Genomic DNA, 54,620 nt, shown 5'->3' on the forward strand with positions numbered 1-54,620 from the left:
GGTTGCGACAAATGCCCTATCTTGCTGGAAAGCAAGGAGAACGGACATGGCCCACACAGAGCTGGATTTGCGTGAGAGACGCGCCATCGAAGACATGCTGAATGCAAAAGTACCGGTCAGCAAGATCGCCGCAGAGATCGGTCGGCATCGTTCGACCGTCTATCGCGAGATCAAACGGAACTTTTTCACCGACGAAGAGCTGCCGTATCTGAACGGCTACTATGGCATGGTCGCGCAGCGTGAAGCATCAAAGCGCCGTGCTCGCAGACGCAAATTGATCCGCCTGGAAGCATTGCGCACGCACGTCGTCGGTCGGCTCATCGAAGGCTGGACGCCAGAACAGATCGCGGGCCGTCTCGGTTTCGAAGACCAGCCTGTTCGGGTCAGCCACGAAACGATTTACGCCTATGTCTACAGCAAGGAGGGGCAGTCGGAAGACCTGGCACGCCACCTTCCCAGCCGACGCAGGAAACGCAGGCTACGCTATGCCAGGCGACCCAGAGGCCAGGTTTTCCCGCCGGATCGGTCCATCCATCAACGCCCTGAGTACGTCGCCACCCGTGAAACCTTTGGCGAATGGGAAGGCGATCTGATGATCTTCGAGCGGTCTCAGGGCAAGATGAACGTCGCCTCGCTGGTCGAGCGGAAGACCCGGTTTGCCGTCTTGTTCCGCAACAACGACCGCAGTTCGACACACTTCATTAACAAGCTGATGGATGTGATGGAGCCCCTTCCCCAACCCGCGCGGAAGTCGATCACTTTCGACCGGGGCTTCGAGTTCCGCGAATGGCGCAAGTTGAAATCCGGCATTGGAACGGAAAGCTGGTTTTGCGATCCGCAAGCGCCCTGGCAAAAAGGATCAGTTGAGAATTTGAACAAACGCGCCCGCAGGTATCTGCCGCGTGATACCCAACTCGCGGCGCTGTCAAATCGCAAGATGAAGGCGATTTGCGACCGCCTGAACGGTACGCCCAGAAAGTGCCTTGGTTGGCGCACCCCCACCGAGGCCTTCAGAGCCGAGATGATGAAACTGAGATAGCGGAAACCGTCGCAACGACCCTTGAGCCTTCAAGGGTGGCTTCGCAGCCCAAAACGTTTGATGTCACAAGCACACTACCGCGCAATCTCTCCTGCCAACACTGCCCTTCCGTGCACCGCCAACGTTGCTGAAAACCTCTGACACCCGAACTTGCGGATCAGATCAAGTACCCGAGCTTCATAGGCAGCGTGCCCGATCAAACGACACAGGTCGGCAGCATGAAACTGACGGTTTGCAACCGGGGCAGAGCGCGTCAGACGTACCAGCTCGGTCTCGGCACTGCCTGCATCAGATTTGGGGCAACTGACGGATCCCGGCGTTGCCGGCGGTCGTCCGACCGATGTCTGCCAACGCCGCATGAAGCCCAGGAGGAAACCCGCTGGAACGCAGGTGTTTCCGCGGGCTTCGTTGAAGGCCATGAAGCGATCCCAGATCGCCTGCGTATCGACGTTCCAGCAAGGCAGGGCGGCTTTCGCCGCCTTGATGAGCGCCGCCCAGGTGGTGCGATGGACGTTCGAACCGGGGGCGATCTCGATCTTCCCGGAGAAGATAGTTTTGTTATTAGATTCTCTATATAGTGATGTGTCGCCCCCAGTTGACGCCAGATGCTGTGGCGACTCGTCGGCGACGCAGCCAAAGCGAAAGAGCCACGGCGCGAACTTGCCGTTGGGCTTCCAGCGCTCGACGCGAAGCTCCGACGCCGCGAGCTCGGCAAGCAGGGTCGTGAGATGCTGGCGGGTCACACCCATGATCTCGGAAAGCGTGGACAGCGTGAAAGCAGCGGTGCCGCGATCGAGCCCGTTGTAGCCGTTCTTCCAGGCAATGCCGTCGAGGATGATCGTCGCGAGCTTGTGCGCGGAAACGGACAGATCGCATCGAAGGATCTGCCGCAGGATTGAGCCGGTTGTAAGGTCCATGAATGTCGTCTCTTTGGCGAGACGACGTCAGATCGTGAGGCAACAACATTCCTGCCAGCAAAACAACTTTGCTGGTTGCGGGTCTCCGGGCGATCGGCTAGAAAACTCGGGCACAGTGAGTAATCGGGCGCGGCGTCGGACTATCGGTCTGGCGTCGTTCTCTTTTGTGGGTCTGGGATGCACAGCCTCCGGTGCAAAAGGATGATCAGGCCCGGGGTGACCCGGGCCGGGAAATGGTCAGTAGCGGACTTCCTCGGAGCCGTAGTTTCCGGCGTGGTCACGCCAGTCGACGAAGACCGAGCGGTAGAAATAGCTGCCGCATCCGTTCGGGATCCGCAGCTGCGAGGCAGGCGGAACCTGGGCCGTGCTGGACGGGGTCCAGCGATAGTCTCCCTGCACACCGTAAGACCCGAGCCGCGTCGAGTCGCTGCGATTGCAGTCGCCGTCGCGGTTTTCGTGCTGGCGGTACTGGATGTGATAGACTCGGATGCTGCGCACGAAATCGAAGGCGTCGCCCGAGATGTCGACGTCCGCCCCGTCCGTGGCCTGGACCTCGACGACCGGCGCATCCTCCGGCAAGGACTGCCGGGGCAGGGTGGCATGGAAGGCGGCATCGAACAGGCGTTCGACCGGTCCGGGGGCTTCGGCCGGCGAGAACGACGCCCCCATGGGACAGCGCCAGATCTGGAGCGGCGGTTCGATGGGCCAGGGGGTGATCCGGCGGATGAACACCGCGCGGGCATGGGCACATGGCGCCGAGGCCGGCCAGCCGCCCGCGAGGCAGAGCAGGATGGCGCAGTCCACCTGGTAGGCGCTCGCCGGGGTCGCCAACGGGACCTGTCCCGAAAGCGTCATTGTCGCGGCCATTGCCAGCCGCAGGATCTTGCGTCTCATGTATCGACTCCCCACAAAACTATGCGGGCGAATACAATACAACACGCATGACGGCAATCGGATTTCTTTGAGGCAGTCCAGCTGCTGAGTTGGAGACCAGCCGATTTGCGACCAAACCTCGTGAACTCTCGTCAATTCCTGATACGATCGCCCGACGAGGAGGGCCCGATGCCGAAGTTCCACCTGACCGAACCGATGCAGAAAGATGTGCAGGCGCAGAGCGAGGTCGGCGCGGTGCAGTTCTCCGCGCTCAAGGCAGACCTCGAGCATGCGGCGGCGCTGGCAGAGAGGGGCGATTTCGCCGTGTTCGATGCGCAAGTTGTCGAGCCGGAGGCGTTCGACCGCCGACAGGTATGACGACCCGTCCATCCAATTCGGTCGGGCCGAACTCGCAGACGTTTTTCGCTACATCATCAAGACCTGAAGCCGGGACCGGCAGCTAGGCTATTGCTGGTCGCTTCGATGTCACCAACGGGAATCCCGGTTCATGCGAAGGCGTGCCTACCCCGGGTCACAACCGATCCTTCAGCCGCCGCACGAAATCCATGCGTTCATGCAGGACGGCGAGAACGATCGGGCGCGGCGCAACAAGCCAGACCACGTAGTGATGTTCGCAGCGATGGATACGGACATCTTCCGGCAGTTGATCCAGAGTCTTCGACCGCGCACGTCCCGCTGCGATCGCATCGCAGCAGGCCTCGATCTGATCGAGATACCTGTCGGCCTGATCGGCGCCCCAGGTTTCATAGGTGTAGGACCAGATCGCGCGCAGGTCTTCCTCGGCGCCGAGCGTGAGATCGTAACCCGCCATCGTGGGGTCTATCGTTCGGCTTGGCTTCGCGCTTCGCGGCGGATGTCACGGATCGATTTTTGGGAGAACTCGCCGCGACGAGCCTGGTCGATGCGCGGTCCAAGGAAGCCTGCAAGTGCCGCGAAGGCCTCGTCCTCGCTCATGCCATCGAGCGATGGCGCATCGCCGAGCGTCCGGTTCAGGACGTACTCCTTGATGCTTTGACCCTTCAGGGCCGCGATGGCCTTGAGCTTCTGGTGTTCTTCCGCGGTGATGTCGATCGAGAGTCTGGGCATGCCTGCAAGATAGCGACGTCCGACCCACAAAACAACATTTGTTCACTCGAGGATCTCGACCAGTCGTCCATAGTCGCGGCTGACCTCCTGCGCCTCGAGGAAGGCGCGCTGACGCTCGGCATCGAGGCAGCGGAAATACTCCTGGATGTCGGCGATGTATCCCTCGAAGTCGGCCCGTAGCAGGTCGGCATACTCGCGCACGTCTTCTGGGTTTTCGGGCAGGAAGGGCCGGTCCGGCGCGACGCAGGCGCTTGCCATCTGACCGCTCAGCACGAAGATTGCCACCAAACCGGACAGGTTGGCGCGTCCGACACAAAACATGCGCAGGGCAAAACTCCTTTGCCGGTGTGAATCGGTGGATTTGTATGATAGCGGGCCTAAGTGCGCGAAAGCATCCAGTCAAGATGAAGAAATCGTCTTGCAGTCATATATGTTGTCTTGTATCGCCCGTGTGGAAATGTCCCGCGGGCCGGTACTCATGATGAGGAGGGCCCAAGGGAGGTCATGATAGAAGAAGCACCGAATGTGGTCACCGAAGACGGGTTGCGCGGATTGCTCGGCCAAGGTTACAGGGCCGAGGTCGTTTGCAAGGAAGGCGCCGAGAAACGCCACAACAGCTGGTACGGCACCTGGACCGTGCGGGCCGTCTCGGCCGATGGACGGGACGAGAAACTGCTCGTCACCTCGCGCAGCTATCTCAAGATCCGCGAATTCAAGACGATCGTCGGCCTCGTCAGCTTCCTGGCCGACATGGGCGCAACCGTCGTCTCCATCCCGCTCGAAGAGGGCGGGCGGGTTCCCCACGAAGCCCCGGGCAAACCTCTGGCCCCCAAGGCCTGACGGATTTACCGCCCGCCGCGTTCTCGCGGTCCTTGCCCTGCTTGGTACAGGTGTTTGTTCCGCACCCTCGGCCTTGCTGGCGCAGACGACGACAGGCGGGTTCATCTTCTCCGTCGGCCAGGACGGCCGGCTGATCGATGTGTCTGCCACGCAGGCTGGTCCAGACGCATCGACCGACCTGCAAACAGGCGATGCAACGGGTCCCGGCGACCGGCTCTTTCTCTTCTCCAATCGGTCGCAAGACGAAGCGGACACTGAGACCGCATCGCGCGCGCCCGTTCCGGCTCATCCCGACATTCTTGCGGCGATCGAGGCGACCGCCTTCCGCTATGCCGGTCATCCCGGCTTGCGGCGTGCCGGTCTCTCGGTCACCGACTGGGCCGCTCTCTACCGCGCCAATATCGAGATCGAGAGCGCGTACAATCCGCGCGCGCTGAGCGACGCGGGTGCGATCGGGCTCGGACAGCTGATGCCGGATACGGCGCGGGTTCTGGGCGTCGATCCGCATGATCCGCACCAGAACCTCGACGGCTCGGCGCGGTACCTGCTGATGATGCTCGACCGTTTCGGCGACAGCCGCCTGGCGCTCGCCGCCTACAATGCCGGACCCGAGGCGGTCGACCGCCACGGCGGCATCCCGCCTTACCGAGAAACCATGGGCCATGTGGCGAAAGTGACCGCCGCAATGCTGCGCCTGAGAGGAGAGATTTCGTGAGAAGACAAGTGAACTTGACCGCCGTCGCGGCGGCGCTGCTGATCGTCGCCGCAGGACCAGCGCTCGCGCAAAGCATCGATCTCTCGCCGGTGCAGACCCTGCTGCAGGGCATCGTCGATGCGATCACCGGGCCGCTGGGCATCGTGATCGGCACGCTGGCGCTGATCGGCGTGTTCCTGTCCTGGCTCTTCGGGATCCTCGATTTCCGGCAGGCGCTCTGGGTCGTGGTTGCAATCGCGGGCATCGCCGCAGCACCCACCATCGTCGCAGCGATCTGGACCACCTGAGGTCAGATACCATGGCGGAGCAGTCGCGCGTCTTCATCGGCCTCCTGAGGCCGCCCAAGCTCATGGGCCTGCCGATCATGTATGCCATGGTCTGGCTCTTCGGCTCCACGCTCCTGTTCCTCTGGGTGCAGAGCTGGGTCGTGGTGCTGATCGCCGGCATCGCCTGGCCCGCGCTCTGGAAGGCGGCCGACTGGGATCCGAACTTCCTCGATGTGCTGGTGATCACGCTCCAGGAGACACCGCCGACCCGGAACCGCAAGCTTCACGGAGGCGACAGCTATGCCCCGTGATGCTGGATACGGCGAGGACCTCGACCTCGGGACGGTGCTGCCATCCTGGGTTGCGGGCGAGAAGCGTCTCTCGCAGATGCTGCCCTATGTCAGCCTCGTCAGCGACACCACGATCCGCACCCGCGGCAACGAGCTCATGCAATGCATCCGGCTCGAGGGGGTGAACAGCACCACGAGCGAGGATGCGCATCTCGACCGCATCGGCGCACTGATGGCCGGAATCGTGGCGCAGGCCGGGACAGGGTTCTCCTTCTACCTTCACAAGGTCTCGACGGCAGTCGAGGTGGATCTGCCACCGATCGAGGACACAGGCCTCGCGGGCGAGATCGACCGGCGCTGGCGCGCGCATCTGCGCGCCTCGGGGCTGCGCGACAAGACGCTGACCCTCACGGTCCTGAAACGCCCCGAGGCGGGGCGGGGCCTGCCGTTCCTGGCCGCCGCCTCCCGGGCGCGGCTCGTGCAGGACACGGTTCGGCGGATGCGCAAGCTCGACGAGGTGGTGGGGTTCATCCTGTCGACCTTCGACGAGATGAAGCCCCGGCTGTTGTCCGCAAATTCCGGCGCGCTGCTCGGCTTCCTCGGCAGCCTTAATACCGGCTGCGAGCATCCGCTCTTCCCGCGCTCGCGCTTCGGCATCCTTGCCGAGGACGTGGCCAACACGCGGGTGACCTTCGACGGTCCGACGATCCGCCTCTCCGACGGCGCGGCGGGTGAGAAATTCGGTGCGATCTTCGCGGTGAAGAACTACCCGGCCAAGACCGATGCGCTGATGCTCGACGAGCTGAACCTGCCGGTCGACATGGTGGTCACCCATTCCTTCGTGGCCGTAAACTCGAACATCATGGCCGGCCGCATCAAACGGCAGCTGCGGCTGATGCAGGCCGCCAATGACGGCGCGGTCAGCCTCGCCGAGGAACTGGAACTGGCGCAGGACGACCTGGAATCGAAGCGCCTGATCTTCGGCGAGCATCACATGACGGTCGCCGTCTATGCGAAGACCCGCGCTGCGCTCGACGATATCTGCGCCGAGGTGCGCAACATCGCCGCCAGCACCGGCATCAACCTGATCTCCGAGGGATTCGGCGCCCGGGCGCATTACATGGCGCAGCATCCCGGCAATACCGGGGCGCGGAGCCGCAAGGCCGCGATCACCAATCACAATTTCGCGGACCTGGCGACATTGCATCGGACGCCCTTGGGCAAACCGGGGAGCGACGTGCCCTGGGGCCTGCCGATCACGCTGTTCCCGACGCCCGAACGCGGCGGGTTCCGGTTCAATTTTCATGAGCAGGGCGCACCGGACAGGGAGCCCACGGGCGGGCATACGCTGATCCTCGGTCGCCCCGGCTCAGGCAAGTCCGTACTCGCCGCCTTCCTCATGGCGATGGCCCGGCGCGCGAATGCCCGGCTCTTCGTCTTCGACTACCGCGCCGGCATGGAGATGGCGGTACGGGCGCTCGGCGGCAGTTATTCGACCGTGCGGGCCGGGCGCCCGACAGGCCTCAACCCGCTCCAGACCGAGACCGACGCGCGCGGCCAGGCCTGGCTCGCGGACTGGCTCGCGACGCTCCTCGAACGCCGGGACCGGCCGCTGACCCCGGTGCAGACCAACCGGCTGCAGGAGGTCGTGCGCCAGAACGCCTCGGCCAGTCACGAAGGTCTCCGGAACTGGTCGGATTTTGCCTCGCTGCTGGTCTCGACCGATGACGAGGGCGATCTCTTCGAGCGCATGCAGGAATGGACCGCCGAAGGCCGCTATGGCTGGATTTTCGGCGCCAACCCGCAGGATACCTTCAGCCTCGCCGGCGACATTTCCGGTTTCGATCTGACCGGTATTCTCGATTCCGAGAGCGAGCGGGAACGCATGGCGGTGCTCTCCTATCTCTTCCGGCGCGTCGAGCGCGTGATCGAGGACCGCAAGCCGACCGTCATCCTGATCGACGAGGCCTGGAAGGCACTCGACAACGCGTATTTCGCGGAGCGGCTGTCGAACTGGCTCGTGACCGCCCGGAAACAGAACGCCGTCGTCGTGATGATGACGCAATATGCCAGCCAGCTCGAACGCACCCGCACCGGCAAGACCATCGTCGAGGCGGTGCCGACGCAGATCCTCCTGCCGAACATCCGCGCCAGCGAGGCCGATTACGCCATGCTGGGGCTCTCGGAGAAGGAGCTCGACATCCTTCTGGGCGTCGGTTCGTCCTCGCGCCTGGCGCTGGTCCGCGACGACCGTGGCTCGGTGGTGATCGATGCCGATCTCTCGAGCCTCGGGCCGCTCGTGACCATCCTTGGCGGCATGGAGAAGGGCGAGGAGCTGGTGGGCAGCGATTACCGCGACCGCCCTGAATTCTGGAGAACATGATGAACAAGACGATGACCCTGCGCCTGGGGCTTCTCGCCCTCGGGCTCACCCTGTCGGCCTGCGCCGAGTACAGGCCCGCGACGGCCAACTGCTTCAATTTCCGGGCCGAGACCGCGAATGCCCCGCGGGTCTCGACCAAGGGTGCCGCGGTCACGCGGGCAGACACCTTCTGCACCTTCACTGCGCTCAGGCTCGCGGACTGATCCATGTTGCGCCGGCTTCCTCCCCTTCTCGCCTTCGCCGCGCTCGCGTGTCCCGCATCGGGCCAGGGCGTGCCGACCTTTGACGCGCAGGGTTTCGCGCGCACGGCGGCGCTCATCGCGCAGCGCGACCGGGATCTCGCATTGCAGCGCGACCGGCTGACCCGGGAAGAGGAGCTGGCCGAGATCGAACGCCAGCAACTCGCGGCGCTGAACGATCTCGTCGAGGCGACAAGCTTGGGCGGAACCGATGTCTCTGCTACCATCGCGGGACTGGAAGCGGGCAGGGGCTCCGACACTTCCGCCGCCGTGCTCTATGGCACCGAGGACGGCAATCCGGCCGCGGCCCGTATGTTCGGCGACGCGCGCGAGGGGATCGAGGAGCTGATCATCCGCGCGGCGCGCGACACCTTCTCTCTCCCTGGGGTGTCGCGCGCCGGACTTTCCCTCGTTCAATGGCGCTGTCTCCTCCAGGCGCTGATCTGGCAGGAGAGCCGGTTCCAGATCGGTGCCCGCTCTCCTGTCGGCGCCTTCGGCCTCACCCAGATCATGCCCGGCACCGCGTCCGATCTCGGCATCTACCCCGCCTACTATGACGATCCCTACCTGCAGGTGACCGGCGGCGCGCGTTACCTCGCGCAGATGCTGAACATGTTCGGCGGCAACATCATCCATGCTCTCGCCGCCTATAACGCCGGGCCCGGCAACGTACAGGACTACGGCGGCGTGCCGCCCTTTTCGGAAACCCAACACTACGTCGTGGTCATCCCCGAGCAGTACAACCGCTACCTCGCCGCCGTCGGCGGGATCGACGCCCTCGGCACCATCGATCCGGTCCTTCTCGCCAATGCGAGCTTCAGCCTCTCGGCACATGGCTCCGGGGTCTATGGCGATTATTCGATGGTCTCGGTCCGGGCCGCCGCACTCCGGGTGCAGGACATCATCGAGCGGATCGGCGAGACCGAGGACCTGCACGAGGCGCTGGCCCTCAACACCTATGCCCGCGCGGAACTGGCCCGCCTCGTCGCCATCCGCACCCGCCTCAAGGCGGCCAGAACCGAGCCGATGAGCGCCGAGCAGATCGCGCTCGCCGCGGCACAGGCCGCCGAGCGGCAATACATGGATTTCAGTTTGGAGACATTACGATGAGGACGACCTTCCCGCGCGCACGCAGAATTCTGTTCGGAACAGTCGCGGCGGTGGCCGTGACGATGAGCATGGCGCCCGCGCCGGCCATCGCCCAGGGCGTGCCGACCGTCGACACCCAGAACATCGCCCAGGAAATCCGCCAGCTGCAGCAGATGCTGGAGGACTTCGGGATCCAGACCGATCAGCTCGATACCCTCCTTGAGCAGCTCGACCTCGTACAGCAGCAGCTCGACCAGCTGAACCAGATGTACGCCTCGCTCACCGGCGCGCGGGATCGGATCCTCGGCCTCTTCATGGGCGGCGATCTCGACGGGTTGCTCGAGGCGGATTTCTCCGACATCGGCGATCTGATCACCGGCATCCAGCAGGGAGACTGGAGCGCGCTCCTCGGCTCCTCCGCCGGACCTCTCCGCACCCAGATGGAAAGCGCACTGGCGAGCGCCGGCTTCGATGAAGACAGCCTTGCCGAGATCGCCCGCAGCGGCAGCCCCGGCGCGCAAGGCGTCGCCACCCGCGCGACCACCGGGGCGGTGCTCTCGGCGGCGGCGCAGAACAGCCATGCCGAGGCGGCGCAATCGCTGGAACGCGTCGAGCGCCTGGTCGAGATGATCCCCGACATGGCCGATCTCAAGGAGTCGATGGATCACAACACCCGGGTGACCGCGGAGCTTGCCATCGCGATGACCCGGATGTGGGAGCTCGAGGCGATCCAGACCGTCGGCGCGGGCAATGCGGGTGTGGTCGATGCCGCGACCATCGCGGAAGAGCGCCGCTACATGGACTTCACCCTGCCGGAACTCCGGCCATGACGATGGGAACCGGCATCGACGCCATCGTCGAGGAGGAACTGGTCTACGGTGCGCTGCGCCGCGAGGAGACCTGGCGCAAGATCGGCATCGGCGGTGCCGTCTTCGGCGTGATGGGCTGCCTCTCGGCCGCCGCCGTCGCCCTTCTGATCGAGGTCCCGCCCCCGGTCGTCGTCCCCTTCGATCCGGCCACTGGTCTCGCCCTGCCGAACGCCGCCGTCCGGACCGTGACGCTGGCCGAGCGCCCGGCCGTGATCGAGGCGCAGATCTACCGCTACATCACCGACCGCGAGACCTATAACCAACTCGACAATGACCTGCGCGTGCGCCGGGTGCTCGCGCAATCGAAGGGCGCGGCCGAGGCCAGCATGCGCGCCACCTGGACCAGCGGGCAGGAGAGCTATCCGCCAACGCGCTACGGGGCTGCGGCCGAGATGGCGGTCGAGATCGCCAGCATCACGCTCATCGGCGAGAACCGCGCCCAGGTGCGCCTGCGCAAGCGCCTGACCGGACCCCAAGGCGTGCAGGACGGCGCCTTCACCGCCACGCTGATGTTCGAGTTCCACCCCGAGACCCCGCGCGTCCTCGACGAGGTCTGGCAGAACCCCTTCGGCTTCACCGTCACGCAATATGCCATCAGATCGGACCGCGCCGAATGACGACCCGTCTTACCTTTTCCGGCCTCTTCATTGCCGCGGCGATGTCCGCGGGCCTTCCCGCCTGGGCCGAGACGACACCCGGGCGCGGTGCCCATGACAGCCGGGTCCGGATCGCGACCTGGGTCGACGGCCAGGTATTCCGTGTCGTCACCAGTCTCACCCGCGTGACGACAGTCGAGTTCGGCGAGGGCGAGACGATCCGCTCGATCATCGCCGGCGACACGGTCGGCTTCCAGTTCGACGCGGTCCCGGGTGGCCGTGCCTTCGCGATCAAGCCCGTGGCCTCCGGGGTTGCCACCAACATCATCGTCTACACCAACCGGCGGTCCTACTACTTCCACGTCATCGAGGCGCGGGAGACGCCGCATTACGTCGTGCAGTTCCGCTACCCCGAGAGCCGCAGCGCGCCCCGGCAGGCGGTGGCGGCTGGCGCGCCCAATGCCAATTACGGTGCGAGCGCGCAGCGCGAGTTCACGCCACTCTCGGTCTGGGACGATGGCACCTTCACCTATTTCCGCTTCGCGCGGAACGCGCCCGTGCCGGCGATCTTCCGGCACACAAACGGCGCGGAGCGGTCCGTGAACAGCCAGGCGCAAGCGGATGGGGTGATCCGGGTCTCCGGCGTGAATCCCGAATGGGTGCTGCGCCTCGGCGACGAGGTGGTCTGCATCCAGGACCTCGGCCGCAAAGGAGCGGGCGTATGAGCAACGAGCCCGACGATCTCGCGGCCCGTCTTGCCGCGCTCGAAGGCTCGAGCGGGAAGAAGGCAGGGGCCCGGCGTCCGTCGCCGGTCACGGCCCTTCTCGGCGTGCTCGGGATCGCGGGGCTGGGCGGTCTCGCCTATGCCGCGCTCCAGCCCGAGGCGGCGGCGCCGATGCCGACCGCCGCGCCCGCCGAGTTCCAGGACCAGGGCTCGGGCTTCGGCGACCTGGTGCCCGCCGTCCTGCCGGTCCGGACCCCGGAGCCGGCACCGGCGGACGCCGGACCGTCCGAGACCGAGCGCGCCCTGGCCGAGGCCCTGGCGGCGGTCCGGGCCGAACTCGATGCGCTCCTGGCCAAAGAGGCGGAGCCATCCTCCGCCGCCGCCGATGCCGCGATCGCCGACCTGACCGCGCAGATCGCGGCGCTGCAGGCGGCGGGTGAAGAGTCCCGCCGCGCCTTCGAGCGGCAGCTGACCGAGCGCGACCGGGCGCTGGAACAGATGCGCATGGATCTGGAACTGGCGCAGCTGCAACAGCCCGCGCCCGCCGCGCTCGGGCCCACCGAGGAAGAGCTGCGCCTCGCCGAGTTGGAACGCCGCCGCGCGGCGGAAGCCGAGGCCCGTGCCGAACGCATCGCCTCACCGATGATCGCCTTCTCCGGTGCCGGGAACGGACCGCAGGGCGGGGCCATCGAGGCCCGGCTGAACGCCGACGAGGCCTTCGTCCGGTCCGGTGCGCAGCTCGCGGAGGTGACCCGCGCGGAGGTGATCGCCAACCCCTCCCATACCGTGCCGCAGGGCACGATGATCCAGGCGGTGACCGAGACCGCGCTCGACAGCACCCTGCCCGGCGCGATCCGGGCCATCGTCTCCGAGGACGTGCATGCCTTCGACGGCTCCCGCGTGCTGATCCCGCGCGGCGCGCGGCTGATCGGACGCTATCGCTCGGACGTGGCGCTGGCGCAGTCCCGGGTGATGGTTGCCTGGGACCGGATCATCCTGGCCGACAACCAGTCGGTCCAGATCAGCGCCTATGGCGGCGACGAGCTGGGACGCTCAGGTACGACGGGTTTCGTCGACACGCGCTTCGCCGAACGCTTCGGCTCGGCCGCGCTCATCTCTCTGATCGGCGCGCTCCCCGCGGCCGCGGCCGGCCAGATCGAGGACGAGGCCGCCGCGGATGTGGCGAGCGATGTCGGGTCCGACCTGCGTGACAGCACTGGAGACGCGATGCAGGACTACCTCGCGATCAAGCCGGTCATCCATGTGGACCAGGGCACGCGGATCACCGTCATGGTCGACCGCGATCTCGAGATCTTCTGACATGGCGGCGAGCTACCTCGAAGCCTCGCTCGACGCGCTGGCGCCGTCCATCGGCCGCCCGGACGTGATCGAGATCTGCATCAACCCCGACGGCAGCACCTGGGGTGAGTTCCACGGCGATCATTTCATGTCCGCGCTCGGCACGCCCCTGAGCCAGACCGCCATCAAGGATCTCGGCAACCAGATCGCCTCGGCCGCGGGCACGACGCTCAGCCAGAAGAAACCCATCATCTCGGTCAGCATCCTCTACCGGGACCGCCCGATCCGCGCCCAGGTGATCCAGCCGCCTGCCGTCGAAGGCGGCTTTTCGATCTCGCTCCGGTTCTTCTCGAGCGTGCCGCTGGACGAGATCAAACTCGCCTATCTCTTCGACAAGGAAACCAGCCTCGAAGCGCTGAGGCGCGCGCGGAACCTCGCCCTGCGCGAGGTCGCGGCAACAGGCGACATCGACGCCGCGCTGGCCTTCTGCGTGCGGAACAAGCTCAACATGATCGTCTCGGGCGGGACCTCGACCGGCAAGACGGTTGCGGCCCGGAAGATCCTCTCGCTCGTCCCGGACGAGGAGCGGATCGTCACCATCGAAGAGGCGGCCGAGCTGCGGCCCGGACAGCCGAACGCGGTGACGCTGATCTCGGATCGCGAGAGCGACACGCGGGGCGCCGACCAGCTCCTGACCTCGACCCTGCGGATGCGCCCCGACCGCATCGTGCTGGGTGAGGTCCGCGGCAAGGAGGCGATGACCTTCCTCGAGGCGATCAACACCGGCCATGGCGGCTCGCTCACCACGCTCCACGCGGAAACCCCCCAGCTTGCCGTGAGACGGCTTGCCATCGCCGCACTGAAGACCGATCTGCCCCTGACCTACGCCGACATGATCCGCTACATCGAAGGCTCGATCGACGTCATCATCCAGGCCGGCCGCCACGAGGGCGCGCGCGGCATCACCGAATTCTACCTGCCCGGCCAGACCGAAGACCCGGGTCAGTGACCATCAAAGGATACCCCATGCGCCTTTCCGACATTGCCATCCTTATCGTTCTTGGTGCCGGTCCGGCATGGGCCGAGGGCGCGCCCGATGTGTCGACCGACCTCACGGTGACCATCAAGCCGCAGGAGTTCCGCATCTGCAACGACCGTCCCGCGCGGCCCGTCTGGATGGATGAATTGCATCCGCGTGAAGCCTACAAAGCGGTGACGATGATGGATCTCTACGAGTTGCGGGCTTGGGAGCGGATTGCCGAGACGGAGAATTGCTCTTGCGAAACGCGCTTCCCGGGATGGGATGAGGTTTCAGTGGAATACGCCGAGCGGTTTGCCACCAGCTCCAATGCTGAACATACGCAGGCCCAGCTTCAAATCCGCCGGGAACGCAATGACGTCCGCCAAGGCGTTCAGGACATCTGTGAAGCCCAAGGCATCTGGTAATGGGTGTCGTCAGCTGGATGGTTGGAACGGCGGACGCCTTCCTCGCCGATGCCGCGGAGTCCCAGTTCGGGGCGGTCGCGAGCAATATCGGCACGATCGTCCTGCTGATGGTCACCCTCTCGGCCATCGGGCTCTTCATCAACATGGCCTTCCAGTACCGCAGCATGGATGGCGCGAGCTTCTTCTGGTACCTCATGAAGCTGATGCTGGTCGGCCTATTCGCCTTCAACTGGGTCCAGTTCAATGCGGTCGCCAACGCGGTGATCGGCGGATTGGATTACGTCGCAGGCGCGCTCGTGTCGTCAGTTGGTGGAGGCGGGGCAGGGGCCACGCACTTCGCCGGCGAATTTGACAATCTAATTGAACGATTTGCCGACTACCTGAACGCCATCGGCAGCAACCTGAACTGGATGACCGGCGCGATCCTCGGAGGTATCGGCCTCGTGCTCCTGAGCCTTCTCGGCTTCATGACGGGGATCGTGCTGATCTTCGCCAAGATGATGCTGACCCTCATGCTCGGCCTCGCACCTGTCATGATCGCGCTCTCGCTCTTCGAGGCGACGAAGGATTTCTTCCACCGTTGGGTCTCGACCACTGTCAGTTACGCCTTCTACCCCGTCGTCATCGCCGCGATGTTCTCGACTGTTGTCGGCATGGCAAATGCGCTCCTCGCGCAGCTTGGCGATCCGGGTTCCGCGACCAATATCGGCTCGCTCATTCCGTTCTTCGTGATGGTGTTCCTCGCCAAGGGGTTCGTTGCCGCGACGCCGCTCATCGTGCGCGGGCTGTCGGGGAACCTTATGGTGCCGGCTTCGCCCGCCATTGTCGCTGGATCGACTGGGATGATACGCGGGCTCTTCAATACCGCTGGCGTCAAGGGCAGGTCGCGGATCGGCGCATTGACCACTGGGGAGGTAATCGGGCGAGGCGTTGCGCAAAGTCCTGCGGCTGTGAGGGCTGCGGCAACATCCGCAAGTGTTCAGCTAGTCAGTATATCAGAGAGAGCAAAGAGGTTGGTCCAGTGATGGACGGTGGAGATTTCGTTATAGTCTCAATGAGTTGCAGGGCGTCTTATGCAGCGCATGTTCAGTTTCTGATCGCGTGACTTCGCGCTGTGTCGCGGGCATTCCGGCGCGTTCGCCCAGACCCTAAAAAAGTTGCGATACAGTAAGGTCGATTCGGTGGTGTCCTTCGCGCAAAAGCGGATTCCGTAAGCCCTGTTCGCCTCGTCGGCGCTGCCGTGCCAGTGATCTGGAATGGCAGAGCAGTAAGCACCATGCGGCAGCCGATACACTGGCTCGTCTGGAAGCGGACGGGCACTGTCTGTGACCCGGTGTTCGTGAACGGGCGTCCTTTAGGTCAGGTGAGGATCGGAGTATGGAATTGGAAAATTCGAGCCATCGACGATGATATCGGAGAGGCTGTAGCGGTCAAAGACCTCAAGCATCGCCTCGATGGCACTGTCAAGGATGCGGGGCAGGTGGCATGAGCGCGTAATCAGGCATTTGTTGTCTGCGCGGAAGCATTCGACCAGCGCGAAGTCCGGCTCGGTTGCCCTGATGACTCTACCGAGGTTGATCGCCTCTGGCGGTGCCGCCAGACGGAAGCCGCCCGATCGTCCGCGCTGAGCCTCGAGCAAGCCTTCATGCGTCAGGGTCCGAACCACCTTTTTCAGATGTGGCGCAGAAAGTCCGTAGATTGCCGCGGCTTCCTCGATGGTCACGTTGTTGCCGTCCCTGCTCGCCGCAAGGATCAGGATGCGCAAGGCATAGTCGGAAAATTTCGTCAGTCGCATGGTCGACACCTCCTGATGTGGCAAGTGTCGGTGACCCGGGGTTGCCCATCTCGAATGACTACCTTCCAAAAGGGTCATCTTGTTTGATCCTGATCAACGTGCCTTCCCGCGCGGGATGAGACAAGGCCCTCAGAAAAGGGTGATTTGAAATCTCCTTAATATCGGAAAAATGGAATGTCCGGAACTGGCCCACACAAGATGCACGCATGCCTTGCGAACCTGCGCAAGGTTCTCTGCAGCGTTGTTGTGGTGCTCGCGGTTCTGGGACTGGTTGCGCAAGTCGCCCAACCCGGCCGCGCCCACGCGGGTGAAAGCGTTCATGGGTTCGAGATCGTCATCTGCTCCGGCGACGGGGCGAAAAAGATTACGGTCGATCAAGAGGGCAATCCCATCGAGGCGCCTGGCGAAGCGGTCTGCGATTGCGGCTGTGCTGTATGTCCATCTTCCGGTGGCGTTTTCCTGATTCATGAAGCCGCTGCCCTCGAGCCTTCGATGTCCTTTGCGGCCGCCGTTCCATGCACCTTGAAATCGACAAACCGCGCCCGTGAACGCGGGCGGTTGCCGGTCCCGCGCGGGCCCCCGACCGAGAAAGAAGCCTGATGTTCCTGTTCCGAAGCCTCCTTCGCATCCTGTTCCTGCTTGCCGCAATGGCCGCGCCCGCATCCGCGCAGAGTCCGGTTCTCGGCCAGTTCCTCGGCGAAGTTTCCCCTTCCGAGCTTATCGAAGGCGCAGACGCCTTCGGCCCGATCCGTGACGATCTGCCGGTCGTCCCCGTCCAGAGCGGCGGCGAAACCGTGGGCTGGGCATTCGTCACGTCGGATTTTGTCGGCACGACCGGCTATTCCGGCAAACCCATCCACGTGATGGTCGCCATCGGACAGGATGCCGTGCTGCGCGCGGTCCGCCTGGTCAAGCATTCCGAACCCATCGTCCTGATCGGCATTCCCGAGGCCAAGGTGCAGGCGCTGACCGCCTCATACGCCGGTCTGGACATCGCGGCCGAAGCGGCGGCCGGCGGTGTCGCGCATGATCTCAACATCATTTCCGGCGCGACGGTCACGATCATGGTCATCGACGACTCGGTCGTCCGGTCCTCGATCCGGGTGGCGCGCACCCTGGGTCTGGGTGGGCTCGCCCCTGAAACCGCGCCCGAGGGGCCAAAATACGCGATCAATGCCGAGGCGACCGCGGCAGGCGACTGGCAGACGCTGGTCGGGGACGGCACGATCCGGCGCCTGTCGCTGGATGTCGGACAGGTGAACCGCGCCTTTGAACAGGTTGAAGACCCGCGCGCGGCGGCGCGTCCCATTGCCGGGGCGGAAGACGACACGTTCATCGATCTCTACGCCACGCTTGTCTCGATCCCCGGGATCACCGACGCGCTACTCGAACCGGCCGAGGGCCAGAACCTGCGCGACTGGCTGGCCGAGGGCGAGCACGCTCTGCTGGCCGCCGGTCGTGGGCAGTATTCCTTCAAGGGCTCGGGCTATGTCCGTGGCGGTATCTTCGACCGCATCCAGCTTATCCAGGGCGATATCTCGGTGCGCTTCCGCGACCGCGACCACCGCCGGGTGGGCGCCATCGTCACCGATGGAGTGCCGACCCTGTCCGAGATGGACCTGTTCCGCATTCCCGCCGACATCGGCTTCGATCCGACCGAGCCATTCCGCCTGCAACTTCTGGTCCAGCGCGATGTGGGTGCCATCGAGCGTCTCTATACCACCTTCGAGATGGGCTGGCAGCCACCCGCCGCCTTTCTGGAACCGATCACACCCGAACCCGCGCCCGCCGCAGCGATCGCGCCCGAGCCGGACGAGGCCACCGCCAAGACGGCGCTCTGGCAGCGCATCTGGCGTGACAAGACGGTGGAGATCGCCGTTCTGGCGGTGATGCTCGCGGTTCTGACGGTCGTGTTCTTCTTCCAGGACCTCGTCACGCGCTCGGCCCGGGCCACGCTCTGGTTCCGCATGGGTTTCCTGACGGTCACGCTGGTTTTCCTCGGCTGGTATGCCAACGCGCAACTGTCGGTCGTAAACCTGATGGCGCTGGCCAATTCGCTGGCGAACGACTTTACATGGGAAGCGTTCCTGCTGGATCCGCTGACCTTCATCCTGTGGTTCTCGGTCGCTGCCGCGCTGATCTTCTGGGGGCGCGGCGCCTATTGCGGCTGGCTCTGCCCGTTCGGCGCGCTCCAGGAGCTCTCGAACCGCATCGCGAAAGTCTTCAAGGTGCCGCAATGGGAATTGCCCTGGGGTCTTCATGAACGCCTGTGGGCGGTGAAGTACATGCTCTTCCTGGGGCTGTTCGGCGTCTCCCTCGCCTCCATCGAACAGGCCGAGCATCTGGCCGAGGTCGAGCCGTTCAAGACCGCGATCGTGCTGAAGTTCGACCGCGCCTGGCCCTTCGTGTTGTATGCCGGTGTCCTGCTGTTCATCGGGCTCTTCGTCGAGCGGTTCTACTGCCGCTATCTCTGCCCGCTGGGCGCAGCCCTCGCAATTCCGGCCCGAATCCGGATGTTCGACTGGCTCAAGCGCTACCGCGAATGCGGCAATCCCTGCCAGACCTGCGCCAACGACTGCATGGTCCAGGCGATTCACCCGACCGGCGAGATCAACCCGAACGAGTGCCTGAACTGTCTGAACTGCCAGGTACTATACCGGTCGAAAACGAAATGTCCTGTCGTCCAGCGCCGCGAGAAACGCCGAGCGAATGCTTCGGCGAGCGCCGAGGCACTCGACAGGGTTCTGACCAATCACCCCAACAGAAAGGAGACTCAAAATGTCTGACAAAATGGGGAAAAGCGGCATCAGCCGGCGCGGCCTTCTGGGCGCGACGGCCGGAGGGGCCGCACTCGGCACGCTGGGCGTATCCGGCAGTGCCATGCTGGGCGGCGCAACGGGCGCGGCCTTGCTGGGATCGGCCACGCCGGCCCGGGCCGCAACAGAGGCCGGCCATGTCGCGCCGGGTGAACTGGACGAGTATTATGGCTTCTGGTCGTCTGGCCAGACCGGCGAGATGCGAATCCTTGGCGTCCCCTCGATGCGCGAACTGATGCGGGTGCCGGTGTTCAACATCTGCTCGGCCACCGGCTGGGGCATCACCAACGAGTCGAAGAAGATCCTGACCGAGGGCCTGACCCAGAAGACCAAGGACTACCTGGCTGCCAACGGCCTGGAATTCCCGCGCAATGGCGACCTGCACCACGTCCACATGTCCTTCACCGAGGGCAAGTATGACGGCCGCTTCCTGTTCATGAACGACAAGGCCAACACGCGCGTCGCTCGGGTGCGCTGCGACGTGATGAAATGCGACAAGATCATCGAGATTCCGAACGCCAAGGGCATCCACGGCCTGCGTCCGCAGAAGTGGCCGCGCACCAACTACGTCTTTGCCAACGGCGAGGATGAGGCGCCCATGGTCAACGATGGACAGGTGCTCGACGATCCGTCGAAATACGTGAACTTCTACACGGCCATCAACGCCGACGACATGACCATCGCCTGGCAGGTGATGGTGACCGGCAACCTCGACAACACCGATGCGGACTATGACGGCAAGTACGCCTTCTCGACCTCCTACAACTCCGAGATGGGCATGAACCTCGCCGACATGACGGCGGCGGACATGGACCATGTCGTGGTCTACAACATCGCCGAGATCGAAAAAGGCATCGAGGCCGGCGACTTTGTCGAACTGAACGGCGTCAAGGTGATCGACGGGCGCAAGGGATCGGAAAAGAACTACGTCCGCTACATCCCGATCCCGAACAACCCGCACGGCTGCAACATGGCACCGGACCGGGTGCACCTGTGCATCGGCGGCAAGCTGTCGCCGACTGTCAGCGTGATCGACGTGCGCAAGCTGGACGCGGTGTTCTACGACGGCGCCGAGCCGCGCTCGGCCGTGGTGGCGGAACCGGAACTGGGTCTCGGGCCGCTTCACACCTGCTTCGACGGCCAGGGCAATGCCTTCACCACGCTGTTCCTCGACAGCCAGGTGGTGAAGTGGAACATCGACAAGGCGGTGCAGGCCTATGCCGGAGAAAGCGTCGATCCGATCATCTCGAAGACCGACGTGCACTACCAGCCGGGCCACAACTCGACCGCCGAGGGCGAGACGCTGGATGCGGCGCCGAAGTACTACATCTCGATGAACAAGTTCTCGAAGGACCGCTTCATCAACGTCGGCCCGCTGAAACCCGAGAATGAGCAGTTGTTTGTCATCGACGGCGACAACCTGACGCTCATTCATGACGGACCGACCTTCGCCGAACCGCACGACTCGATCCTGGTGCACCGCTCCAAGGTCAATCCGCTGCATGCCTGGAACCGCGACGACCCGATGTGGGAAGACGCGCGCCAGCAGGCCGCGGCGGACGGCGTCGACCTAGACTGGGGCCATGACGAGATCATCCGCGACGGTAACAAGGTGCGGGTCTACATGTCCTCGGTCGCGCCGCAGTTCAGCCTCGAGAAGTTCACCGTCAAGCAGGGCGACGAAGTGACGGTCTATGTCACCAACATGGACGACATCGATGACCTGACCCACGGTTTCACCATGGGCAACCACGGCGTCGCGATGGAGGTCGGGCCGCAGCAGACGGCCTCTGTGACCTTCACGGCGGCGCAGCCGGGCGTCTACTGGTACTATTGCCAGTGGTTCTGCCACGCGCTCCACATGGAGATGCGCGGCCGGATGTTCGTCGAACCTCAGGGCGCCTGACCATGAAGCGCATCCGGTTCCTCCTTGTCGTCATCCTGGCCGCGTTCGCGGTCCAGGCGGTGGCGGAAACGCGGACGGTAGCGCCCGCGCCGGGTGCGCTTGTCTCCGCCGTCGCCGGGGCCAACCCCGGCGACGTGCTGATCCTGATGCCGGGCCTGCACCATGGCCCGGTGTCCATCGACCTTCCGCTGACCCTTGAAGGCCACGAAGGCGCCATCCTCGAAGGCAACGGAACGGGCAGCGTCGTTTCCGTGAGCGGCGACGGCGCGGTGATCCGCAACCTGACGATCCGTGGCTCGGGCAATGACGGCGCAGAAATCGATTCAGGCGTAAAGCTCGAACGGACGGCCACGAACGCGCTTGTCGAAAACAACCGCCTGACCGGCAACCTGCACGGCATTACCGTGCACGGCGCGCGCGACAGTATCGTGCGCGGAAACCGGATCGAAGGCCGCCGCGATCGGCGGGTGAACGATCGGGGCAATGGGATCTACGTCTGGAACGCGCCTGGAACGATTGTCGAGGGCAACGACGTGATCTGGGGCCGTGATGGAATTTTCGCCAATGCCTCTAAAGACAATACCTTTCGAGGCAACACCTTCCGCGACCTGCGCTTTGCCGTGCACTACATGTACACCAACAATTCCCAGGTTGTCGGTAATGTTTCCCTGGGCAACACCCTGGGGTTTGCCCTGATGTTCTCGAACCGGATCGAGGTGCGGGACAACCTGTCGCTGGGCGACCGCACGCATGGCATCATGCTGAACTACGCCAACAACGCGCAGGTCACTGGCAACCTGGTGCGCGGCGGCACGCATGAAAAGTGCACCTTCATCTACAACGCGCACAAGAACCGGATCGCGGGCAACCGCTTCGAGGGATGCGAGATCGGCATGCACTTCACCGCCGGGTCCGAGCGCAACCAGATCACCGGCAATGCCTTCGTCGGCAACCGCCACCAGGTGAAATACGTCGGAACCCGACACATGGAATGGAGCGCGGAAGGCCGCGGCAATTTCTGGTCGGACCACCCGGCTTTCGATCTGGACGGTGACGGGATCGCGGACGGGGCCTTCCGGCCGAACGACCTGATGGACCACATCCTGTGGTCGCAGCCTTCGGCCAAGCTGCTGCTGGGCTCGCCCGCCGTGCAACTGGTGCGCTGGAGCCAGTCGGCCTTTCCGGCGACCCTGCCGGGCGGCGTGCTGGACAGCGCGCCGCTGATGACGGCGCCCGAGATCGCGGTGCCGGCCGACATCGCGGCGCTGGAGGCCGATGCGATGGCCCGCGCCGGAGACATTGAGGAGATGAGCGATGCTGACCTGCTCTCGGGTCACTAGGACTTTTGGCGCCGTCGAGGCGCTGCGGGATGTCAGCCTTGCGGTGGCCGAAGGCGAGCGCGTTGCGCTGCTGGGTCACAACGGGGCGGGCAAGTCGACCCTGATGAAGACCATCCTCGGCCTGGTCCCGGCGACCTCGGGCGAGATCCGCGTGGCGGGCGCCGCGCCCGGCGACCGCGCCGCGCGCGAGGCCACGGCCTACCTGCCGGAAAACGCGGCCTTTCACCCGGCCCTGACCGGGCGCGAGCAGATCGCGCTGTACCTGCGGTTGCGCGGCGAACCGGCCTCGAAAGCCGGCGCCCTGCTGGAGCGGGTCGGGCTGGACCAGGCCGCAGACCGCCGGATCGGCACCTATTCCAAGGGGATGCGGCAGCGCGTCGGGCTGGCGCAGGCGCTGATCGGACGGCCGCGCCTGATGGTGCTGGACGAACCGACCAGCGGCCTCGACCCCGTCTCGCGGCGCGAATTCTACGCCATCCTCGCCGAGCTGGCGCGGGACGGCACGGCGATCCTGCTGTCCTCGCATGCCCTGACCGAGGTCGAGGCGCGCACCGACCGCATCGCCATCCTGTCGAAGGGGCGGCTGGTGGCCAACGACACGCTTGCGAATCTGCGACGCGAGGCCGGACTGCCGATCCACATCCAGGTGGCCGCCCGGCCCGAGACGGTGGGCGACGTGGCCCGGCGGCTGGATGGCACCCGCGTCAACGGCGTGCGGGTCGACCTGACCTGCGCGCATGGCGACAAGCTGTCCCGCCTCGGCCAGATCGCCGATCTCGGCGGCATGATCGATGACGTCGAGGTGATACCGCCGAGCCTCGAGGACCTGTACACCCATTTCAGCCGGAGGGCAGATCAATGACCCGTGTGATGGCCGGGGCCGGATCCGAGATCCGTATCGCGATGCGCAACCGCTGGGTCGCGATCGCGGTCACGATGATGGCGCTCTTTGCGCTTGTCCTGTCGGCGGCGGGCAGCGCGCCGACAGGACAGATCGGCGCCGACAAGCTGTCGGTCACGGTCGCGAGCCTCACCTCTCTCGCCGTGTACCTCGTTCCGCTTCTCGCGCTGCTGATGTCCTTCGACGCGGTGGCGGGTGAGATCGAGCGGGGCACGCTGCCGCTGATCCTGACCTATCCCGTCAGCCGGGGCGAGATCCTTGCAGGCAAATTCCTCGCGCATCTGGCGGTTCTGGGCATCGCCCTTCTGGCCGGCTACGGCATGGCCGCCGTGGCGGCCTTCGCTTTCGATCCCGGGGCGGCGGCGGGTCTGCCCGCGCTTGTGCGGCTGCTGCTGTCCTCCCTATTGCTGGGCGCGGCTTTCCTCGGGGCGGGCTATGCCGTCTCGGCGGTGTCGCGCCGCCCGGGCGCGGCCGCCGGCGCGGCCATCGGGCTGTGGCTGGTCTTCGTCGTTCTTTACGATCTCGGACTGCTGGCCGCCGTGGTTGCCGATGGCGGGGGCGCCTTCACCACGGGGGTCTTCCCCTGGCTGCTGCTGGCCAACCCGGCCGACGCCTTCCGCCTCTACAACCTCGCCGCCTCCGAGGCGGCGGGCGCGGCGGCGGGCGTCGCAGGCGCGGCGCAGACCATTCCGCCGGCCTGGGCCCTGTCGTCGCTGTTGTTCTGGGCGGCGGGCGGTTTTGCCCTTGCCCTGCTCGCCTTCCGGAGGGTGCGGCCATGACCCGCCTCATCGCTCTCGCGCTTGTTGCTCTCATGCTGTCGGGCTGCAAGGAAGAGGTGGCCGAACGGCCGTTGCCCGTCACCATGACCGCCGAGGCCGTGGGCCATTACTGCCAGATGGACCTGCTGGAACATCCCGGCCCCAAGGCGCAGGTCCATCTGTCGGGTCTGCCCGATCCGCTGTTTTTCAGCCAGGTGCGCGACGCGATCGCCTACCAGCGGATGCCCGAGCAAAGCCACGCCATCGCCGCGATCTATGTCAGCGACATGGGCGCCGCCCCCAGCTGGGAGGCGCCCGGCGCCGACAACTGGATCGCCGCCGAGACTGCCGTTTACGTAGTTGGCGCCACCGTCGCGGGCGGCATGGGGGCGCCCGAGCTGATCCCCTTTGCCGATCGCGCCGCTGCCGAGGATTTTGTCGCCCGAAACGGCGGCGAGATCCTGTCGCTGCTCTCGGTGCCCGACGAGACGGTGCTGGCCCCGGTTGAGTTCAGGCTCGACGACGAGGGCAATTTCATCCCGCCCGAGGGGGCGGCCATCGACTAGGAGACCACCATGCCGAGCCTTTCCCGCCGTCGCTTCATCGCGATCTCTGCCGCCGCCGCGCTGGCGGGCCCCGCCGCGGCGGTACCGAAGCGGTACTGGAGCGGCACTGCGCTTGGAGCGCGGGCGTCGATCACGCTGGACCACCCGGATGCTGCCAAGATCGTGGCGGCCGTATTGCAGGAAATCGACCGCCTGGAGGATGTCTTCAGCCTCTATCGGCCGGGCTCGGCCCTGTCGCGGCTGAACCGCGACGGGTCGCTGGATGCGCCGCCGTTCGAGCTTGTCGAATGCCTTGGCATCGCCGGTGCCGTGCATGACGCGACCGGCGGTGCCTTCGACCCGACGGTTCAGCCGCTCTGGGCGACCTATGCCGAGGCATATGCCGCGGGCGGCACGGTGACGGGCCCGATGCTGGAGGAAGCGCGATCGCGCGTCGGCTGGTCACGGCTCACGGTCGCCCCGTCGCGGATCGCCTTCGCACGGTCGGGCATGGCCCTCACTCTGAACGGCATCGCGCAAGGCTATGTCGCCGATCGCGTGGCAAGGATGCTGGAGGCGCAGGGCCTCGACCGGATCCTGATCGACACGGGAGAGGTGCGCGCCTTGGGTGGCATGCCGTCTGGCGCCCCATGGTCGGTGTCGCTGCCCGATGGCAGGGCGTTCAGGTTCCGGGACCGCGCGCTGGCGACATCGGCACCGCTGGGCACGTCCTTCGACGCGGCTGAAACCATCGGCCACATCCTCGACCCCCGGACCGGACTGCCCGCCCCGGCAACGGCGCGTAGCGTGTCGATCACCGCACCTACCGCGGCCTTGGCCGACGCCCTCTCGACCGGGCTCTGTCTGCTCGCGGGCAAGGAGGTGGAGGAGGCCATCGGGCGGCTGCCGGACTGCCGCCTGGTCTGACGCAGCGCCCCGGACCGCGCCGCAAGGCGGCAGGCCGCTCGCGAAATTCGATCCCGGGTCAGTGGCGCTCCAGTCCGCGACTGACCGCCGGGTCAGCCGATCTTGGTTCGCGCATGACCTCCAGCACTGCATAGAAGGCAGGCAGGATCACGAGGATCAGAACGGTGGCTGCGAGCAGCCCGAAGACGACAGAGATGACCAGTGGCTTGAGTGTCTGCGCCTGCGTCGAGGTTTCGAGCAGCAGCGGCGCCATTCCCATGATGGTGGTTGAAACCGACACGAAGATCGGTCGGAACCGAGACCGCACGGCTTCGCCTGCGGCGCGCGCGGCGGACAGACCCTCGGTGCGGCGGGTCTTTATGACCCCGACCAGGAGGATCGCGTTGTTCACCACGATCCCCGCGAGCGAGGCCGCCCCCACCAGCGAGGGCATCGAGATGTTGTAGCCCATCAGGACATGGCCCCAGATGACGCCCAGGAACGCCAGCGGGATGGTGAGCATCACAATGAGTGGCTCGACATAGCTGCGGAACTGGAAGCTGAGGACGATGTAGATGCCCACCAGCCCGATCAGGAACCCGCGCAGGATCGAGGCGACCGTTTCCGCCGAATTCGCCGCTTGCCCGCCGATCTCGAAGCCGAGGCCGGGGGTGGCGGCCGCAAGGTCGGGCAGGAATCCCTCGGCCAACCGCGCGGTGATCGCGTCGGCATTGCCGATGCGGCCGTCCACATCGGCGGCGACGGTCAGCGTACGCAGGCCGTTGCGGCGCGTGATGGTGCCCCAGCCGCGCGCCTCGTCGATGGTGGCGATGGTGGACAGCGGCACGGTGCCGCCACTGGGCAGGGCGATTTCGAAGTTGCTCAGATCTTCGCGGCTGACGCGATCATCATCGGCCAGCCGCACCTCAAGATCCCAGGCCAGATCGCCGCGCCGGATTTCAGAAAGCTGCGTGCCGAGAAAGGCCGCGCGGATCTGGCTGGCGACGTCCGTGGCGGTCAGCCCCAGGGCTTCGGCGCCTTGCGACAGGCTCAGCCGCAACTCCGGTGCGCCGGGGCGCAGGTCGAGGGTCGCGTTGCGCACACCGGCATAGGATTCGAGTTCAGCCAGCGTGGCGCGCCCCGCCGCCTCCAGTGTGGCGAGGTCGGGGTGGCTCAGGCGCAGTTCCACCGCGATGCCCTGCGGGCCGATCCCCGGCTCGGTCAGGATCAACGAGGACACACCGGGCAGAGTGCCGATTTCCTCGCGCCAGAGCGTGACGATTTCGTCCAACGTGCTGCTGCGTGTCTCGGCGCCGAGCAGGTCCACCGCGACGGTGGCGACATGAGCACCGGTCTCGCCCGCCGAGAGGTTGCGGCCCAGCCGGGTGATGCGGCGGATCACCAGCGGTTGTGCCTGGGGCTGATCAGGGGACAGGCGGGCGTTCACGCGGTCGAGCGCTGCCTCGACCTGAGCCACGGCTTGGCCCGTGCGCGCTAGCGGTGTGCCTGCGGGTAGCATCAGCCGCGCCTCGAGCACGTCGCCATCGATCTCGGGCATCGCCTCGCGTTTGACCACGCCGCCGCCCAATGCGCCGACGGTCACGATCAGCGCCCCGATGGCCAGACCGACAACAAGCCAGCGCGCCTTGATCGCGGCGTCTGCCAGGCGGCCCACGCCACGTTCGCGCAGGGCATCGAAACCCACCTCGAAGCGCATTCGCAAGTGCGACGGGGCGGTGTCCTTCATCCCACCTTTCAAGTGGTGGGGCAGGATCAGGAAGGCCTCGATCAGCGAAGCGGCGAGCGCGGCCAGCAGGACCACGGGCAGAACCTCCAGGACGGCCCCCAGTTCGCCCGCCAGAAAGGCCAGAGGCAGGAACACGGCCAGCGTCGTCAGGAAGGACGAGATCACGCCGGGCGCCACGGCGGCGACGCCCGCCGCCACGGTTTCGACCGTCGCGCCCTTGGCGGCATGCACCGCGATGGAATCCGCGATCACGATGGAATCGTCCATCACGATCCCGATCGCCATCAGCAGGGCCACCAGTGTCATCATGTTCAGGCTGAGCCCGGTCAGCCCCATCCAGACGAATGCCCCGGCAAAGGCCACGGGCAGGCCCATGGCGGCCCAGACCGCGAAACCGGGGCGGAAGAACAGGCTCATCACCACGACAACCAGCACAAGCCCGATCACCCCGTTCTGCACCAGCATCACCAGCCGGTCGCGGATGATGGAGGTCACGTCCTGCACCACCTCAACCGTGATCGTTTCGGGCAGGCGTGCCGTTTCCTCGGCCACCAGCGCTGCGACGCTGTCCAGTACCCGAAGCGCGTCGGCTTCGAGCGCCTTGGCCACATCGATCACGATGGCGGGCGTGCCGTCGACAAAGGCGCGGTCCTGCGGCGGCTCGAAGCGCTCCTCGATCACTGCCACGTCCCCAAGCGTCAAAGTCGCACCATTCGGCAGAACCAGCACGGGGATCGTGGCAAGGGAGATGGTCGTGTCGCGTTCCGCAGTGAAGCGCAAGGTCAGGTCCGCGCCCGGCCCCTCCAGAGTGCCGGCGGGCAGGTCGATGCTCTGTGCAGCGATGGTTGCGGCCAATGCGGCTGGCGTCAAACCGTGGCTGTCGAGCGCGGCGCGCGTGGCGGTGATGGAAAGCGTCCGGGTGCCGAGCCCCCCGCGCGTCACGCGGGCGACGCCGGGCAGGGCGGTCAGTCGGTCCGACAGGCCGTCGGCATAAAGGTCCAACTCGCCCAGCGGCAGATCGCTCGAGATGGCGATCGATGTGACAGGATCCGAGCGGTGCAACTCGCGTACCACGGCGGGATCGGCGCGGTCGGGGAAGGTATCGATGGCCGAAACCTCGGTGCGCAGGGAGTTGACGAAGCGCAGCGCGTCATTGCCCGGCGCCATGGTCGCCACGGCGCGGGCGCGGCCGCTCTGCGCGGTGCAGGTGAGGGTTTCCAGCCCCTCTACACCCTGCACTCCGTCCCAGAGCGGCGCGCAGATCGCGGCCTCCACTTCCTCGGCGGCGGCACCCCGGTACGGCACCGTGATCTCGGCCTCGACAGCGCGGAAATCGGGGAAGGTCTCGCGCAGCAGGCCCGGTGCGGCAAAGGCACCGGCGGCAAGGAACAGAAGGAGCAGCAGATTGGCTGCCGTCGGGTGGCCGGTGAACCAGCGTATCATGGCTGGACCTCGACCGGGGTCAGGGCCATGCCGGGGATGGCCGGAGCGATATCGTCGATCACCACGCGGTCGCCCGGCGACAGGCCCGCCGCGATGACGACGCGGCCATCTTGCGCAAAGGCGGCGGTGACGGGGCGCAATTCCAGCAGATCGCCGGGGCCGGCTATCCGCACCCTGCCCATGTGCAACGCCGCCTCGGGGATGGCGATGACGCCGGCGATGGAAGCGCCCGAAAAGGCAAGCTGCACCTGCATGTTGGGTACCAGCGGCAGGCGGCGGGGCGGGTCGGCGCCCTCATAGGGGTCGTCAACCCTGACCACGACCGGCACGGTGCGCGCACGGGCATCCAGCGCGCCCTCGATCCCGACAACGCGGGCGCTCCAGATCTGCCTCGGGTCCGACAGAGGGCTGAGCGTCACTGCAATCCGCGTGGCGGGCATGTCGCGCATCATGTCGGCAAGGGTGATGCCCTCCGGTGCATCTCCCAGCAGCTGTCGAAAGCTGTCGATGGGCAGATGCGCCACGACCTCGGCCGCCACGATCCCGTCGGCACGGATCACCACCTGACCGGGGACGACGGTCTGAAACAGCTCTGCGTTGACCTCGGTCACGCGCAGGTCGAACGGCGTCGTCAGGGTCGTGCGGTCGAGCGAGCGGCGCGCCCGGTCGATGGCGGCCTCGCTTCGCGCGACCTGTGCCGCGATCCGCGCCTCGCGGGAGGGGATCAGCGCCATCGCGTTTTCCAGTTCCGCGACCGTGCGCCGGGCCAGCAAAGTCGCGCGCTCGGCGTCGTCGGCGCGGGATTGCGGGGCATTGCCCTGCGCGACAAGCGTGCGCGTCCTTTCCAGATCGGTTTCGGCCAACTCCAGCCGGTCCCGTTCCAGCGCAAGGATGCGGCGCGTGTTTTCCGCCTCGGTCGCAAGCTGCGCGCGTTCTGCGTCCAGAGCGGCAAGGTCGGCCTGCGACTGCGCCAGTGCGAGTTGATAATCGGCCGGATCCATCCGCAGCACCTCGGTCCCTGCCGGGATCAGGCGGCCGGGTTCCAGGTCCGGGTGCCGCCAGATCACCTCGCCCTGCACTTCGGCCACTGCGACCCAGGTATCGGCCGCCCGCAGGTTGCCCCAGGCTGTCGCGGTGGGGCGGATATCCTGAGCCGCGACGGTCATCACCCGAACGGGCAGGGCGGACGCATGCCCTTCGACCTGGGTAGGGCCCGGCGCCGAAGAGATCATCCAGACCGCCGCGGCCATGGCAAGCATGATGGGGGGCAGGGCGAGGAGCGGGGCCAGACGCATGGCATCAGCCCTGCGCCCGGCGCATCCGCGCCAGCGTGCCGTCGCGCAGCACGAACTGGTGGTAGAGCGCGCCCACGACATGCAGGGCGACCAATGCCAGCAAGAGGATCTTCATCACGTTGTGGGCTTGCGCCGCAGCCTCGACTCCTCCGAACCAGGCGACCGAGCCACTGACCGGCATCAGGATCATGAGCGCGTAGAGGCCGACATGGGTGAGCCTGGCAAGGATACCCTGCAGCGTGTTGGCCTCGATCGCCGGAGGCACGCCGCGCCGGGCACGCAACGTCAGCCGCCACAGCGCGAAGACCATCACCAGGGCGCCGCCCGCCACATGCGCCAGCACCAGCGGGTTGAATCCCACCTCCAGTCCGTCGCTGACGCGGTCCCAGGCGGACGCAATCGCATCCTTGAAGATGTATTGCTGCGCGATCAGCGCGAAGACGAGCCAATGCAGCGCGATCTGCAGGCGGGAATAGCCAGTGGGGGCGGTCGTGGCGGGCATGGAGGGGGTCCTTTGGGTCTGGGCGCGCGACTCGGGATAAAGGTTGCGGTTGCCGATAGTATATGTTAGTAAGTTATAACTAACAATAGGTGGTGCATGTCCGGTCGTCAGAGCGCGGAAGAGCGAAAGGCGCAGATCGTGGCCGAGGTGCTGCGACTGGCCGATGAGATCGGACCCGACCGGCTCAGCACCACGGATGTCGCGCGCGCAGTGGGCGTGAGCCAGCCTGCGATTTTCCGGCATTTCCCGACCAAGGATGCGCTCTGGCTGGCGGTGGCCGAGGCTATCGCGGACCGGTTGCAGCGAGCCTGGGCCGAGGCCGAGACTGGAGCCACCGGGCCGCACGCGCGCCTCAAGGCGCTGATCGGCGCGCAGCTGTCAGCCATATCCGAGACGCCAGCCCTGCCGTCGATCCTGTTCTCGCGCGAGTTGCAGGTGGACAATCAAGCCCTGCGCGACGTGTTCCGGGGGCTTCTGGGCGCTTTCCAGGGCCGCCTTGTTGCCGTGATCCGTGATCTTCAGGCTGCGGGCGATCTGAAGCGCGACGTCAGCCCGGAAGATGTCGCCATCCTGCTGACGTCGCTGGTGCAGGGTGTCGCCATCCGCTGGACGCTCGGCGCCCGGGGCTTTGCGCTCGTGCCTGAGGGGTTGCGGCTGTTTGACGTGCAGATGGAACTTCTACGCGCGAAGGAGGGCGCTTGCGATGCCTAGAACCAGTCTGACGCTCCGCATAGCGGGCGGTGTTGCGATTGCCTTTGGCGTGCTGACCGTTTTCTCTGGTGGCCGAACATTGCTCGGATCAGCCGACATGGGGGCAGTCGTACCCTTCGTGCTGTGGTTCAACACGCTGGCCGGGCTCGCCTATGTCGTCGCGGGTCTCGGCCTGTGGCAGGGGCGGCGATGGGCCTGGCCACTATCGTTCGTGATCTTCGCCGCAACGCTGCTGGTTTTCGCGGCGTTCGGCCTGCATGTCGCCCAAGGTGGAGCCTTCGAGATGCGTACCGTTTACGCCATGGCCCTGCGCAGCGCGGTCTGGGGCTGGATCGCGTGGGTGGCGCGTCAGGCGTTTTCCGGACGGTAAACGCAATCGGCCAGAGTGCTGCGGTTGAGGTCGGCGACAAACGCCGCCTCAGCATGGGCCAGCCGCGCTTTCAACCGGCATTGCGGGGTCAAAGTGCAGCTGTTGGTGCCTGCGGCGAAGCACTCCACCAGAGCCTGATCTGCTTCGAGGGCCGCCACCACATCGCCCAGGCGGATGTCCTCCGGCGCGCGGGCCAGCATGGCGCCGCCCCCACCGCCGCGCCGGGTTTCCAGAAGACCTGCGGCGGCAAGCGCCGTGATCACCTTGGCAAGATGGTTGCGGGAGACACGGAATTCATCGGCGAGTTCCGACGTGGTGAAGGCCCGGTCGGGTGCGCCCGCCATCCGCATCAGAACGCGCAGGCCGTAATCGGTGAAAGAGGTGAGGCGCAAGGTCGCGCTCCTGATTTGGTAGTTGAAGTGCGCATTCACGAGAGGTATGCGTATCTCAAATACCAATTCGCTGCGACCCACGCAAGGACCGGGCGACGCGCGAGGGAAAGGACCCGCCATGAAAGACCTCCCCGAAACGGACGTGCCGCAGGACACCGGCGCCCTGATTGACCATATCCTGACGCGCTATCACGAGATGCACCGGGAGGATCTCGCCTCGCTCATGCCGCTGGCCGACCGGGTCGAGCGGGTGCACGCGGACGATCCCGAGGCGCCCAAGGGGCTTGCCGCCGCCATACGGACGCTCGCCGGTGAGATGGAGGATCACATGATTAAGGAGGAGATGATTTTGTTTCCGGCCATGCGCGCGGGCGGCGGGCCGGGCATCGAGCACCCCATCGCGGTGATGCGCGCCGACCACGACGATCACGCCGAAAACATCGCGCTGATCCGGCGGCTCACCTGCAATCTGACGCCGCCCGAGCACGCCTGCGGCTCCTGGCGCTCGCTCTATGGCGGCCTGAAGGCGCTGTTCGACGATCTCGCGGCCCATATCGCGCTGGAGAATGACGTGCTGTTCCCGCGCTTCGAGCACGCTTGAGACGAAGATGCGGCTCGCGGGAGTGACAGTCGAGGGACGAGGCGCGACGGATCGTCTTCTGCACGCGGTGGCTGACCGGCTGACGCGGGACGGCGTCGTGCTAGTGGGTGCGTTGCGCTCGGCCTCGCCCGATGCCGGATCGGGGTCGTGCGACTGCGATCTCTGGCTTCTGCCCAACGGGCCGCGCTGGCGTATCACGCAGGATCTCGGCCCAGAGGCCACCGCCTGCCGGATGGATGCGGGCGCCTTCGAGGAGGCCGTCGGTCTGGCGATGTCGCGGCTGCAGAGTGGCCGGACGGACCTTGTGATCCTGAACAAGTTCGGCCTGAGCGAGGCGGAGGGGCGCGGCTTCCGCGCGCTGATCGCCGAGGCGCTGGCCCGCGGCGTTCCTGTCCTGACGGGCCTCTCTGAAACCCACAGGGCCGCGTTCGACCGCTACGCCGATGGGATGGCGACGAGTCTCGCACCGACCGAGGCTGCCGTCACAGACTGGTGCAACGCCGCCGTCGCAACCGTGGCCGAGGAGGGCGCGACGCCATGAGCGGACAGGGGACCTACGCCTCGCCCCCCTGCATGGCGGCTGAGGTGGACCCGACTTATTTCGATCCGCTTGGCACGGATGCGCAGCAGGCGCGCGATGTCGCGCGCTGGCGCCGGGCCGAGCGGACAAGACTGGCCGGCCTTAGGGAGGGGTTGGGCCAGACAGGACGGGCGCAGGCGAGCAATTCCATCTGCGGTCATCTCGAAACAGTCCTTGCCGCGCGCGGGACTCTCCGGGCGACTGTGCTTGCCGGCTACTGGCCGATCCGAGGAGAACCGGATCTGCGCCCGTTCCTGTCCGATCTTCACGCGGCGGGCGTCTGTGTCGCGCTGCCGGTGGTGGAGACCCCCGCAGCGCCGCTCGTGTTCCGACGATGGACGCCGGGCATGCGTATGCTGCGCGGCCATTGGAACATCCCCGTTCCGCCGACCGAGGCGGAGGTCCTGACGCCCGACATCGCGCTCGCGCCCTGCCTCGGCTGGGACGAGGGTTGTTATCGCCTTGGCTGGGGCGGCGGCTATTATGACCGGACACTGGCCGCGCTCTCGCCTCGGCCCGTCACCATCGGCATCGCGCTGGCGGCAGCCCGACTGACCACAATCTACCCGCAGCCCCATGACGTTCCCCTCGACATGATCGTGACCGAGACGGGCGTATCGGGGGAGCGAAAGGACCCATCATGACCCCGACGAGCGAACCAACGGCCCGGTTGCGGCCCGGCGAAGGCGCGATCGCACGGCTTGCCTGCCTTGTGCTGCAACCGGTCCTGACGCGCGTTGTCCGTCGGGTCGCGGCGCGGCACCCGTCGCTCTTCGCGCGGCTCGGTCCGCACCAGGCGACCGATTTCCTGGTCGACCCCGTGGAGCTGCCCTTTGCGCTGCATCTGCGTCCCGACCCGCAGGCGCTGATCTTCCGCGCCGTTCCGCGCGATGCGGCGCCACAGGCCGGTGCCACGATCCGCGGGCGGTTCCTGCTGCTTCTGGAACTGATCGACGCCGAGCAGGACGGCGACGCGGCCTTCTTCTCGCGTGATCTGGAGGTGAGCGGGGACACCGAGGCTGTGGTACGCCTGAGAAACGCGCTCGACGACATGGACGGCTCGCTGGCCGAAGAGACGTCGGCGATGTTCGGGCCAGCCGGACGGGCGGTTCTCGCACGTTTGCGGCGGGCCTATCCGGATGCCACCAAACCGCAGGAATATGCATGAGCCTTGCCGAACTGATCTGCCCCGCGGGCACCCCCGCCGCACTGCGCACCGCCGTCGACGCCGGCGCCGATGCGGTCTACTGCGGCTTCCAGGATGAGACCAATGCGCGGAACTTTCCGGGGCTGAACTTCACACCCGATGAATTGGTCGAGGCGGTTGTCTATGCCCATGCGCGCGGCACCAAGGTGCTGCTGGCGCTGAACACCTATCCGCCCGCGGGCAAGGTGGATCTCTGGCGGCAGGCGGCGGACACCGGCGCGCGGCTGGGCGTGGATGCGTTCATCGTCGCCGACATGGGCGTGGCCGACTACATCGCCCGGACGTATCCGGGCATCAGGCTGCACCTGTCGGTGCAGGCTGCGGCCTCATCGCCCGAGGCGATCCGCTACTATTGCATGAATTTCGATGTAAAGCGCGTGGTCCTGCCGCGCATCCTGACGATCCCCGAGATCCGCCAGATCCGCCGCGAAATCCCCTGTGAGATCGAAACCTTTATTTTCGGCAATCACGGGCTGATGGTGGAAGGCCGCTGCAGCCTGACCAACTACCTGACGGGTCAATCCACGAACATGGACGGGGTGTGCTCGCCCGCCTCAGATGTGGAATATGTGCGTGACGCCGACGGTTCGATGTCCTCTCAGCTGGCGGGGTTCACCATCGACCGTTTCGGGCCAGAAGAGAAGGCCGGCTATCCCACGATCTGCAAGGGCCGCTACACGGCACCCCACCGGCCCGAGGGCTACTACGCCTTCGAGGAACCCGTCAGCCTGAATCTGTCGCGGCTCCTGCCAGAATTGATCGAGGCGGGCGTACATGCCTTCAAGATCGAAGGGCGTCAGCGGTCGAAGAGCTATGTCCGCGGCGTTGTGCGTGCCTTCCGCGCAGCGGTGGACGACATCAAGGCTGGACGCGAGGCAAACATCGCCGATCTGATCGCCCTGACCGAGGGGCAGAAGCAGACCCAGGGCGCCTTCGAGACAAAGAAATGGCGGTGAACGACATGACCCAACTGACGCTCGGCCCGATCGCCTACCACTGGTCCGCAGATGCGCGGCGTGACTTCTATGCCCGCATCGCGGATGAGGCGCCCGTGGACGAGGTTTATCTGGGCGAGGTGATTTGCTCCAAGCGCGCGCCCTTCCACGAGGCAGACCTGCCCGCCACGATCGAGCGGCTGGAGCGCGCAGGCAAGACCGTGATCCTGTCGACGCTGGCCGAGGTCATGCTGAAGCGCGAACGCAAGGCGACCGAGGATCTGGCCGCGATGGACGCGCCCGAAATCGAGATCAACAATGCTGCCGGCCTTTACACGCGCGGAAAGCGCCCGCACCGGATCGGTCCCCTAATGAACGCCTACAACGAGGCGACCATCACCTGGATGGCCGGGAAGGGCGCGACCCATGTCTGCCTACCGGCCGAGATGCCGGCCCCGGCCATCGCCGCCGCGGCGCGAGCTGCGCGCGCTCTGGGGCTCGGCGTCGAGGTGCAGGTCTACGGCCGCGCCTCTCTGGCGGTGTCGGCGCGATGCTATCACGCCCGCGCGCACGGCCGCACCAAGGACAACTGCCAGTTCGCCTGTGAAGAAGACCCCGATGGCATGCCGCTCCGCACCCGTGACGACCGGCCGATCCTGCGGGTGAACGGCATCCAGACCCTGTCGGAAAGCTATGTCGACCTGCTCCCCGAAACTGCCCGCCTGGTTGCCGATGGCGTCACGCACCTGCGGCTTATGCCGCAGGCGGTGGACATGGTCGCGGTGGCGCAGGTGTTCCGCGATGTGCTCGACGGACTCGTGCCGGCAGGCGAGGCCGATGCTCGCCTAGCCACGCTGAGCGGAGATGAGGGACTGAGCAACGGTTTCTATCATGGCACGGCAGGCTACCGCCGCATTGCCGCCGCCGCGTCTGCCTGAGCGCGCAAGGGATACCACAAATGACCTCGACCGCCGAACAGATGCGCGCCTGGACCGGACCCGCGATCCTGACCTACGGGTTCCGCCCGTTCTTCTTCGGCGCGGCGGTCTGGGCTGCGCTGGCGATGGTGCTTTGGGTGCCGATGATATCGGGTCTTGTCGCGCTTCCGACCGCCTTCGACCCGGTGAGCTGGCACGCGCACGAGTTCCTCTACGGGTATCTCGGCGCCGTCGTCGCGGGCTTTCTCCTGACTGCCGTACCAAACTGGACGGGGCGCCTGCCGATCGTCGGCTGGCCGCTGGGCGGACTTGCGGCGCTGTGGTTTGCGGGGCGCGTTGCGGTGATCTTTTCGGCGGGGTTGCCGACGCTGCTGGTGGCGGTGGTCGACCTGGCTTTCCCGGTCATGCTGGCCACGGTCATCGGGCGCGAGATCGTTGCGGGCCGGAACTGGCGCAATCTGATTGTGCTGGGGATGCTGGTCGTCTTCGCCGTTGGCAACGCGCTGTTTCATTGGGAGGCTGCGCGAGGCGAGTACGCCGCACGAGGCTATGGCCTGCGGCTGGGCCTCGGCGTAGGCATCTTGATGATTGCAGTGATCGGCGGGCGGATCGTGCCCTCCTTCACCCGCAACTGGCTTGTGAAACGGCGCAGCGCCCTCCTGCCCGTGGCGCCGATGCAGTCCTTCGACAAGGGGGCGCTCTTGGCTCTTCTGGTGGCGCTTGTGCTGTGGGTTGCGCTGCCTCTCGGGACGCTGACTGGGTTCGCGCTTGCGCTGGCAAGCGTGTTGCACGCCCTGCGATTGGCTCGTTGGGCCGGGCACCGTACCTTTGCCGAGCCGCTAGTGACTGTGTTGCACGCAGGCTATGCCTTCGTGCCGTTGGGGGCTCTCGCATTGGCCGCAGAAATCTTGGCTCCCGGGTCCTTTGGAATGGCGGGCGCGCAGCATTTCTGGATGGCGGGGGCAATCGGCTTGATGACGCTGGCCGTGATGACACGCGCCACGCTTGGTCACACCGGGCAGGACCTGAGGGCGGGAGCAGGGACCGTCATGATCTATCTGGCCCTGATACTGTCCGTATTCGCGCGGGTCGCGGGCGGCGTATGGCCCGAATTTTCCAGCCCCATGAACACTGTGGCAGGGCTATTCTGGACACTCGCCTTCGGCAGCTTTGCGGTAATTTATGGCGGGCTTTTGCTACGTCTTCCCGCCGCCAAGCGGATCTGAGGCGCGCATCCATGGGATGGTTCGAGTTCGCCCTCGCCTATGTCGTGTTCTTTCTAACGCATTCCTTGCCCGTGCGCCCGCCGTTGCGGCCTTGGCTTCAGGCTCAACTAGGCGCTTCCGGCTTCACACTGGCCTATTCCGCCTTGTCGCTGGCGGTGCTTTCTTGGTTGATCGGGGTGGCGGGCCGCGCACCGCACGTCGCCCTTTGGAACTGGGCGCCATGGCAGGTCCATGTCCCATTGACGGTCATGGGGCCGGTCTGCCTGATCCTTGCGCTTTCCATCGGCCGACCCAACCCTTTCTCGTTCGGGGGTGCCCGCAACGACCAGTTCGACCCGGCACGGCCCGGCATCGTCCGGTTGTCGCGTCATCCGCTGCTTCTGGCGTTGGCGCTTTGGGCGGCAGCCCATGTCGTGCCCAACGGAGATCTGGCCCATGTGATCCTGTTCGGCACCTTCGCCATCTTCGCGCTGCTGGGAGGCCGACTGATCAACAGGCGCAAACACCGCGAGATGGGGCCAGAGTGGCAACGGATGCTTGATCGCGTGGCAGACGCGCCGCTCCTCGCGGCGTCCCCGTCGGTGGGTACTCTCATGCGGCTTGCGGCAGGCATTGCGCTTTATGTGGCGCTGCTCTGGGCGCATCCGTTTCTTTTTGGGGTTAGCCCGCTTCCTTGAAGGTCAATCCTTGATGTCTTCGATCCAGGTCTTTGCGGCGACAGCCCGGGGCAGACCAAGCGGGCCGATGGCCAGCATCGCCACCTGCATGATCGCCTCAGCCTCAATCCCCTCCGATCTGGCGCGCCGGGTATGGGAATGGACCGCGCCTTCGGAGCCCGCGCCAATCGCGAGGGCGAGCTTGACGAGGCGCTTTTCGCGGTCTGTCAGTGGGCCGCAATGGGCCGTTGCCTTGCCCAAGGCAGCATAGGCCTTCCAGACATCGGGGTGTTCCTCGGCGAGATCTCCGGCGGCGCCGGGCATGGATTTGGTCATCTGTCAGTCCCTCAGGTTGAAAAGTCATCAATCAGTGGATTCGGTTTCGCAAAGCGCTCAAGGTCCGCCTGGTTGTCGATGGTGATGCGGGTGCCGGTAACGGTAACGCCATAAGGCTGCAGGCCCTTGAAGGCGCGGCTGAGATTTTCAGGAGTCATCCCCAGAACGGAGGCCAGGCGCCGCTTTTCGAAATTCAGTTCGAACGCGGCCCCGCCACCGGCGTGCCTTTGTTGCCTGAGCAAGTAGTTCGCCAGTCGCTCGAGCGAGGTTCTGAGTTTCAGATCCTTCTGCGCCTTGATGACCGAGCGATAGCACTGCGCCAGTTCCGTGACGATCGCACGGGCAAAGTTGCTGTCGGCGTCGAAGATCGCGCGCACGTCCTGACTGGGGATCAGCGCGATCCGACTTTTCTCGAGCGTGCGGGCCGACATCAGGTAGGGCGCATCCTTAATGGTCGCGGCAAGAATGAAGGTCGAGATCGGGCGGACAGTCGCCATGCTGGTGTCTCGGCCATTCCACGTCGAAAACAGATCGACCGAGCCCGAAATGACGATATGAAGAAAATCGCTCGGTTCTCCTTCAGTGATCAGTTCGATCTGCGCAGGGAAATTCTGCACATAAGCGCCACGCATCAAGGATGTGAAATCATCATCCGCCATCTGCGCAAAGAGATCGAGTTTTCGAATATCCCGGTATTCGGAATCGGGCACGTCGCTCCCCCTTCTACTTTACGCGCTTAACAATTGTCATCAAATCAATTGATATATGTCAACCCGCCGGTTGGCCTTCGTGACCGCAGCCTTGATCTGCGACCGCGCACCGGATGACATATTTCTGTAAGTCATTTATTTCGCTATCCTTTTCCCGGTTTTGTGATCTAGATCAAGTCACGAGCATCGCTGCAGCGTCAGGTCTGGCACTGATCCCCACACAGGGGTGAAAGACTCATTTGCCGGAGACCCGCCATGCAGACCGTAGCGACAGCCTCACGCGCCGATCAGACACGCGCCCTGAGCCTGAGCACGATCGCCTTTACCGCCTGTTTCGCGGTCTGGACGATCTTTTCCATCATCGGTGTCGCCATCAAGGCCGAGCTTGGCCTGAACGACACCCAGTTCGGCCTGCTGGTCGCCACCCCGATCCTGACCGGATCGGTCACCCGCCTGTTTCTCGGCGTCTGGACCGAGAAATACGGCGGGCGGCTGGTGTTTTCGAGCCAGATGATCCTGACGGCGCTGGCCACATGGGCGCTGACGCTGGCCGACAGCTATATCATGTATCTGATTGCGGCGCTTGGCATCGGCCTCGCAGGTGGGTCGTTCATCATCGGCGTGGCCTATGTCAGCCGCTGGTATGACGCAGGCCACCAGGGGACCGCGCTGGGTATCTTCGGTGCGGGCAACGTGGGCGCAGCGGTTACCAAATTCGTCGCTCCCTTCGTCATGGTCGCCTATGGCTGGCATGGTGTGGCCTATGTCTGGGCAGCGGGGCTCGCCATCATCGGCGTTTTTTTCTTCCTTCTGGCCAAGGACGACCCCGAACTGGTCGAACGCCGCAAGACCGGCACCAAGGCACCGTCGCTGGCGCAGCAGTTCGCGCCGCTGAAGAACCTCCAGGTCTGGCGCTTCTCCCTCTACTACTTCTTCGTCTTCGGTGCCTTCGTGGCACTTGCGCTCTGGATGCCGCACTACCTGATCGACGTCTACGGCATCGACGTGCGCTTCGCGGGCATGGCGGCAGCGTCCTTCAGCCTCTCGGCCTCGCTGTTCCGCGCCTATGGCGGCGTGCTGTCGGACAAGTTCGGCGCGCGCCGGGTCATGTACTGGACCTTCGGCTTTTCGCTGCTGTTCCTGTTCATGCTGAGCTATCCGCCCACGGACTACGTCATCCAGGGTAAGGACGGCGCCATCGCGTTCTCAACTCAGATGGGTCTGTGGCCCTTCATCGTCACGCTCTTCGCTCTTGGCTTTTTCATGAGCCTCGGCAAGGCGGCCGTCTTCAAGCACATCCCTGTCTACTACCCCAAACACGTGGGCGCTGTCGGCGGGCTTGTCGGCATGATCGGGGGCCTTGGCGGGTTCGTCCTGCCGATCGCCTTCGGCGCACTCCTCGATCTCACGGGCATCTATACGTCATGCTTTGCGCTGCTCTTCGGACTGGTCGCCATCGCTCTGACCTGGATGCACCTGTCTATCCGCGCGATGGAGCGCGCTGCTCATGGTGAAGTGCTCGACCAGCTGCCGCAGCTGCCCGAGATGCAGGATATTCACCATCCCGAACGCACCGCCATGCCGCGCGTGCTGGAGGATTGGCGGCCGGAGGACCAACAATTCTGGGCCGAAAAGGGCCGTGCCGTTGCACGCCGCAACCTGTGGATCTCGATCCCCGCGCTTCTGCTGGCCTTCTCGGTCTGGATGGTGTGGTCGGTGGTCGTGGCACGTTTGCCCGCCATCGGGTTCGACTTCACCCCGGGCCAGTTGTTCTGGCTGGCGGCCCTGCCGGGACTGTCGGGCGCGACGCTGCGCATCTTCTACAGCTTCATGGTGCCGATCTTCGGCGGGCGGCTCTGGACGACGCTGTCGACAGCCTCGCTTCTGCTGCCTGCCATGGGCATCGGCTACGCAGTGCAGAACCCCGAGACGCCTTACCTGATCTTCCTCGTGCTGGCGCTGCTCTGCGGCTTCGGCGGCGGCAACTTCGCCTCGTCGATGGCCAATATCGGCTACTTCTTCCCGAAGGCCGAAAAGGGCAACGCTCTGGCGCTGAACGCTGGGCTCGGCAACCTCGGCGTGTCGGTCATGCAGTTCCTCGTGCCCATCGTCATCACGGCGGGTGTCTTCGGGGCCATCGGCGGCGAGCCCGTGACCCTTTCAGACGGCGGTCAACTCTGGATGCAGAACGCTGGCTTCGTCTGGGTGCCCTTCATCCTTGCGGCGACCATCGCCGCCTGGCTGGGCATGAACGACATCGCCGATGCGCGCGCCAGCTTTGCCGACCAGGCGGTCATCTTCAGCCGCAAGCAGAACTGGCTGATGTGCATCCTCTACACCGGCACCTTCGGCAGCTTCATCGGCTACTCGGCGGGCTTCCCGCTGCTGACCAAGCTGGCCTTCCCTGAAGTCAACGCCCTGAACTACGTCTTCCTCGGGCCGCTTGTGGGGGCGCTGAGCCGCGCCGCGACCGGCTGGATCTCGGACAAGTTCGGCGGCGGTCGCGTGACCTTCTGGACCTTCGCGGCGATGATCGCGGCCACCTTCGGCGTGATCTCCTTCCTCGGGCTGGGTTCATTCGTCGGCTTCTTCGCCTGCTTCATGGCGCTGTTCTTCCTGACCGGTGTCGGCAACGCCTCCACCTTCCAGATGATCCCCGTGATCATGGGCCGCGAAATTCCGCGCTTGATGCCGCACTTGGGTGCTGAAGAGCGCAAGCGGCAGATCGCGATGGAGTCCGGCGCGATCGTGGCCTTCACCTCGGCCATCGCGGCTTACGGCGCCTTCTTCATCCCCAAGGCCTACGGGACGTCAATCGCGATGACCGGGTCTGCCGTTGGGGCGCTGTGGGGTTTCCTGATTTTCTACGTGATCTGCGTGGTCATCACCTGGGTGGTCTACACGCGCCCCGGCGGCCTTCTCCACGACATCGAACATGGCCGCACGCCGCAGGGCACCGCAGCCCAGCCCGCTGAATGATCCAGCCGATTTCCCGGGCGGCGGCGCTCGCCGCCCGGACCCAGACACCCGAAAGGACAGCCCAATGAGCCATCTGCTCGACAAACTGAACTTCTTCCAGAGCAAGGAACTGGAGCAATTCTCCGACGGTTGGGGTCAAACCACCCGTGAGAACCGCGACTGGGAGGACACCTACAGAAACCGCTGGCGGCACGACAAGATCGTCCGTTCGACCCACGGGGTGAACTGCACCGGGTCGTGTTCGTGGAAGATCTACGTCAAGTCCGGGATCGTCACCTGGGAAACCCAGCAGACCGACTATCCGCGCACGCGCGCTGGCCTGCCCAACCACGAACCGCGCGGCTGCGCGCGGGGAGCGTCCTACAGCTGGTATCTCTATTCCGCCAACCGCGTGAAGAACCCGCTGATCCGTGGCGCGCTGATGCGGGCGTGGCGGAGGATGCGCGAGACCATGACGCCGGTGGCCGCCTGGACCGCAATCCAGAACGATCCCGCCCTACGCAACGCGATCAACAAGACCCGCGGAAAGGGCGGCTTCGTACGGGCAAGCTGGGACGAAGCGACTGAGATCATCGCCGCTGCCAACGCCTACACGGCCAAGACCTACGGGCCCGACCGTGTCTTCGGTTTCTCGCCGATCCCGGCCATGTCGATGGTCAGCTACGCCGCGGGCTCGCGCTATCTGTCCCTTCTGGGCGGCACCTGCATGTCGTTCTACGACTGGTACTGCGACTTGCCGCCGGCTTCCCCCCAGACCTGGGGCGAACAGACCGACGTGCCGGAATCGGCCGACTGGTACAACGCGGGCTTCTTGATGCTCTGGGGCTCGAACGTGCCGCAGACCCGCACGCCCGACGCCCATTTCTACACCGAAGTGCGCTATAGGGGCACGAAGTCGGCAGTGGTCAGCCCAGACTATTCGGAAGCCGCCAAATTCGGCGACATCTGGCTGAACCCGCAGGCGGGCACCGATGCGGCGCTGGCGATGGCCATGGGCCATGTGATCCTGCGCGAGTTCCACCTCGACCGGCAGGCCGAGTATTTCGAGGACTACGCCCGCAAGTACACCGATATGCCGATGCTCGTTCGGCTTGACGAAAAGGACGGGCACCTGGTGCCGGGCCGGATGCTGCGCGCCGACGATTTCGACGGCAAGCTGGGTGAGAAGAACAATCCCGACTGGAAGACCGTCGCCTATGACGAGACGTCGGGCCAGATCGTGGCACCCAACGGGTCCATCGGCTTTCGCTGGGGTGAAGAGGGCAAGTGGAACCTCGAAGAGCGGGCAAAAGGGGCAGAGGCCAAGCTGCGCCTGAGCCAGATCATGGATGGCGACCACGACGAGGTTGTGGGTGTCGACTTCCCCTATTTCGGGGGCGCGGCCACGGGCGATTTCGTGAAATGCGATCACCCCGAGGTGTTGACCCGGAACATTCCGGCGCGGCGCGTGAAACTGGCAGACGGCAAGGAGGTTCTGGTTGCAACCGTTTTCGACCTCTTCTGCGCCAATTACGGCCTCGACCGGGGCCTGGGCGGCGACTGGGTGTCGAAGGACTTCGACGACGACAGCCCCTACACCCCCGCATGGGCTGAAAAGATCACCGGCGTCGAGCGCGAAAAAATCATCGCGGTTGCGCGTGAATTCGCAGGCAATGCCGAAAAGACCCATGGCAAATCCATGGTCATCCTCGGGGCCGGTCTGAACCACTGGTACCACATGGACATGAACTACCGCGGCATCATCAATATGCTGGTGATGTGCGGCTGCATCGGCCAGGAGGGCGGCGGCTGGTCGCATTACGTGGGCCAGGAGAAACTCCGCCCGCAGACCGGCTGGCAGCCCTTGGCCTTCGCGCTCGACTGGAACCGCCCGCCGCGTCACATGAACTCGACCTCCTGCTGGTATGCCCATACCGACCAATGGCGTTACGAGACGCTGCGCGCTGGTGAAATCCTGTCGCCGACCGCACCCGAGGGCGATTGGGACATTTCCCTGATCGACTACAACATCCGGGCCGAGCGCATGGGCTGGCTGCCGTCCGCCCCGCAGCTCAAGACCAACCCTCTGGAGGTCTCGAAGGCGGCGAAGAAGGCCGGCAAGGAGATCAAGGACTACGTCGCCGAACAGCTGAAATCGGGCGATCTGGAAATGTCCTGCCAAGATCCGGACGCCCCGGAAAACTGGCCGCGCAACCTGTTCGTCTGGCGCTCGAACCTTCTGGGGTCATCCGGCAAAGGGCATGAGTATTTCCTCAAGCACCTCTTGGGCACCGACCACGGGGTGATGGGCAAGGATCTGGGCGAAGAGGGCGGCGTGATGCCGAAGGAGGCCGTCTGGCATGACGAGGCGCCGAAGGGCAAGCTGGACCTGCTCGTGTGCATCGACTTCCGCATGTCCACGACGGCGGTCTATTCCGACATCGTCCTGCCGACCGCCAGCTGGTACGAAAAGGACGATCTCAACACCTCGGACATGCACCCCTTCATCCACCCGCTGCAGGCGGCGGTGGACCCGGCCTACGAGTCGAAGTCGGACTGGGAGATCTTCAAGTCGATCGCCCGCAAGTTCTCGGAAGTGGCACCCGACGTGCTCGGCGTGGAAACGGACATCGTCCAGCTTCCGCTGCTGCACGACACCCCCGGCGAACTGGCGCAGGCCCATGTGAAGGACTGGAAGAAGGGCGAATGTGACCTGATCCCCGGCAAGACCGCACCGAACTACATCGCGGTCGAGCGGGATTATCCCAACCTCTACAAGAAGTTCACCTCGGTCGGGCCGCTGCTGGAGAAGCTCGGCAACGGTGGCAAGGGGATCAACTGGGACACCAAGACCGAGGTCAAGCATCTGCGCGACCTGAACGGTGTCGTGCTGGACGAAGGCGTGTCCAAGGGGCAGCCCAAGCTGGAAACCGCCATCGACGCGGCCGAGATGATCCTGATGCTCGCCCCGGAAACCAACGGCGAAGTGGCCGTCAAGGCCTGGGAGGAGCTGGAGAAACCCACAGGTCAGCACCACGCCCATCTGGCCGAAGGGGCGCATCACACCAAGATCCGCTTCCGCGATATCGCCGCGCAACCGCGCAAGATCATCTCCAGCCCCACTTGGTCTGGGATCGAGAGCGAGGAGGTCTGCTATAATGCCGGCTATACCAACGTCCACGAATTGATTCCGTGGCGCACCCTCACGGGGCGCCAACAGCTTTACCAGGATCATGAATGGATGCGGGCCTTCGGCGAAGGGTTCGTCAGCTACCGCCCGCCGGTGGACCTCAAGACCATCACGGCGGCCGTCAACAACGACGCGGCCGAGGGGTCCCCGCACGTTGTGCTGAACTTCATCACGCCTCACCAGAAATGGGGCATCCACAGCACCTATACCGATAACCTCTTGATGCTGACGCTGAACAGGGGCGGACCGGTGGTCTGGATGTCCGAGGTCGACGCGGCAAAGGCGGGCCTTGTCGATAACGATTGGGTCGAAGCCTACAACACCAACGGCGCGCTGACTGCGCGGGTGGTGGTGTCCCAGCGGATCAAGCAGGGCACGCTGTTCATGTATCACGCTCAGGAAAAGATCGTGAACACGCCCGGTTCGGAAAAGACCGGCAACCGCGGCGGCATCCACAACTCGGTGACCCGCGCCACACTGAAACCCACGCACATGATCGGCGGCTATGCGCAGCTGTCCTACGGCTTCAACTACTACGGCACCGTGGGCAGCAACCGCGACGAGTTCGTGATCGTGCGGAAAATGAAGAAGATCGACTGGCTCGACAAACCCGCAAGCCGGTCCGCAACCCAGAACGTGGAGGCAGCGGAATGAGAGTTCGTGCGCAAATCGGCAAGGTCCTGAACCTCGACAAATGCATTGGGTGTCACACCTGCTCGGTCACCTGCAAGAACGTGTGGACGACGCGCGAAGGTGTCGAATACGCGTGGTTCAACAATGTCGAGACCAAGCCCGGCACCGGCTATCCGACGGACTGGGAGAACCAGAAGCGCTGGAACGGCGGCTGGGTCCGCTCGGCCTCGGGCAAGCTGCATCCCAAGCAGGGGTCGAAATGGCGGATCCTGGCGAACATCTTCGCCAACCCGGCCATGCCCGAGATCGATGACTACTACGAGCCGTTCGATTTCGACTATGACCACCTGAAATCGGCACCCGACATGAACGCCTTTCCCACTGCACGCCCCCGGTCCAAGCTCACCGGCGAGCGGATGGAGAAGATCGAGAAGGGGCCGAACTGGGAGGAAATTCTGGGCGGTGAGTTCTCGAAGCGGTCTCAGGACTACAACTTCGACCAAGTGCAGAAGGACATCTATGGAGAGTATGAAAATACCTTCATGATGTATCTGCCTCGGCTCTGCGAGCACTGCCTCAACCCGACCTGCTCGGCGTCCTGTCCCTCGGGTGCCATCTATAAGCGCGAGGAGGACGGCATCGTCCTGATCGACCAGGAGAAGTGCCGTGGCTGGCGGATGTGCATCTCGGGCTGCCCATACAAGAAGGTCTATTACAACTGGGATACCGGCAAGTCCGAGAAATGCACCTTCTGCTATCCGCGCATTGAATCCGGCCAGCCCACGGTCTGTTCGGAAACCTGCGTCGGGCGCATTCGCTATCTGGGCGTGATCCTTTATGACGCAGACAAGATCGAAGCTGCGGCCAGCGCCGAGCGCGAGACCGATCTCTACGGCGCGCAGCTCGACGTGTTCCTCGACCCGAACGACCCCGAGGTGATCGCCGCGGCGCGCCGCGACGGCGTGCCCGAGGACTGGATCGAGGCGGCGAAGGTCAGCCCGGTCTGGAAGATGGCGATGGATTGGAAGGTCGCCTTCCCGCTGCACCCGGAATACCGGACGCTGCCGATGGTGTGGTACATCCCGCCGCTCAGCCCGATCCAGAACGCCGCTCAGGCGGGACAGATCGCGATGAGCGACCAGATGCCCGACGTGCGGTCGCTGCGGATCCCCGTGAAGTACCTCGCCAACATGCTGACGGCGGGTGACGAGGAACCCATCGTTCACGCCCTCGAACGCATGTCCGCGATGAGGCTCTACATGCGGGCGCTCAGCGTGGACGGCGTGCGGGACGAGGCGATCGCCGCCCGGGTCGGCATGTCCGGCCGGGTGATCGAGGACATGTACAAGATCATGGCCATCGCCGACTACGAGGATCGTTTCGCGATCCCCACGGCGCACCGCGAACAGAACGAACATGGAGCCGACATACGGGGCGGCTGCGGCTTTACCGACGGCAACGGCTGTTCCACCGGTGAGGCCGGCAAGACCACTTTGTTCGGCGGCAAGAAAAAGAAATTCGCCCTTCCGCAGGAGACCTTCTGATGATGGACCGCACACTCAAGGCCCTGTCGCTGATCCTGAGCTATCCCTCGCGGGAGCTTCAGGAGGCCATGCCCGAAATCGGGGGCGTCATCGCAGCCGAACCCCGCATCGCCGCCGACACACGAGCTGCGCTGCGCAGGTTGGCCGACGGCTTCGCAAAGGCCGACCTATACGACCTGCAGGAAAGCTATGTGATGCTCTTCGACCGATCGCGGACGCTGTCGCTCAATCTCTTCGAGCATGTTCACGGCGAAAGCCGTGACAGGGGCGGCGCCATGGTCAGCCTGATCGAGACCTATCGGGCGGGCGGGTTCGAACCCGCCACCTCGGAACTGCCGGACCACCTGCCGGTGTTGCTGGAATTCCTGTCGACGCGTCCCTTCGCAGAAGTGCAGGAAACTCTGGCGGACGCGGCGCATATCCTTGATGCTCTCGCGGCCCGGCTTGTCCGGCGCGACAGCGGGTATGCTGCCGCGTTCGCCGCTCTTTCCCAGCTCGCCGACATGCAGGCCGACGCCGAAGCCGTGGCCGACATGCTGTCTCAGCCCGATGATGACCCGACCGACCTCGCGGCGCTCGATGCCGTTTGGGAGGAAACCGAGGTTACGTTCGGCCCCGATCCGAACGCAGGTTGCCCGCAAGTCCGCGACATGCTCGCGGCGATGGACAAACCTGGGTTCAATCCTACCCCCGCCCCGCAACCATTGAACAGGAGCGCATGACATGTTTGGCGACTTCGACATCAACTTCGTCATCTTCGGGGTCATGCCCTATGTCGCGCTGACGATCTTCCTCGTGGGATCGATCGTGCGTTACGAGCGGGACCCCTTCACCTGGAAGAGTTCCTCGAGCCAACTTCTGCGCCGAAAGCAGCTGATCTGGGGGTCGATCCTGTTCCATGTCGGCATCCTGACCGTGTTCTTCGGTCACCTCGTCGGCCTCTTCACGCCGGTCTGGGTGCTGGATGCCATCGGTATTCCCTATGCGCTCAAGCAATGGATGGCAGTTCTGATCGGCGGCCCGGCTGGCATCGCCGCCCTGATCGGATCGACCATGCTGATCCATCGCCGCCTGGTCGATCCACGCATCCGCGTGACATCGACCTTCCCCGACATCCTGATCATGGTCCTGATCTGGCTGCAGCTGGCCATCGGCCTGCTGACGATCACGCAGACGCTGCAACACATGGACGGGTCGGAAATGGTCCGCTTCATGACCTGGTCGCAGAGCGTGGTCAGCTGGAACATCAACGCCTGGGTTACCGTGGTCGACGTGCACTGGCTCTACAAGCTGCACATTTTCCTCGGTCTCATCATCACGGCGCTGTTTCCGTTCACGCGGCTCGTCCACATCTGGTCCGGGTTCGCGGCCCCCTTCCGCTACCTGCTGACGCGGCCGGGTTACCAGATCGTAAGATCGCGGCGGCATCGCCCGCTCGAGGAACGCCGCCGGGCCTATGACAAGCTGCAAGCCAAGCGCGGTCCTACCGCCACGACGCCAGCGGAGTGAGCCAGATGAACGTGGCCCTGTTTCCCGATGTCGTCGTGAACGGCGAAACCATCCCCTCGGCGGCAATCGCCGCCGAGGCCCAGAACCACAGCGCCCCCAAGGACAAGCCGGGGATCGCCTGGCGCAAGGCGGCGCAGGCGCTGGCGATCCGTACGCTGCTCTTGCAGGAGGCGAAGCGGCGCGGGTTGACGCCCGACCCGCTCGAGCTGGCGCCGGGGCGGTTCGAGACGGACGAGGAAGCCCTGATCCGCGCCTTGCTGGACGAGGCGCTGGTGATCGAACCTGTCGGTGAAGAGGCCGTGCGCGGGGAATGGGAGAAGGACCCCGCCCGATATCGTTCGGCACCGCTCTGGGATGTCTCGCACATCCTGTGCGCCTGCGATCCGCGCGACGAAGCCGAGTGCGCTGCGGCCGAGGCACGGGCCGTTGCCCTGCTGGCGCGGCTCGACGGCGATGCCGGGGGCTTTGCGCTCGCCGCGCGCGAAAGCGACTGCGGGTCCAAGGCGTCCGGGGGCCATCTCGGCCAGATTGGCCCGGGCGACACCGTGCCGGAATTCGAGGCGGCGCTGCGCCGCCTGCCGGAGGGCGGCATGAGCCCGGCGCCGGTGCTGTCGCGGCATGGCTGGCACATCATCCGGCTGAACGCGGTCGCGCCGGGCCAGGTGCTGGAGTTCGAGACCGTCCGCCCCAAGATCGCGCAGGCGCTGGAGAAGGCGGCCTGGGCGCGCGCCTCGCGCGCCTTCGTGGAGAGCCTCGGTAAAGGGGCGCAGATCTCCGGCGCAAGCCTGACGCCGATCTGAACCACGCGAAAGGACGTGTGATGAAACCGTCAGAGACAGTGACGCGCGGAAGTGGCGACAAACCGACGAGTCCGAGCCTTCTCGCAAATCCTCTGGACTTCATCAGCGAAGGCCACCTGCGCGAACGTCAGATTTGCGCAGTTATCGACGCGCTGGCAACGGCGGACGCTTTCAATCGCCAAGAAGCGACAGCGGTGCTGCGCTTTGTGAACGAGGAACTGAACGTCCACCTCCGCGACGAGGCTGAGGACCTGTTCCCGCTTCTTGCCCGGCGCTGCACAGAAGAGGATGCGATCGAAGGTGTGATCGACCGGATCAGGGCCGATCAGGATGAGGCGATGCGTCTGCTGCCCGAAGTGCGAGCGATGCTCACTCGTTGCCTCGATAGAGGGGCCGATCTGTCCGCCAAGGAGCGCGGGGTGTTGTCCAGGTTTGCGGGGCACGTGCGGCGCCACCTCGTTGCCGAAAACGCGATCCTCTTGCCGATTGCCCGCGCCCGGCTGACCCGGGCCGATCTGCGGATCCTGTCGAAACACATGCGCTCAAGACGCGGGCTGCCAGATTTCCCGGAGACGACCGATGCTGAATGACCTTCTGGCGCGCAACGTGGCGTGGTCGAAACAACGTCACGACGAAGAGCCCGACTATTTCACCCGCCTTGCCGCCCTTCAGGCGCCCGAGTTCTTCTGGATCGGCTGTTCGGACAGCCGGGTGCCGGCCAACGTGGTCGCGGGGCTCGATCCGGGCGAGGTTTTCGTCCATCGCAACGTTGCCAACATCGTTCATTCCTCGGACATGAACCTCCTGTCGGCGCTGGAATTCGCGGTCGATGCTCTGCATGTCCGCGAGATCATCGTTTGCGGCCACTATGGCTGCGGCGGGGTCAAGGCCGCGACCGAGGATCTGCCACACGGTCTGGCCGATCACTGGCTCGAGCCGATCCGGCGCCTGGCCCGCGCTTACGCGGTCGATCTGGGGCGCGAACCCGACCTCGAAGGACAACGTGACCGGCTGGCCGAACTGAACGTTGTCGAAGGCGTTCGGCGTGTCTGCGAGACGCCGATCCTTCAGAAGGCATGGCGTCGTGGGGCTGATGTCCGGGTGCACGGCCTGATTTACGGGCTCAAGGACGGGCGCCTGCGCGATCTCGATTGCAGCATCGGGCCCGGGCATTTCCAGCCTACCCATTCCGCCGAGGAGGCAGCACAATGACCATCCATCAAGCCATCGCGTCACCGGGCTGCGGCTGTGACAGTCAGGACATGCTTCACGCGCTGATCAGCATCGACGAGGCACTGACACGGATTGCAGGAAATGTAGCACCGGTCGGCCGCACCGAAGCCCTGTCGCTCGACCACGCCTTTGGCCGCATTCTTGCCCAGCCGGTCCGGTCCCGGTCCATGGCACCGGCTTTCGATAATGCGGCAATGGATGGCTATGCGATCGCGACATCGGCCCTGACTGGCGCCGGACCCTGGGTGCTGCCAGTCGTTGCGCGCGTGCCTGCCGGGCAGGCGGTGACGACACCGGTCGCAGGGGCCGTGGCGGCCCGAATCTTTACTGGCGCGCCAGTCCCGTTGGGCGCGGACTCGGTCGTCATGCAGGAGGACGTCCTGCGTGACGGGGACGCTATTCATCTGTCGCGCAGACCTGAACCGGGTTTGAACGTCCGCCGCGCGGGTAGTGACATGGCCAAGGGTGCGACCGTTCTGGACAAGGGCCGCAGGCTCGGACCAAGGGAGATCGCCGCCTGTGCCGCCGCCGGCGCGGGCATCCTGCGTGTTCGGCGCAGGCTGCGCGTGGCACTGCTTGTCACCGGCGACGAGGTACGCCGCGCCGGGGGCGCGCGCGAGGAAGCCCAGATCTGGGACGTGAACACACCGATGCTGACGGCAGGCCTTGCAGCTGCGGATGTGGACGTCGTTGCCTCGGCTCGTGGTGCCGACAACCTTGCCGGTCTTGTCCGTCAATTGGGCGACATGGCGGCGCAAGCCGATCTTGTCGTCACCACGGGCGGTATCTCGGTGGGCGAAGAAGATCATGTGAAGCCGGCCGTCATGGCATTGGGTGGCGAAACCCTGTTCAGCGGCGTCGCGATCAAACCGGGCAAGCCGGTGTCGGTCGGGCGCATTGGCAAGGCGCACTGGCTTGGATTGCCCGGCAACCCGGTATCGGCCTTCGTCACATGGCAGGTCTTCGGACTGGCGCTGATCCGTGCCCTGAGCGGCGAGGGACCCGCCCCGACCCGAAGGCATGTCGTGACCGCAGGCCCAATCCGCCGCAAGCCTGGGCGCTGCGAACTCCGACCCGCCACGCTGGCCGGTTTCGATGCCCATGGTCGTGAGATCGTCTGTTTCGAGGATGCCACACATTCGGCCCGTGTCGGGCTGCTCTCACGAGCAGACGGGCTGATGTTTCTGCCCGCAAACGCCGAATGTTTGCCAGTCGGAGCACTGGTCGAATTCCAACCTTTCTGCCAATCCTGAAGGAGCGCTGATATGAAACTTGCCTACACGATGGCGCCGGGGCGTGGCGATACGGATCTGGTTCTGGAACAGCTGGCAGCCGACCTCACGGCCCGAGGCCTCAGATGTTGCGGCACCGTCCAGATCAACAGCGAGCGCGCCGATGCCGGCCCCTGCGACATGGATGTTCGGGTGTTGCCCGGTGGTGCCGTTCTGCGCATCAGTCAGGACCTCGGCCCGCAGGCGCGGGGCTGCCGCCTCGACCCGGCTGCGCTGGAAACGGCGGTTGCGATGGTCGCGTCCACCCTCTCCTCCGGCGCCGACCTGTTGATCGTCAACAAGTTCGGCAAGCATGAAGCCGAGGGACGGGGGTTCCGCAACGTGATCGCTGAGGCGGTCGCGATGGATATCCCCGTTCTGGTCGGCCTCAACACGCTCAACCGAACGGCCTTCGAAAACTTCGCGGAGGGGCTGGCACTTCAGCTGCCGTCTGATCCCGCGGCGCTGATGGCTTGGGTTGAGGATGTGACAACGAGGGTTGACGAGGTGGCCTAAGGTCAACCGACGCGCGCGACTTCCCGTCCCTCCTCCCGCCATTCCGGCAAACCGCCCTCCAGCCGCCGTGCGTTTAGCCCGTGGCGGCGCAGGGTGGCGGGCCTGATGGGCCTATCGGATCAGGCGCGCCCAGTGCCAGCGGGAATGGCGCTACTCGACAGCTTCGATGAACCGCCCGTATTCCTCGCTCACTTCCCTGGCCTCAATAAAAGCCCGCGCGCGCTCCTCGTCGATGCAGCGGAAATACTCCTGCACTTCGGCGATGTAGGCTTCGAAATCCCCCCGGATCAGATCCGCGTAGGCGCGCATGTCATCTTGGGACGCGGGCAGGAACGGCCGTTCGGGCGGGATGCAGGCATGGGCCGGATCACCCACCACAAGGACGGTGATCAGCAGCGCCAGGGGGATGTTGCACGCACAGGACATGTGCAGGGCAAAACTCCTTTGCCGCCTTTAAGATCACGACTTTGTCAGCTATCACTGTTATTGGAGCAAGGCAATCTGCGTCAAGTCGTTTTAATTGCCTTGCTATCGTTCATGTTGTCTTGTATCGCCCGCGGTGTTGCGACCCCGTGGGCCCGAGACTGCACCCAGGCAGAAGAAGGACCCAAGGGAAGGCCATGATAGAAGAAGCACCGAATGTGGTTACAGAAGACGGGCTGCGCGGCCTCCTTGCCGAGGGCTATCTCATCGAGGTGGTCTGCAAGGAAGGCGCCGAGAAGCGCCATAACAGTTGGTACGGCGCCTGGGTCATCCGGGCAGTTGCCCCGGATGGAGGGGACGACAAAATGCTCGTCACCAGCCGCAGCGTCCTCAAGCTGCGCGATTTCAAGACCATCGTCGGTCTTGTCAGCTTCCTTGCCGACATGGGCTGCACGACTGCCAGCATCCCGCTCGTCGAAGGCGCCCGCGAGCGCCACGCAGCCCCCGGGCGCACGCCCGAGCCGCGGACCGGTCCGGTTCTGGTCAAGGACAACTGACCGCACGTTTGCGCTCGTCGTTGCACTGGGTACAGGTGTTTGTTCCGCACCCTTGGCCCTGGCCGACGGTTTCATCTTCCAGGTCAGTCCCGATGGTCGACTGATCGACACAACTGATGCCACGAGCACCCTGCGCCCGTTCACCGGTGACGAAGACGCCCAGAATGGCCCCCTTCCAGATCGTCTCTTTCTCTTTGCAGCACCGCAGTCCCATGGGGATGATGCTCCCCTGAGCGATGTGACGGCTGCCGCAGCGGTCGCCCCGCGCGCCATCCGCGCCGCCCCCGAAATCCTCCATGCCATCGAGACCACGGCGCTGCGCTACGGCAGCCACGACGCTCTCCGTCAGGCGGGCCTGTCGGTCACCGATTGGGCGCTGTTCTATCGCGCCAACATCGAGGTCGAGAGCGCGTACAATCCTGGCGCGCTGAGCCCGGTTGGAGCCATCGGGCTCGGCCAGCTCATGCCTGACACCGCGCGCGATCTCGGCGTCGATCCCCATGACATCGCCCAGAACCTCGACGGCTCGGCCCGTTACCTGTTGATGATGCTCGAGCAGTTTGGCGATCCCGCGCTGGCGCTTGCGGCCTACAATGCCGGTCCCCATGCGGTCACCCGCCATGGCGGCATTCCCCCTTTTCGAGAAACCCAAGGCCATGTGGCCCGTGTGACAGCCGT

At 65.1% G+C, this 54,620-nt stretch carries 59 protein-coding genes (1 of these 59 running past the window's edge); 46 read left to right on the forward strand and 13 right to left on the reverse strand.

Annotated elements, in window-relative coordinates:
• The first annotated feature begins 46 nt into the window (after window positions 1-46).
• Window positions 47-1,039: an IS30 family transposase gene (locus ACP159_RS19245; protein ID WP_425101343.1), complete on the forward strand. Its 993-nt coding sequence runs from the start codon at window positions 47-49 to the stop codon at window positions 1,037-1,039.
• Window positions 1,040-1,113: 74 nt separating this feature from the next.
• Here ACP159_RS19245 and ACP159_RS19250 read toward each other — a convergent pair whose 3' ends face one another.
• Complete coding sequence (locus ACP159_RS19250; RefSeq protein WP_425101344.1) at window positions 1,114-1,956, reverse strand: hypothetical protein; 843 nt, start codon at window positions 1,954-1,956, stop codon at window positions 1,114-1,116.
• A gap of 237 nt (window positions 1,957-2,193) precedes the next feature.
• A complete protein-coding gene (locus tag ACP159_RS19255; RefSeq protein ID WP_425101345.1) occupies window positions 2,194-2,850 on the reverse strand; it encodes a hypothetical protein in 657 nt (218 codons plus the stop codon).
• A gap of 168 nt (window positions 2,851-3,018) precedes the next feature.
• Between ACP159_RS19255 and ACP159_RS19260 the strand changes: the two genes are divergently transcribed.
• Complete coding sequence (locus ACP159_RS19260; RefSeq protein ID WP_425101346.1) at window positions 3,019-3,207, forward strand: type II toxin-antitoxin system ParD family antitoxin; 189 nt, start codon at window positions 3,019-3,021, stop codon at window positions 3,205-3,207.
• A gap of 154 nt (window positions 3,208-3,361) precedes the next feature.
• On the opposite strand, the gene ACP159_RS19265 is transcribed toward ACP159_RS19260, so the two are convergent.
• From ACP159_RS19265 to ACP159_RS19275, 3 genes are read right to left on the reverse strand one after another with little or no spacing between them, the layout of a single operon-like run.
• The gene (locus ACP159_RS19265) at window positions 3,362-3,661 is read right to left on the reverse strand and encodes a type II toxin-antitoxin system RelE/ParE family toxin (RefSeq protein WP_425101347.1); all 300 of its coding nucleotides are present in this window, start codon (window positions 3,659-3,661) and stop codon (window positions 3,362-3,364) included.
• Window positions 3,662-3,669: 8 nt separating this feature from the next.
• Window positions 3,670-3,936, reverse strand: coding sequence for an antitoxin (locus ACP159_RS19270; RefSeq protein ID WP_088671272.1), 267 nt, complete (start codon window positions 3,934-3,936; stop codon window positions 3,670-3,672).
• 42 nt (window positions 3,937-3,978) lie between these two features.
• Window positions 3,979-4,257 carry a hypothetical protein gene (locus ACP159_RS19275; protein WP_425101348.1) on the reverse strand — a complete coding sequence of 93 codons (279 nt, stop codon included), beginning with the start codon at window positions 4,255-4,257 and terminating at the stop codon, window positions 3,979-3,981.
• 183 nt (window positions 4,258-4,440) lie between these two features.
• On the opposite strand from ACP159_RS19275, the gene ACP159_RS19280 reads away from it, so the two are divergent.
• The 14 genes from ACP159_RS19280 (at window position 4,441) to ACP159_RS19345 (ending at window position 15,717) form a co-directional block, all read left to right on the forward strand.
• The gene (locus ACP159_RS19280; RefSeq protein ID WP_425101349.1) at window positions 4,441-4,776 is read left to right on the forward strand and encodes a hypothetical protein; all 336 of its coding nucleotides are present in this window, start codon (window positions 4,441-4,443) and stop codon (window positions 4,774-4,776) included.
• A gap of 73 nt (window positions 4,777-4,849) precedes the next feature.
• Window positions 4,850-5,491, forward strand: a complete 642-nt coding sequence (locus ACP159_RS19285) for a lytic transglycosylase domain-containing protein (protein ID WP_298498542.1) — start codon at window positions 4,850-4,852, stop codon at window positions 5,489-5,491.
• Window positions 5,488-5,778 carry a TrbC/VirB2 family protein gene (locus tag ACP159_RS19290; protein ID WP_238367822.1) on the forward strand — a complete coding sequence of 97 codons (291 nt, stop codon included), beginning with the start codon at window positions 5,488-5,490 and terminating at the stop codon, window positions 5,776-5,778. The genes ACP159_RS19285 and ACP159_RS19290 overlap by 4 nt, the downstream gene beginning before the upstream one ends.
• 11 nt (window positions 5,779-5,789) lie before the next feature.
• A complete protein-coding gene (locus ACP159_RS19295) occupies window positions 5,790-6,068 on the forward strand; it encodes a type IV secretion system protein VirB3 (RefSeq protein WP_146591404.1) in 279 nt (92 codons plus the stop codon).
• Window positions 6,058-8,430 carry a type IV secretion system protein B4 gene (locus ACP159_RS19300; RefSeq protein ID WP_425101350.1) on the forward strand — a complete coding sequence of 791 codons (2,373 nt, stop codon included), beginning with the start codon at window positions 6,058-6,060 and terminating at the stop codon, window positions 8,428-8,430. Before ACP159_RS19295 ends, ACP159_RS19300 begins: the two co-directional genes overlap by 11 nt.
• Window positions 8,430-8,633 (forward strand): hypothetical protein, encoded by a 204-nt coding sequence (locus tag ACP159_RS19305; RefSeq protein ID WP_425101351.1) that lies wholly within the window; start codon window positions 8,430-8,432, stop codon window positions 8,631-8,633. Before ACP159_RS19300 ends, ACP159_RS19305 begins: the two co-directional genes overlap by 1 nt.
• Before the next feature lie 3 nt (window positions 8,634-8,636).
• Entirely contained in the window at window positions 8,637-9,779 is a 1,143-nt protein-coding gene (locus ACP159_RS19310) for a lytic transglycosylase domain-containing protein (protein ID WP_425101352.1), read from the forward strand.
• On the forward strand, window positions 9,776-10,588 hold the full coding sequence (locus ACP159_RS19315; protein ID WP_425101353.1) for a type IV secretion system protein: 813 nt from the start codon (window positions 9,776-9,778) through the stop codon (window positions 10,586-10,588). The genes ACP159_RS19310 and ACP159_RS19315 overlap by 4 nt, the downstream gene beginning before the upstream one ends.
• 2 nt (window positions 10,589-10,590) lie before the next feature.
• Window positions 10,591-11,244 (forward strand): virB8 family protein, encoded by a 654-nt coding sequence (locus tag ACP159_RS19320; protein WP_425101482.1) that lies wholly within the window; start codon window positions 10,591-10,593, stop codon window positions 11,242-11,244.
• On the forward strand, window positions 11,241-11,948 hold the full coding sequence (locus ACP159_RS19325) for a TrbG/VirB9 family P-type conjugative transfer protein (RefSeq protein WP_425101354.1): 708 nt from the start codon (window positions 11,241-11,243) through the stop codon (window positions 11,946-11,948). The genes ACP159_RS19320 and ACP159_RS19325 overlap by 4 nt, the downstream gene beginning before the upstream one ends.
• The gene (locus ACP159_RS19330) at window positions 11,945-13,267 is read left to right on the forward strand and encodes a TrbI/VirB10 family protein (protein ID WP_425101355.1); all 1,323 of its coding nucleotides are present in this window, start codon (window positions 11,945-11,947) and stop codon (window positions 13,265-13,267) included. The genes ACP159_RS19325 and ACP159_RS19330 overlap by 4 nt, the downstream gene beginning before the upstream one ends.
• Before the next feature lies 1 nt (window position 13,268).
• Window positions 13,269-14,255 (forward strand): ATPase, T2SS/T4P/T4SS family, encoded by a 987-nt coding sequence (locus tag ACP159_RS19335; protein WP_425101356.1) that lies wholly within the window; start codon window positions 13,269-13,271, stop codon window positions 14,253-14,255.
• Window positions 14,256-14,272: 17 nt separating this feature from the next.
• On the forward strand, window positions 14,273-14,692 hold the full coding sequence (locus ACP159_RS19340; protein ID WP_425101357.1) for a hypothetical protein: 420 nt from the start codon (window positions 14,273-14,275) through the stop codon (window positions 14,690-14,692).
• Window positions 14,692-15,717, forward strand: a complete 1,026-nt coding sequence (locus tag ACP159_RS19345; RefSeq protein WP_425101358.1) for a type IV secretion system protein — start codon at window positions 14,692-14,694, stop codon at window positions 15,715-15,717. Before ACP159_RS19340 ends, ACP159_RS19345 begins: the two co-directional genes overlap by 1 nt.
• A 329-nt stretch (window positions 15,718-16,046) precedes the next feature.
• On the opposite strand, the gene ACP159_RS19350 is transcribed toward ACP159_RS19345, so the two are convergent.
• Window positions 16,047-16,487: an RrF2 family transcriptional regulator gene (locus tag ACP159_RS19350; protein WP_425101359.1), complete on the reverse strand. Its 441-nt coding sequence runs from the start codon at window positions 16,485-16,487 to the stop codon at window positions 16,047-16,049.
• A 198-nt stretch (window positions 16,488-16,685) separates the two neighbouring features.
• On the opposite strand from ACP159_RS19350, the gene ACP159_RS19355 reads away from it, so the two are divergent.
• The 8 genes from ACP159_RS19355 to ACP159_RS19390 are packed head-to-tail and all read left to right on the forward strand — an operon-like array spanning window position 16,686 to window position 25,680.
• On the forward strand, window positions 16,686-17,087 hold the full coding sequence (locus ACP159_RS19355) for a DUF2946 family protein (RefSeq protein WP_425101483.1): 402 nt from the start codon (window positions 16,686-16,688) through the stop codon (window positions 17,085-17,087).
• Complete coding sequence (locus ACP159_RS19360) at window positions 17,087-19,273, forward strand: 4Fe-4S binding protein (protein ID WP_425101360.1); 2,187 nt, start codon at window positions 17,087-17,089, stop codon at window positions 19,271-19,273. Before ACP159_RS19355 ends, ACP159_RS19360 begins: the two co-directional genes overlap by 1 nt.
• Window positions 19,266-21,209: a TAT-dependent nitrous-oxide reductase gene (gene nosZ / locus ACP159_RS19365; protein WP_425101362.1), complete on the forward strand. Its 1,944-nt coding sequence runs from the start codon at window positions 19,266-19,268 to the stop codon at window positions 21,207-21,209. The genes ACP159_RS19360 and nosZ overlap by 8 nt, the downstream gene beginning before the upstream one ends.
• Window positions 21,210-21,211: 2 nt before the next feature.
• Window positions 21,212-22,549, forward strand: a complete 1,338-nt coding sequence (locus ACP159_RS19370) for a nitrous oxide reductase family maturation protein NosD (RefSeq protein ID WP_425101363.1) — start codon at window positions 21,212-21,214, stop codon at window positions 22,547-22,549.
• Entirely contained in the window at window positions 22,524-23,411 is an 888-nt protein-coding gene (locus tag ACP159_RS19375; protein WP_425101364.1) for an ABC transporter ATP-binding protein, read from the forward strand. Before ACP159_RS19370 ends, ACP159_RS19375 begins: the two co-directional genes overlap by 26 nt.
• Window positions 23,408-24,229 carry an ABC transporter permease gene (locus tag ACP159_RS19380; protein WP_425101365.1) on the forward strand — a complete coding sequence of 274 codons (822 nt, stop codon included), beginning with the start codon at window positions 23,408-23,410 and terminating at the stop codon, window positions 24,227-24,229. The genes ACP159_RS19375 and ACP159_RS19380 overlap by 4 nt, the downstream gene beginning before the upstream one ends.
• Entirely contained in the window at window positions 24,226-24,774 is a 549-nt protein-coding gene (locus tag ACP159_RS19385) for a nitrous oxide reductase accessory protein NosL (protein ID WP_425101366.1), read from the forward strand. Before ACP159_RS19380 ends, ACP159_RS19385 begins: the two co-directional genes overlap by 4 nt.
• Before the next feature lie 9 nt (window positions 24,775-24,783).
• Window positions 24,784-25,680 (forward strand): FAD:protein FMN transferase, encoded by an 897-nt coding sequence (locus ACP159_RS19390; protein ID WP_425101367.1) that lies wholly within the window; start codon window positions 24,784-24,786, stop codon window positions 25,678-25,680.
• A 58-nt stretch (window positions 25,681-25,738) separates the two neighbouring features.
• Here the strand turns inward: ACP159_RS19390 and ACP159_RS19395 are convergent, their stop codons facing one another.
• The 3 genes from ACP159_RS19395 to ACP159_RS19405 are packed head-to-tail and all read right to left on the reverse strand — an operon-like array spanning window position 25,739 to window position 30,646.
• Window positions 25,739-28,849, reverse strand: coding sequence for an efflux RND transporter permease subunit (locus ACP159_RS19395; RefSeq protein WP_425101368.1), 3,111 nt, complete (start codon window positions 28,847-28,849; stop codon window positions 25,739-25,741).
• Window positions 28,846-30,144: an efflux RND transporter periplasmic adaptor subunit gene (locus ACP159_RS19400; protein WP_425101369.1), complete on the reverse strand. Its 1,299-nt coding sequence runs from the start codon at window positions 30,142-30,144 to the stop codon at window positions 28,846-28,848. Before ACP159_RS19400 ends, ACP159_RS19395 begins: the two co-directional genes overlap by 4 nt.
• Window positions 30,145-30,148: 4 nt before the next feature.
• Entirely contained in the window at window positions 30,149-30,646 is a 498-nt protein-coding gene (locus ACP159_RS19405; RefSeq protein WP_425101370.1) for a cytochrome b, read from the reverse strand.
• Between the two features lie 96 nt (window positions 30,647-30,742).
• On the opposite strand from ACP159_RS19405, the gene ACP159_RS19410 reads away from it, so the two are divergent.
• Together ACP159_RS19410 and ACP159_RS19415 are read left to right on the forward strand one after the other, a co-directional pair.
• Window positions 30,743-31,357, forward strand: coding sequence for a TetR/AcrR family transcriptional regulator (locus ACP159_RS19410; protein WP_425101371.1), 615 nt, complete (start codon window positions 30,743-30,745; stop codon window positions 31,355-31,357).
• Window positions 31,350-31,727 carry a hypothetical protein gene (locus ACP159_RS19415; protein WP_425101372.1) on the forward strand — a complete coding sequence of 126 codons (378 nt, stop codon included), beginning with the start codon at window positions 31,350-31,352 and terminating at the stop codon, window positions 31,725-31,727. Before ACP159_RS19410 ends, ACP159_RS19415 begins: the two co-directional genes overlap by 8 nt.
• Here ACP159_RS19415 and ACP159_RS19420 read toward each other — a convergent pair.
• Window positions 31,706-32,119 (reverse strand): RrF2 family transcriptional regulator, encoded by a 414-nt coding sequence (locus ACP159_RS19420; RefSeq protein WP_425101373.1) that lies wholly within the window; start codon window positions 32,117-32,119, stop codon window positions 31,706-31,708. The two genes, ACP159_RS19415 and ACP159_RS19420, sit on opposite strands and share 22 nt — an antisense overlap.
• Window positions 32,120-32,237: 118 nt before the next feature.
• On the opposite strand from ACP159_RS19420, the gene ACP159_RS19425 reads away from it, so the two are divergent.
• Genes ACP159_RS19425 through ACP159_RS19460 form a run of 8 tightly spaced genes read left to right on the forward strand, consistent with a single transcriptional unit; the run spans window position 32,238 to window position 38,283 of the window.
• The gene (locus ACP159_RS19425; protein WP_425101374.1) at window positions 32,238-32,720 is read left to right on the forward strand and encodes a hemerythrin domain-containing protein; all 483 of its coding nucleotides are present in this window, start codon (window positions 32,238-32,240) and stop codon (window positions 32,718-32,720) included.
• Between the two features lie 22 nt (window positions 32,721-32,742).
• The gene (locus ACP159_RS19430; protein WP_425101375.1) at window positions 32,743-33,261 is read left to right on the forward strand and encodes a DUF2478 domain-containing protein; all 519 of its coding nucleotides are present in this window, start codon (window positions 32,743-32,745) and stop codon (window positions 33,259-33,261) included.
• A complete protein-coding gene (locus tag ACP159_RS19435; protein WP_425101376.1) occupies window positions 33,258-33,944 on the forward strand; it encodes a 5-formyltetrahydrofolate cyclo-ligase in 687 nt (228 codons plus the stop codon). Before ACP159_RS19430 ends, ACP159_RS19435 begins: the two co-directional genes overlap by 4 nt.
• On the forward strand, window positions 33,941-34,468 hold the full coding sequence (ubiT, locus tag ACP159_RS19440; protein WP_425101377.1) for a ubiquinone anaerobic biosynthesis accessory factor UbiT: 528 nt from the start codon (window positions 33,941-33,943) through the stop codon (window positions 34,466-34,468). The genes ACP159_RS19435 and ubiT overlap by 4 nt, the downstream gene beginning before the upstream one ends.
• The gene (gene ubiU / locus ACP159_RS19445) at window positions 34,465-35,463 is read left to right on the forward strand and encodes a ubiquinone anaerobic biosynthesis protein UbiU (protein WP_425101378.1); all 999 of its coding nucleotides are present in this window, start codon (window positions 34,465-34,467) and stop codon (window positions 35,461-35,463) included. The genes ubiT and ubiU overlap by 4 nt, the downstream gene beginning before the upstream one ends.
• 5 nt (window positions 35,464-35,468) lie before the next feature.
• Entirely contained in the window at window positions 35,469-36,380 is a 912-nt protein-coding gene (gene ubiV, locus ACP159_RS19450; RefSeq protein WP_425101379.1) for a ubiquinone anaerobic biosynthesis protein UbiV, read from the forward strand.
• 20 nt (window positions 36,381-36,400) lie between these two features.
• Entirely contained in the window at window positions 36,401-37,606 is a 1,206-nt protein-coding gene (locus tag ACP159_RS19455; protein WP_425101380.1) for an NnrS family protein, read from the forward strand.
• An 11-nt stretch (window positions 37,607-37,617) separates the two neighbouring features.
• Window positions 37,618-38,283 (forward strand): NnrU family protein, encoded by a 666-nt coding sequence (locus ACP159_RS19460; protein ID WP_425101381.1) that lies wholly within the window; start codon window positions 37,618-37,620, stop codon window positions 38,281-38,283.
• A gap of 3 nt (window positions 38,284-38,286) precedes the next feature.
• Here ACP159_RS19460 and ACP159_RS19465 read toward each other — a convergent pair whose 3' ends face one another.
• Together ACP159_RS19465 and ACP159_RS19470 are read right to left on the reverse strand one after the other, a co-directional pair.
• A complete protein-coding gene (locus tag ACP159_RS19465) occupies window positions 38,287-38,598 on the reverse strand; it encodes a carboxymuconolactone decarboxylase family protein (protein WP_425101382.1) in 312 nt (103 codons plus the stop codon).
• Between the two features lie 11 nt (window positions 38,599-38,609).
• Entirely contained in the window at window positions 38,610-39,308 is a 699-nt protein-coding gene (locus tag ACP159_RS19470; protein ID WP_425101383.1) for a cyclic nucleotide-binding domain-containing protein, read from the reverse strand.
• Between the two features lie 255 nt (window positions 39,309-39,563).
• On the opposite strand from ACP159_RS19470, the gene ACP159_RS19475 reads away from it, so the two are divergent.
• The 10 genes from ACP159_RS19475 to ACP159_RS19520 all read left to right on the forward strand — a co-directional run bounded on the left by ACP159_RS19475 (window position 39,564) and on the right by ACP159_RS19520 (window position 52,962).
• Entirely contained in the window at window positions 39,564-42,287 is a 2,724-nt protein-coding gene (locus tag ACP159_RS19475) for a nitrate/nitrite transporter (RefSeq protein ID WP_425101384.1), read from the forward strand.
• Window positions 42,288-42,351: 64 nt separating this feature from the next.
• The gene (locus ACP159_RS19480) at window positions 42,352-46,110 is read left to right on the forward strand and encodes a nitrate reductase subunit alpha (RefSeq protein ID WP_425101385.1); all 3,759 of its coding nucleotides are present in this window, start codon (window positions 42,352-42,354) and stop codon (window positions 46,108-46,110) included.
• Window positions 46,107-47,633 (forward strand): nitrate reductase subunit beta, encoded by a 1,527-nt coding sequence (gene narH, locus ACP159_RS19485; protein ID WP_425101386.1) that lies wholly within the window; start codon window positions 46,107-46,109, stop codon window positions 47,631-47,633. The genes ACP159_RS19480 and narH overlap by 4 nt, the downstream gene beginning before the upstream one ends.
• A 2-nt stretch (window positions 47,634-47,635) precedes the next feature.
• Window positions 47,636-48,355, forward strand: coding sequence for a nitrate reductase molybdenum cofactor assembly chaperone (gene narJ, locus ACP159_RS19490; RefSeq protein WP_212538434.1), 720 nt, complete (start codon window positions 47,636-47,638; stop codon window positions 48,353-48,355).
• A 1-nt stretch (window position 48,356) separates the two neighbouring features.
• A complete protein-coding gene (gene narI / locus ACP159_RS19495) occupies window positions 48,357-49,142 on the forward strand; it encodes a respiratory nitrate reductase subunit gamma (protein ID WP_425101387.1) in 786 nt (261 codons plus the stop codon).
• 5 nt (window positions 49,143-49,147) lie between these two features.
• Window positions 49,148-49,942 (forward strand): peptidylprolyl isomerase, encoded by a 795-nt coding sequence (locus ACP159_RS19500; RefSeq protein ID WP_425101388.1) that lies wholly within the window; start codon window positions 49,148-49,150, stop codon window positions 49,940-49,942.
• Between the two features lie 20 nt (window positions 49,943-49,962).
• Window positions 49,963-50,532 (forward strand): hemerythrin domain-containing protein, encoded by a 570-nt coding sequence (locus tag ACP159_RS19505; RefSeq protein WP_425101389.1) that lies wholly within the window; start codon window positions 49,963-49,965, stop codon window positions 50,530-50,532.
• Window positions 50,522-51,154, forward strand: coding sequence for a carbonic anhydrase (locus ACP159_RS19510; protein WP_425101390.1), 633 nt, complete (start codon window positions 50,522-50,524; stop codon window positions 51,152-51,154). Before ACP159_RS19505 ends, ACP159_RS19510 begins: the two co-directional genes overlap by 11 nt.
• Window positions 51,151-52,428 carry a gephyrin-like molybdotransferase Glp gene (gene glp, locus ACP159_RS19515; protein ID WP_425101391.1) on the forward strand — a complete coding sequence of 426 codons (1,278 nt, stop codon included), beginning with the start codon at window positions 51,151-51,153 and terminating at the stop codon, window positions 52,426-52,428. The genes ACP159_RS19510 and glp overlap by 4 nt, the downstream gene beginning before the upstream one ends.
• A gap of 12 nt (window positions 52,429-52,440) precedes the next feature.
• Complete coding sequence (locus ACP159_RS19520; protein ID WP_425101392.1) at window positions 52,441-52,962, forward strand: DUF2478 domain-containing protein; 522 nt, start codon at window positions 52,441-52,443, stop codon at window positions 52,960-52,962.
• A 150-nt stretch (window positions 52,963-53,112) separates the two neighbouring features.
• On the opposite strand, the gene ACP159_RS19525 is transcribed toward ACP159_RS19520, so the two are convergent.
• Window positions 53,113-53,388, reverse strand: coding sequence for a hypothetical protein (locus ACP159_RS19525; protein WP_425101393.1), 276 nt, complete (start codon window positions 53,386-53,388; stop codon window positions 53,113-53,115).
• A gap of 194 nt (window positions 53,389-53,582) precedes the next feature.
• Here ACP159_RS19525 and ACP159_RS19530 point away from each other — a divergent pair, with 194 nt between their 5' ends.
• Window positions 53,583-53,942 (forward strand): hypothetical protein, encoded by a 360-nt coding sequence (locus ACP159_RS19530; protein ID WP_425101394.1) that lies wholly within the window; start codon window positions 53,583-53,585, stop codon window positions 53,940-53,942.
• On the forward strand, window positions 53,842-54,620 hold the 5' portion of the coding sequence (locus ACP159_RS19535) for a lytic transglycosylase domain-containing protein (protein WP_425101484.1). Its footprint extends 31 nt past the window's final position; the window shows 779 of its 810 coding nt (coding positions 1-779); it begins with the start codon at window positions 53,842-53,844; the stop codon falls past the right edge of the window. Before ACP159_RS19530 ends, ACP159_RS19535 begins: the two co-directional genes overlap by 101 nt.

The organism is Tropicibacter sp. S64, from assembly GCF_049803835.1.
Classification (GTDB): Bacteria; Pseudomonadota; Alphaproteobacteria; order Rhodobacterales; family Rhodobacteraceae; genus Pacificoceanicola.

Bases quoted from the DNA above. Each gene is read 5' to 3' on its own strand.
- ACP159_RS19245 (WP_425101343.1), top strand. From the start codon at position 47: ATGGCCCACACAGAGCTGGATTTGCGTGAGAGACGCGCCATCGAAGAC.
- ACP159_RS19250 (WP_425101344.1), bottom strand. From the start codon at position 1,956: ATGGACCTTACAACCGGCTCAATCCTGCGGCAGATCCTTCGATGCGAT.
- ACP159_RS19255 (WP_425101345.1), bottom strand. From the start codon at position 2,850: ATGAGACGCAAGATCCTGCGGCTGGCAATGGCCGCGACAATGACGCTT.
- ACP159_RS19260 (WP_425101346.1), top strand. From the start codon at position 3,019: ATGCCGAAGTTCCACCTGACCGAACCGATGCAGAAAGATGTGCAGGCG.
- ACP159_RS19265 (WP_425101347.1), bottom strand. From the start codon at position 3,661: ATGGCGGGTTACGATCTCACGCTCGGCGCCGAGGAAGACCTGCGCGCG.
- ACP159_RS19270 (WP_088671272.1), bottom strand. From the start codon at position 3,936: ATGCCCAGACTCTCGATCGACATCACCGCGGAAGAACACCAGAAGCTC.
- ACP159_RS19275 (WP_425101348.1), bottom strand. From the start codon at position 4,257: ATGTTTTGTGTCGGACGCGCCAACCTGTCCGGTTTGGTGGCAATCTTC.
- ACP159_RS19280 (WP_425101349.1), top strand. From the start codon at position 4,441: ATGATAGAAGAAGCACCGAATGTGGTCACCGAAGACGGGTTGCGCGGA.
- ACP159_RS19295 (WP_146591404.1), top strand. From the start codon at position 5,790: ATGGCGGAGCAGTCGCGCGTCTTCATCGGCCTCCTGAGGCCGCCCAAG.
- ACP159_RS19300 (WP_425101350.1), top strand. From the start codon at position 6,058: ATGCCCCGTGATGCTGGATACGGCGAGGACCTCGACCTCGGGACGGTG.
- ACP159_RS19305 (WP_425101351.1), top strand. From the start codon at position 8,430: ATGAACAAGACGATGACCCTGCGCCTGGGGCTTCTCGCCCTCGGGCTC.
- ACP159_RS19310 (WP_425101352.1), top strand. From the start codon at position 8,637: ATGTTGCGCCGGCTTCCTCCCCTTCTCGCCTTCGCCGCGCTCGCGTGT.
- ACP159_RS19315 (WP_425101353.1), top strand. From the start codon at position 9,776: ATGAGGACGACCTTCCCGCGCGCACGCAGAATTCTGTTCGGAACAGTC.
- ACP159_RS19320 (WP_425101482.1), top strand. From the start codon at position 10,591: ATGGGAACCGGCATCGACGCCATCGTCGAGGAGGAACTGGTCTACGGT.
- ACP159_RS19325 (WP_425101354.1), top strand. From the start codon at position 11,241: ATGACGACCCGTCTTACCTTTTCCGGCCTCTTCATTGCCGCGGCGATG.
- ACP159_RS19330 (WP_425101355.1), top strand. From the start codon at position 11,945: ATGAGCAACGAGCCCGACGATCTCGCGGCCCGTCTTGCCGCGCTCGAA.
- ACP159_RS19335 (WP_425101356.1), top strand. From the start codon at position 13,269: ATGGCGGCGAGCTACCTCGAAGCCTCGCTCGACGCGCTGGCGCCGTCC.
- ACP159_RS19340 (WP_425101357.1), top strand. From the start codon at position 14,273: ATGCGCCTTTCCGACATTGCCATCCTTATCGTTCTTGGTGCCGGTCCG.
- ACP159_RS19345 (WP_425101358.1), top strand. From the start codon at position 14,692: ATGGGTGTCGTCAGCTGGATGGTTGGAACGGCGGACGCCTTCCTCGCC.
- ACP159_RS19350 (WP_425101359.1), bottom strand. From the start codon at position 16,487: ATGCGACTGACGAAATTTTCCGACTATGCCTTGCGCATCCTGATCCTT.
- ACP159_RS19355 (WP_425101483.1), top strand. From the start codon at position 16,686: ATGCACGCATGCCTTGCGAACCTGCGCAAGGTTCTCTGCAGCGTTGTT.
- ACP159_RS19360 (WP_425101360.1), top strand. From the start codon at position 17,087: ATGTTCCTGTTCCGAAGCCTCCTTCGCATCCTGTTCCTGCTTGCCGCA.
- nosZ (WP_425101362.1), top strand. From the start codon at position 19,266: ATGTCTGACAAAATGGGGAAAAGCGGCATCAGCCGGCGCGGCCTTCTG.
- ACP159_RS19370 (WP_425101363.1), top strand. From the start codon at position 21,212: ATGAAGCGCATCCGGTTCCTCCTTGTCGTCATCCTGGCCGCGTTCGCG.
- ACP159_RS19375 (WP_425101364.1), top strand. From the start codon at position 22,524: ATGCTGACCTGCTCTCGGGTCACTAGGACTTTTGGCGCCGTCGAGGCG.
- ACP159_RS19380 (WP_425101365.1), top strand. From the start codon at position 23,408: ATGACCCGTGTGATGGCCGGGGCCGGATCCGAGATCCGTATCGCGATG.
- ACP159_RS19385 (WP_425101366.1), top strand. From the start codon at position 24,226: ATGACCCGCCTCATCGCTCTCGCGCTTGTTGCTCTCATGCTGTCGGGC.
- ACP159_RS19390 (WP_425101367.1), top strand. From the start codon at position 24,784: ATGCCGAGCCTTTCCCGCCGTCGCTTCATCGCGATCTCTGCCGCCGCC.
- ACP159_RS19395 (WP_425101368.1), bottom strand. From the start codon at position 28,849: ATGATACGCTGGTTCACCGGCCACCCGACGGCAGCCAATCTGCTGCTC.
- ACP159_RS19400 (WP_425101369.1), bottom strand. From the start codon at position 30,144: ATGCGTCTGGCCCCGCTCCTCGCCCTGCCCCCCATCATGCTTGCCATG.
- ACP159_RS19405 (WP_425101370.1), bottom strand. From the start codon at position 30,646: ATGCCCGCCACGACCGCCCCCACTGGCTATTCCCGCCTGCAGATCGCG.
- ACP159_RS19410 (WP_425101371.1), top strand. From the start codon at position 30,743: ATGTCCGGTCGTCAGAGCGCGGAAGAGCGAAAGGCGCAGATCGTGGCC.
- ACP159_RS19415 (WP_425101372.1), top strand. From the start codon at position 31,350: ATGCCTAGAACCAGTCTGACGCTCCGCATAGCGGGCGGTGTTGCGATT.
- ACP159_RS19425 (WP_425101374.1), top strand. From the start codon at position 32,238: ATGAAAGACCTCCCCGAAACGGACGTGCCGCAGGACACCGGCGCCCTG.
- ACP159_RS19435 (WP_425101376.1), top strand. From the start codon at position 33,258: ATGAGCGGACAGGGGACCTACGCCTCGCCCCCCTGCATGGCGGCTGAG.
- ubiT (WP_425101377.1), top strand. From the start codon at position 33,941: ATGACCCCGACGAGCGAACCAACGGCCCGGTTGCGGCCCGGCGAAGGC.
- ubiU (WP_425101378.1), top strand. From the start codon at position 34,465: ATGAGCCTTGCCGAACTGATCTGCCCCGCGGGCACCCCCGCCGCACTG.
- ubiV (WP_425101379.1), top strand. From the start codon at position 35,469: ATGACCCAACTGACGCTCGGCCCGATCGCCTACCACTGGTCCGCAGAT.
- ACP159_RS19455 (WP_425101380.1), top strand. From the start codon at position 36,401: ATGACCTCGACCGCCGAACAGATGCGCGCCTGGACCGGACCCGCGATC.
- ACP159_RS19460 (WP_425101381.1), top strand. From the start codon at position 37,618: ATGGGATGGTTCGAGTTCGCCCTCGCCTATGTCGTGTTCTTTCTAACG.
- ACP159_RS19465 (WP_425101382.1), bottom strand. From the start codon at position 38,598: ATGACCAAATCCATGCCCGGCGCCGCCGGAGATCTCGCCGAGGAACAC.
- ACP159_RS19475 (WP_425101384.1), top strand. From the start codon at position 39,564: ATGCAGACCGTAGCGACAGCCTCACGCGCCGATCAGACACGCGCCCTG.
- ACP159_RS19480 (WP_425101385.1), top strand. From the start codon at position 42,352: ATGAGCCATCTGCTCGACAAACTGAACTTCTTCCAGAGCAAGGAACTG.
- narH (WP_425101386.1), top strand. From the start codon at position 46,107: ATGAGAGTTCGTGCGCAAATCGGCAAGGTCCTGAACCTCGACAAATGC.
- narJ (WP_212538434.1), top strand. From the start codon at position 47,636: ATGGACCGCACACTCAAGGCCCTGTCGCTGATCCTGAGCTATCCCTCG.
- narI (WP_425101387.1), top strand. From the start codon at position 48,357: ATGTTTGGCGACTTCGACATCAACTTCGTCATCTTCGGGGTCATGCCC.
- ACP159_RS19500 (WP_425101388.1), top strand. From the start codon at position 49,148: ATGAACGTGGCCCTGTTTCCCGATGTCGTCGTGAACGGCGAAACCATC.
- ACP159_RS19505 (WP_425101389.1), top strand. From the start codon at position 49,963: ATGAAACCGTCAGAGACAGTGACGCGCGGAAGTGGCGACAAACCGACG.
- ACP159_RS19510 (WP_425101390.1), top strand. From the start codon at position 50,522: ATGCTGAATGACCTTCTGGCGCGCAACGTGGCGTGGTCGAAACAACGT.
- glp (WP_425101391.1), top strand. From the start codon at position 51,151: ATGACCATCCATCAAGCCATCGCGTCACCGGGCTGCGGCTGTGACAGT.
- ACP159_RS19520 (WP_425101392.1), top strand. From the start codon at position 52,441: ATGAAACTTGCCTACACGATGGCGCCGGGGCGTGGCGATACGGATCTG.
- ACP159_RS19525 (WP_425101393.1), bottom strand. From the start codon at position 53,388: ATGTCCTGTGCGTGCAACATCCCCCTGGCGCTGCTGATCACCGTCCTT.
- ACP159_RS19530 (WP_425101394.1), top strand. From the start codon at position 53,583: ATGATAGAAGAAGCACCGAATGTGGTTACAGAAGACGGGCTGCGCGGC.